Annotated in this window: 38 protein-coding genes and 1 tRNA gene; 26 read left to right on the forward strand and 13 right to left on the reverse strand. The window is 50.4% G+C overall.

Annotation, left to right across the window (positions count from 1 at the left end):
• Nucleotides 1–708 precede the first annotated feature (708 nt).
• The 6 genes from WOA58_RS18410 (at nt 709) to WOA58_RS18435 (ending at nt 8989) form a co-directional block, all read left to right on the forward strand.
• Nucleotides 709–2625, forward strand: coding sequence for an archaea-specific SMC-related protein (locus WOA58_RS18410; RefSeq protein WP_340605760.1), 1917 nt, complete (start codon nt 709–711; stop codon nt 2623–2625).
• 626 nt (nt 2626–3251) lie between these two features.
• A complete protein-coding gene (locus WOA58_RS18415; RefSeq protein ID WP_340605761.1) occupies nt 3252–4088 on the forward strand; it encodes a ParA family protein in 837 nt (278 codons plus the stop codon).
• The gene (locus tag WOA58_RS18420) at nt 4085–4483 is read left to right on the forward strand and encodes a hypothetical protein (RefSeq protein ID WP_340605762.1); all 399 of its coding nucleotides are present in this window, start codon (nt 4085–4087) and stop codon (nt 4481–4483) included. The genes WOA58_RS18415 and WOA58_RS18420 overlap by 4 nt, the downstream gene beginning before the upstream one ends.
• Nucleotides 4484–4951: 468 nt before the next feature.
• Nucleotides 4952–6400 (forward strand): ribonuclease H-like domain-containing protein, encoded by a 1449-nt coding sequence (locus tag WOA58_RS18425; protein ID WP_340605763.1) that lies wholly within the window; start codon nt 4952–4954, stop codon nt 6398–6400.
• Nucleotides 6401–6407: 7 nt separating this feature from the next.
• Nucleotides 6408–8807 carry a DEAD/DEAH box helicase gene (locus WOA58_RS18430; RefSeq protein ID WP_340605764.1) on the forward strand — a complete coding sequence of 800 codons (2400 nt, stop codon included), beginning with the start codon at nt 6408–6410 and terminating at the stop codon, nt 8805–8807.
• A gap of 108 nt (nt 8808–8915) precedes the next feature.
• Nucleotides 8916–8989 (forward strand) — tRNA-Thr (locus WOA58_RS18435).
• Between the two features lie 153 nt (nt 8990–9142).
• On the opposite strand, the gene WOA58_RS18440 is transcribed toward WOA58_RS18435, so the two are convergent.
• Together WOA58_RS18440 and WOA58_RS18445 are read right to left on the reverse strand one after the other, a co-directional pair.
• Entirely contained in the window at nt 9143–10042 is a 900-nt protein-coding gene (locus tag WOA58_RS18440) for a polysaccharide deacetylase family protein (protein ID WP_340605765.1), read from the reverse strand.
• Between the two features lie 436 nt (nt 10043–10478).
• Complete coding sequence (locus tag WOA58_RS18445) at nt 10479–11852, reverse strand: ATP-binding protein (RefSeq protein WP_340605766.1); 1374 nt, start codon at nt 11850–11852, stop codon at nt 10479–10481.
• A 197-nt stretch (nt 11853–12049) separates the two neighbouring features.
• Here WOA58_RS18445 and WOA58_RS18450 point away from each other — a divergent pair, with 197 nt between their 5' ends.
• Nucleotides 12050–13108 (forward strand): asparaginase, encoded by a 1059-nt coding sequence (locus WOA58_RS18450; RefSeq protein ID WP_340605767.1) that lies wholly within the window; start codon nt 12050–12052, stop codon nt 13106–13108.
• Between the two features lie 50 nt (nt 13109–13158).
• Nucleotides 13159–14217, forward strand: a complete 1059-nt coding sequence (locus WOA58_RS18455; RefSeq protein ID WP_340605768.1) for a M20/M25/M40 family metallo-hydrolase — start codon at nt 13159–13161, stop codon at nt 14215–14217.
• 10 nt (nt 14218–14227) lie between these two features.
• Here WOA58_RS18455 and WOA58_RS18460 read toward each other — a convergent pair whose 3' ends face one another.
• The 3 genes from WOA58_RS18460 to WOA58_RS18470 all read right to left on the reverse strand — a co-directional run bounded on the left by WOA58_RS18460 (nt 14228) and on the right by WOA58_RS18470 (nt 16889).
• Complete coding sequence (locus tag WOA58_RS18460; RefSeq protein WP_340605769.1) at nt 14228–15466, reverse strand: serine hydroxymethyltransferase; 1239 nt, start codon at nt 15464–15466, stop codon at nt 14228–14230.
• A gap of 108 nt (nt 15467–15574) precedes the next feature.
• On the reverse strand, nt 15575–16033 hold the full coding sequence (locus WOA58_RS18465; RefSeq protein ID WP_340605770.1) for a hypothetical protein: 459 nt from the start codon (nt 16031–16033) through the stop codon (nt 15575–15577).
• Between the two features lies 1 nt (nt 16034).
• The gene (locus WOA58_RS18470; RefSeq protein WP_340605771.1) at nt 16035–16889 is read right to left on the reverse strand and encodes a DUF3100 domain-containing protein; all 855 of its coding nucleotides are present in this window, start codon (nt 16887–16889) and stop codon (nt 16035–16037) included.
• 872 nt (nt 16890–17761) lie between these two features.
• Between WOA58_RS18470 and WOA58_RS18475 the strand changes: the two genes are divergently transcribed.
• The 9 genes from WOA58_RS18475 to WOA58_RS18515 all read left to right on the forward strand — a co-directional run bounded on the left by WOA58_RS18475 (nt 17762) and on the right by WOA58_RS18515 (nt 26214).
• Nucleotides 17762–18205: a universal stress protein gene (locus WOA58_RS18475; RefSeq protein WP_340605772.1), complete on the forward strand. Its 444-nt coding sequence runs from the start codon at nt 17762–17764 to the stop codon at nt 18203–18205.
• 147 nt (nt 18206–18352) lie between these two features.
• Nucleotides 18353–19363, forward strand: a complete 1011-nt coding sequence (locus WOA58_RS18480) for a TRAP transporter substrate-binding protein (RefSeq protein ID WP_340605773.1) — start codon at nt 18353–18355, stop codon at nt 19361–19363.
• 11 nt (nt 19364–19374) lie between these two features.
• Entirely contained in the window at nt 19375–19917 is a 543-nt protein-coding gene (locus WOA58_RS18485; RefSeq protein ID WP_340605774.1) for a TRAP transporter small permease, read from the forward strand.
• On the forward strand, nt 19910–21199 hold the full coding sequence (locus WOA58_RS18490; protein ID WP_340605775.1) for a TRAP transporter large permease: 1290 nt from the start codon (nt 19910–19912) through the stop codon (nt 21197–21199). Before WOA58_RS18485 ends, WOA58_RS18490 begins: the two co-directional genes overlap by 8 nt.
• A gap of 115 nt (nt 21200–21314) precedes the next feature.
• Nucleotides 21315–22505, forward strand: a complete 1191-nt coding sequence (locus WOA58_RS18495) for a UxaA family hydrolase (RefSeq protein WP_340605776.1) — start codon at nt 21315–21317, stop codon at nt 22503–22505.
• On the forward strand, nt 22502–22825 hold the full coding sequence (locus WOA58_RS18500) for a UxaA family hydrolase (protein ID WP_340605777.1): 324 nt from the start codon (nt 22502–22504) through the stop codon (nt 22823–22825). Before WOA58_RS18495 ends, WOA58_RS18500 begins: the two co-directional genes overlap by 4 nt.
• On the forward strand, nt 22825–23937 hold the full coding sequence (locus tag WOA58_RS18505; RefSeq protein ID WP_340605778.1) for a UxaA family hydrolase: 1113 nt from the start codon (nt 22825–22827) through the stop codon (nt 23935–23937). The genes WOA58_RS18500 and WOA58_RS18505 overlap by 1 nt, the downstream gene beginning before the upstream one ends.
• A gap of 1519 nt (nt 23938–25456) precedes the next feature.
• Entirely contained in the window at nt 25457–25846 is a 390-nt protein-coding gene (locus WOA58_RS18510) for a hypothetical protein (protein WP_340605779.1), read from the forward strand.
• Nucleotides 25843–26214 (forward strand): hypothetical protein, encoded by a 372-nt coding sequence (locus tag WOA58_RS18515; RefSeq protein ID WP_340605780.1) that lies wholly within the window; start codon nt 25843–25845, stop codon nt 26212–26214. Before WOA58_RS18510 ends, WOA58_RS18515 begins: the two co-directional genes overlap by 4 nt.
• A gap of 280 nt (nt 26215–26494) precedes the next feature.
• Here the strand turns inward: WOA58_RS18515 and WOA58_RS18520 are convergent, their stop codons facing one another.
• Together WOA58_RS18520 and WOA58_RS18525 are read right to left on the reverse strand one after the other, a co-directional pair.
• Entirely contained in the window at nt 26495–27694 is a 1200-nt protein-coding gene (locus tag WOA58_RS18520) for a tyrosine-type recombinase/integrase (protein WP_340605781.1), read from the reverse strand.
• A gap of 315 nt (nt 27695–28009) precedes the next feature.
• Nucleotides 28010–28453: a universal stress protein gene (locus WOA58_RS18525; RefSeq protein WP_340605782.1), complete on the reverse strand. Its 444-nt coding sequence runs from the start codon at nt 28451–28453 to the stop codon at nt 28010–28012.
• 247 nt (nt 28454–28700) lie between these two features.
• On the opposite strand from WOA58_RS18525, the gene WOA58_RS18530 reads away from it, so the two are divergent.
• The 5 genes from WOA58_RS18530 to WOA58_RS18550 all read left to right on the forward strand — a co-directional run bounded on the left by WOA58_RS18530 (nt 28701) and on the right by WOA58_RS18550 (nt 34638).
• Nucleotides 28701–29471, forward strand: coding sequence for an IclR family transcriptional regulator (locus WOA58_RS18530; protein WP_340605783.1), 771 nt, complete (start codon nt 28701–28703; stop codon nt 29469–29471).
• A 192-nt stretch (nt 29472–29663) separates the two neighbouring features.
• Complete coding sequence (locus tag WOA58_RS18535) at nt 29664–30779, forward strand: TRAP transporter substrate-binding protein (protein WP_340605784.1); 1116 nt, start codon at nt 29664–29666, stop codon at nt 30777–30779.
• A gap of 141 nt (nt 30780–30920) precedes the next feature.
• Nucleotides 30921–31490, forward strand: a complete 570-nt coding sequence (locus WOA58_RS18540; RefSeq protein ID WP_340605785.1) for a TRAP transporter small permease — start codon at nt 30921–30923, stop codon at nt 31488–31490.
• A 34-nt stretch (nt 31491–31524) separates the two neighbouring features.
• Nucleotides 31525–32775, forward strand: a complete 1251-nt coding sequence (locus WOA58_RS18545) for a TRAP transporter large permease (protein ID WP_340605798.1) — start codon at nt 31525–31527, stop codon at nt 32773–32775.
• A 126-nt stretch (nt 32776–32901) separates the two neighbouring features.
• The gene (locus WOA58_RS18550; protein ID WP_340605786.1) at nt 32902–34638 is read left to right on the forward strand and encodes a thiamine pyrophosphate-binding protein; all 1737 of its coding nucleotides are present in this window, start codon (nt 32902–32904) and stop codon (nt 34636–34638) included.
• Between the two features lie 54 nt (nt 34639–34692).
• On the opposite strand, the gene WOA58_RS18555 is transcribed toward WOA58_RS18550, so the two are convergent.
• Nucleotides 34693–35628 (reverse strand): dihydrodipicolinate synthase family protein, encoded by a 936-nt coding sequence (locus WOA58_RS18555; protein ID WP_340605787.1) that lies wholly within the window; start codon nt 35626–35628, stop codon nt 34693–34695.
• Between the two features lie 336 nt (nt 35629–35964).
• Here WOA58_RS18555 and WOA58_RS18560 point away from each other — a divergent pair, with 336 nt between their 5' ends.
• Complete coding sequence (locus WOA58_RS18560; RefSeq protein WP_340605788.1) at nt 35965–37209, forward strand: mandelate racemase/muconate lactonizing enzyme family protein; 1245 nt, start codon at nt 35965–35967, stop codon at nt 37207–37209.
• A 336-nt stretch (nt 37210–37545) separates the two neighbouring features.
• On the opposite strand, the gene WOA58_RS18565 is transcribed toward WOA58_RS18560, so the two are convergent.
• Nucleotides 37546–38484, reverse strand: a complete 939-nt coding sequence (locus tag WOA58_RS18565; protein WP_340605789.1) for a dihydrodipicolinate synthase family protein — start codon at nt 38482–38484, stop codon at nt 37546–37548.
• 283 nt (nt 38485–38767) lie between these two features.
• On the opposite strand from WOA58_RS18565, the gene WOA58_RS18570 reads away from it, so the two are divergent.
• Nucleotides 38768–39541 carry an IclR family transcriptional regulator gene (locus tag WOA58_RS18570; RefSeq protein WP_340605790.1) on the forward strand — a complete coding sequence of 258 codons (774 nt, stop codon included), beginning with the start codon at nt 38768–38770 and terminating at the stop codon, nt 39539–39541.
• Here WOA58_RS18570 and WOA58_RS18575 read toward each other — a convergent pair whose 3' ends face one another.
• The 4 genes from WOA58_RS18575 to WOA58_RS18590 all read right to left on the reverse strand — a co-directional run bounded on the left by WOA58_RS18575 (nt 39542) and on the right by WOA58_RS18590 (nt 43240).
• Nucleotides 39542–39955 carry a universal stress protein gene (locus WOA58_RS18575; RefSeq protein ID WP_340605791.1) on the reverse strand — a complete coding sequence of 138 codons (414 nt, stop codon included), beginning with the start codon at nt 39953–39955 and terminating at the stop codon, nt 39542–39544.
• A gap of 287 nt (nt 39956–40242) precedes the next feature.
• Complete coding sequence (xacF, locus tag WOA58_RS18580; protein ID WP_340605793.1) at nt 40243–41706, reverse strand: 2,5-dioxovalerate dehydrogenase; 1464 nt, start codon at nt 41704–41706, stop codon at nt 40243–40245.
• Between the two features lie 208 nt (nt 41707–41914).
• A complete protein-coding gene (locus WOA58_RS18585) occupies nt 41915–42067 on the reverse strand; it encodes a helix-turn-helix domain-containing protein (RefSeq protein WP_340605799.1) in 153 nt (50 codons plus the stop codon).
• A gap of 993 nt (nt 42068–43060) precedes the next feature.
• Nucleotides 43061–43240 (reverse strand): hypothetical protein, encoded by a 180-nt coding sequence (locus WOA58_RS18590; protein WP_340605794.1) that lies wholly within the window; start codon nt 43238–43240, stop codon nt 43061–43063.
• Nucleotides 43241–44202: 962 nt separating this feature from the next.
• On the opposite strand from WOA58_RS18590, the gene WOA58_RS18595 reads away from it, so the two are divergent.
• Together WOA58_RS18595 and WOA58_RS18600 are read left to right on the forward strand one after the other, a co-directional pair.
• Nucleotides 44203–46440: a BNR repeat-containing protein gene (locus WOA58_RS18595; protein ID WP_340605795.1), complete on the forward strand. Its 2238-nt coding sequence runs from the start codon at nt 44203–44205 to the stop codon at nt 46438–46440.
• Nucleotides 46441–46653: 213 nt separating this feature from the next.
• Nucleotides 46654–48723 (forward strand): family 78 glycoside hydrolase catalytic domain (locus tag WOA58_RS18600; RefSeq protein ID WP_461782300.1); only part of this gene is annotated, 2070 nt, incomplete at its 3' end.

Raw genomic sequence — 48723 nt, forward strand, 5'->3', positions numbered from 1 at the left:
GGTCTGTCCCATGAATTCGGATCGTGTCATTCCTGACGACTGGGCGCCCGAAGCGCACGGTCGCTGGGGGAACAATACGAAGTAGATTCCGTAGGCAATGTCAACTCACCAATTGGTGATAGCCGAGTCAGTCCGTATCACTGCCGGATGCTTTGCCGAGATCCTCTCGCCGCACGGTGTCTCCGTCGCGATAGGCCCGATATTTGTAGGGCCATGTTTCTCGCCGCTCATACACGAGCAGCTCTCATCACCGCACGTTCGATATTCGAGATACACAGCACCATCTGATTCGTTCTCAAGCACCTAGGCATCCCCGGGGAGCTCGTCTTCGGTGACTGGCTCACTTTGACGCTGTTCACGAGTGGTAAGCAACTCGTCCACGTACTCTTGGACCTTCCGCAGGGTTTCGTCGTCCTGTTTGGGAAGCCCGTCGGCAAGGTAGTTCGGAAGCGATGACGGTGCAGTCGGGGACATTCTACCTTGTGCAACAATGAGCGCCCTTTTATTAATATTGTTGCACAAGGAGTCCAGAGTAGTCGCTATCCCCTGGAGGGGAACGAAACGTACATCCGAAGTGTCACCAAGCGAGGGCGAGCAAAGCGGCGTACGTAGATGGTGTCTCCTATTCAAAACGGAGTTCAGTTGAATTCGCTGGAAAACGGGCATCTGAACCCTTATTGAAGACTAGCCCAAAAGAAGGACTATACGATGCCTTCGCTTCAAAATATGACCGCTGACGTCGAGGTCGAGAATATCGGTGGTATCGACACTGCTTCAGTCGAGTTCACTCCTGGTGTCACGATCCTCGCGGGACGAAACGCAACTAACCGAACGTCGTTTCTGCGATCGCTGATGGCGGCCCTCGGTAGCGACCGGGCATCGCTCAAAGGGGACGCCGACCACGGCACGGTTTCGCTTGCGCTCGATGAGGAGACCTATACTCGCGAGCTGACGCGTACGAGCGGTGGCGTTACGTTCGCCGGCGATCCCTACCTCGACGATCCACAACTGGCCGATCTGTTTGCCTTCCTGCTTGAGTCCAATCCGGCCCGCCGCGCCGTCGTCCACAACGACGATCTCCGCGAGCTCATTCTCCGGCCAGTCGACATTGATGCGATCGAAGCCCGAATCAGCCAATTCCAGGCCGAAAAGCGCAGCATCGATAACCAACTCTCGGAACTGTCCGAAGCCGAGCGTGAACACGGTTCGCTGGAAGAAGAGCACGTACGCGTCACAACGCAGCTCGAGGACGCCGAAACGGATCTCGAAGACGCACGTGAAACGCTACGGACTGCCCAGCAATCCGATTCGGAGAGTACGGATTCGGATCAACTCGATGAACTGCAGGAAACACAGTCCCAGCTCGAGGACGTCACCTATAACCTCGAAACTGAACGGGAAAGCGTCTCTTCGCTCGAGGACGAACACACCGATCTCGAAACGGAGCTTGAGGAGCTCCCGACGATTGATGAGGACGAGCTCGACGATCTGGCCAGTGAGATCGAACGGATTCGGGGTCGGAAACGCGAACTCGATGAGATCATCTCCCAGCTCCAAACAGTCATCCAGTTCAACGAACAGATCACAGACGACGGAGTCACTGATCTTCTCGGCAACGAAGAGGCAACCCAGCCGGAAGCGGATGGTGGGTCAGTAACTGATCAGTTGGTCGCAGACCAATCGGACGAGGTCACCTGCTGGACCTGCGGCTCAGAGGTCGACACCGATCAGATCGAGTTGACGGTTTCGCGTCTTCAGGATTTGCGCCAAGAGAAAGTCGAACGGCGCAACGAACTCAACCGAGAGCTTGAGGAGCTCAAAGCTCAGCGCAAAGACCACGCCACAACGAGAGACAAGCGTGCCGAACTCGAACGGACACTCGAGACGACCGAATCGGAACTCGCCGATCGAACCGATCGGATCGACGAGCTCGAATCACAACGAGAGGAGCTGATCGAGGAGATCGGTGATTTAGAATCAGCCGTCGAAGCCGACGAGAACGACGAGGAGCTCCTGGCAGCCCAAAAGGAAGTTACCCAACTCGAGCTCAAGCGGGATCGACTCGAACGCCAGCGCGATGCACTTGAGGATGATATCGCCGAGCTTGAATCCCAACTCGAGAAGCGCGGGCAGCTCGAGGCTCGCCGCGAGGAGATCAACGCGGAACTCGAGGAGCTTCGAACGCGCATCGAGCGTGTCGAGCGCGAGGCGATCGAGGCGTTCAACGAGCATATGGAGACCGTCGTTGAACTCCTCGATTACGGGAATCTCGCGCGAATTTGGCTCGAATACCGTCATCCAGAAGGAACTGATGATGCGAGCTTCGAGTTGCACGTGACACGCCAAACGGATGATGGGACGACCTACGAGGACTCCGTCACGCATCTAAGCGAGAGCGAGCGTGAGGTGACTGGACTGGTGCTCGCACTGGCGGGCTATCTCGTCCACGACGTCCACGAGGAGATGCCGTTCATCCTGCTGGATTCTTTGGAGGCGATCGACTCTGAGCGTATTGCACAGTTAGTCGAGTATCTCGAAGAGTACGCCTCCTATATCGTGGTTGCACTACTGCCTGAGGACGCGAATGCGCTCGATGACGACTACCAACGGGTTGCAGAGATCTGACCCATTGGCCTTCGTAGAGCTCCTCAAAGAGGTTCTGTGGAGCTCTCCCGACCTTCCGATCTTGACGGATGCTTTCAGTGAAATGCTAGCCGTACCTCTACCGAATGCGTATCTATAGCCGTTATCAGTATATGCCCGACCACTTAACAAGCTACCATGTCTATCAGCCCCTCTGAGGCTGGCTGCTTTCTTTTTCAGTGAAGGTGTGGTGACTTATTGGCGTGTTGTAATTTGGGCACCTCCATTACAGAGGAAACGAATGGAATGAGTGAAACGATAGTAACGACTTAGCTCTGGCTGACCTTGGAACTCCATCTATACTCTGTAGCCCAACTAGCAAAACGAAGGAAACGAACTCGATGAAGGTAATGAACTACACGAAGAGAGCCTATCACTACTCCCTATACCCACTCCGCTTCGTATAGATAAACGAATGGAACGAACACAACGAATAGAATGAATGGGGTGAATAAAACGATGTAGTTCACATCGATGAGGGTAACGAGCAGTAATTTTAAGTCCTCGGTCGCTCTCTGTGCCGACGAAATACTTCACTGAACGAACCGAACGAAGTGATAGAAACGAAAGAAACGAATGCATTTACCAAAACGAACTAAACAACTTCAATGAGCAAAGCGAACGATACAGCCGAGAGGGGTGTTGCACGAGTTACCGTAGCGAATCAGAAAGGTGGTGCGGGAAAAACCACTGACGTGATCCACACCGGTGGCGCGCTTTCCGCACGTGGTCACGATGTTCTCCTCGTCGATATCGATTACCATGGCGGACTCACGTGTTCGCTTGGGTACAGTGATCTATACTACGATACCGATCGAACTACTCTCTTCGATGTTTTGGACTTCGACCAGATGGATCTCGTTAACGACATTCTCGTCGAACACGAAGAGTTCGATATCCTGCCTGCCAGCGAGAAGCTCGCGAACAACAAGAACATCCAGACGTTACTCGAGGCACCGAAGAGCCGAGAACGGCTAGGAATGGTACTCGACGAACTCGATACGGATTACGACTATATTATCGTCGATACACCTCCGTCTCTCAACGTCCTCACCGACAATGCACTCGTTGCTACCGGAAACGTGGTCATTCCAGTCATCCCCGAGAAACTCAACGCTAACAGCCTCCAGATCTTTGCAAAACAGCTGGGATCGCTTGAACCAGCCTACGGCGATATCAACCGCCTCGCTATTATCTGTAATCGCGTCGAACAGAACGGAGAGCACCGAGATACGATTCAGGAGATCCAGTCAGCGTATTCACTCCCCGTCTTCGAGATACCGAAACGGACGGATCTCTCCCAATCTATCGGCGACGGGGTCTCCGTTTTCGGGTTCAGCAAAGACAATAAGCGTGTTCAGGATGCCCGGCAGCTCTTCAACGATATCGCTGATCTCTTCGATGAAACCTTCGAGAAGACTGCTCCCGTGGAGGTAGAAGCATGAGCGATGGCTGGGGTGATGCCTCCGGAATTGAAGGCAACTACGGGGACGACCAGACCGAAGAGGAGGATTTTTCTACAGAAGAAACGGGTTCACCGAGCGAAACTCAAGAGGCGAACGAAACTACCGAAACGAACGAAACGAAAACAACGAAGGAAACGAGGACGAATATCAAAGAGGAGTGGAACGGGCGAACGATCTACATTCCCGACGAGGTTCTTGACGATATGGAGGATACGTATCTCGAGTCCCAGCTGAAACTTCGAAAGATCGACCATAACGACTTCAAGAAAAATCGGCATTTCTACCCCCTCCTCGTACAGTTCGGCCTCGAGGCACTCTCCGATGCCGATGCAGAGGATATCCGTGCTCGTCTTTCAGAAATCGGTGATGCATAACGCTTGCTCTAATAGCAAAGCGATAGTTCGCTAGTGGATTTTCCGTGTTCTCGCGGGTAGTCAGCGTGTAGTTCCTCGTCGTAGCAGTGCACCGTGTCACCCAATTCGTCCTCAGCCATGTCCTGACTAACCGCTGGTGTCGTTTCGCCCGGTTCATCACGCCCCTCCGGATCACGGGTTCCAGAGCGCTCACGCGTCTGTGATTCGATCTCTAACTACCTTCTCGCTCTCCTCCGAGCTTATTGTGTCAAACGCTATCGCTGCACACGCCGGTGGATACTATGGCTACTTTTTCTATAGCACTGTTCACAGCCCTCCCCGATCGTTATCGCTTCTTATTTTATACTAATTTATGACAAACAAATATACCTGAGATTCCGAACGAGTCTCTTGTTCGGTCCATTCACATTAGTAGCCGCAGACTCAAGACCATAGCCGCTGTAGGGGTTATAGCGACCAACATCTACTATGGTATCTTCGGTTGCAGCCGCCCGGATCGCATGCACATCACCGCTCTTCGTCGAGCAGGCAACGGCAACCGAGCTCGACGACTGGCTCACATACACTGATCCACATCTCGTCTTGCTTTCAGGTACGTCCTCAGCGCCCCGTGCTGCGAGCGTTCTCCGGCGCTGCACCGAGGCGGACACCATGATCTTCCAGCCAGCAGGGCGAACGCCCACGACCGGTCCACAGCTCCTCAACGACGTTCAGCTCGTTCTCGCGCCGACAGTAGAGGCGCTCGAACGACTGCCGGAATACGAACAGGAGGTCTTTGATACGGAGGAACCGATCTACGTCCTCAGTAACTTACTCGAGTTGAACATCGATACGACGACGCTCTCGACAACACTCGTTGGCCACAACGGGTACAGCAAGCCCTTCACTCACGAGCAGCTGCATGGTGACTATCGGCATATCTCAACCCAGCTCCCGGCCAACTATCGACGCGAATGGAATGACCTAACGATCATCGGCAGTGGTGGCGACGCTGGCCACGCAGGAACGCCATTAACCACGCTTCACTGTCGCACTGATGGACGCGTTCTCACAGAGCAGCTACAGCCCACTCGACTCGGATTACAGGCACTCGATGGCGTTGGTAGCACACGCGCCCGACACCTTCGAGAGGCGGGGTTCACAGAGCGTGCTGAAGTCGCTAATGCCGAACCCAGTACGCTCACTGATGTCCAGGGTCTTGGCCGGGCTACCGCAGAACGGATCCAGAAGAGTGCACAAGCTATCGCTCGCGGTGAAATCGTTCGTGAGTCCGAAGAGACGTTACCCCATGGTGAGCCAGTCTATATCGATATCGAGACCGATGGTCTGAGTCCGACGATCACGTGGCTGATCGGTATGCTTGACGGATCAGCACAGGACGGGGAGTATCTCTCATTCATTCAGACGGATCCTGACGCACCGGGACAGGCGATTGAGGACTTCATGCTCTGGTATCTAGCAAACGCGAGCCATCGACCGCTTGTCGCGTACAACGGCTGGACGTTCGATTTCCAGGTCATTCATGACCACATCATCGAGTACTGCCCGCAGTACGAAGACGACTGGCAGCGTACCTATCGGTTCGATCCATATCAGTGGACCGTTGAGGACGGCAACGCGATTTTCCCCGGTCGAACGAACAAGCTCGAGGACGTTGCAGCCGCTCTCGGCTATGAACGTACTGAGACCGGATTGACCGGCGCTGCAGTCGCCCGCGCGTATCAACAGTGGATGAGAGACCGGTCACCAGCGGCGGAACCTGATTGGGGGCAGTTCAAAGCCTACTGCGAAGACGACGTGAGAGCACTCGCTACCATTTACGAAGCACTCGAAGCAAGTAGCCGGATCGTCTCAACTGGATCGCACTCACGCGATATCGACGAATCGACGACCCAAGGAACACTCTCGGATTGGTGATACAGAGATGAGTCCAGACTCAAACACATCGGAACACCCGATCACGGCACACGGGCTTGCCCAAACGGTCCCCCAGTATCAGGACCAGCTGGAACATGCGGAAACGATCCGTGCTGTCGACGGCGAGTACGTTGATCCGTCTACAGTCCTCCGTGACGATTTCGCGGCCCGGTTTCGTGAAGCGGTCGGTGAGCTGTTCGTACATCAGGCACAGGCGCTTGAGCATCTCACCGCAGGCGAGAACGTCTGCGTTGCAACGTCAACGTCGTCCGGGAAGACCTTCGTGTACGCGTTACAAGCCGCGAGAAACCACCTCACCAACCCAGACGCAACAGCGCTCCTGGTCTATCCGACGAAAGCACTCTCACGAGATCAAGAGCAGGAGCTCACCGCGTTCTTCAGCGATCTCGGCCTCGACATCTCGGTACGGGTGTATGACGGTGATACCCCACAGGATCACCGCAAGCAGATCCGCGAGACCGCGGATGTCATCATCACGAACTTCGCTGGCGTGAACGTCTATCTCGGTCAGCATCCCCGCTGGAAATCGTTCTTAGCGAACTGTGAGCTCATCGCGATAGACGAATCCCATACGTACACGGGCGTTCATGGGATGCACGTCGCGTGGACGATTCGCCGACTTCGGCGGATCCTTGCGTATTATGAGCAGGATCCACGGCTCGTCTGTACGTCCGCAACAATCGGCAATCCTGCCGAGCACTCCGAACGCCTCACCGGAGCACCGTTCACAGTCGTCGATGGCGACGGGTCGCCACAGGCGAAGCGGGACATCGCCTTCTGGAAGCCTCCGGTCGATGAAGAGGAGATCGATCCGGATGCTGATATCGAGGATTTCTATTCGGCACAGACGAATCCTGTCCGAGAGGCGAGTTCGCTCCTTGCTCATCTCGGGCTGCACGGCATCCAGACCCTGATGTTCACGCGCAGCCGGAAGAACGCGGAACTCGGCGCGAAGTACGCCGACTCTGCTGTACGTACCCATCCGCAATCCGGACATCTGCGTACGGAGGCGTATCATGCAGGGCTCGGAAAGAAGACCCGTCGCAGCACGGAGTACCAGTTCAAAAGCGGGCAACTGGACGGACTGACGTCCACAAACGCGTTGGAACTGGGTATCGATATCGGGTCGATGGACGCGACGATCCTGACGGGGTATCCCGGAACCCGCCAGTCGTTCTGGCAGCAGGTGGGTCGGTCGGGTCGTGAAGACGCCGATGCGTTGTCCGTGTTCGTCGCTCGGGCTGACGCTATCGACCAGTACATCCTCGATCATCCCGACTACGTCCTCGCAGATGCAATCGAGGATGCCGTTATCGGCCTCGAGAACAACCCCGTGTACGCTCAACATATTCTCTGCGCTGCCGACGAACAGCCGTTAACGGCTGCGGATCGGGACTGGTTCGATGGAGAGCGGCTCGACCGTGCTGTGAAGATGTGGTCGGACGCTGGAAGGCTAGCTGGCGACCTTTCGCGTAGCGTCCGATACACCGGCCGGCCTCGGCCTCAGTCGGATATTTCGATGTACACGACATCGAACACGCAGTTCGATGTTCGGTGCTCTGGTGGTGAGATCGATATGGAACCGCTCGATAGGGAGCGAGCGTACCGTGATCACCACGAGGGTGCATTATTCCTTCATAGCGGTGTTCAGTACGAGGTCGTCGAATTCGTCGAGGACGTTCCGAATCCGTATATCACCGTCCAGGAGGTGCAGACAAACGAGTATACGGAGACGAGCTCCGAGAAAACGATTCGAGACCTGCGGCCCGAAGCTACGCGTGATCTCGGAAACGGCTATCGGCTCTCGTGGGGGATGGGAACGGTTGAGATACACTATACGCACTATCAGCGCAAGGAGATCCAGACAGGTACTGCGAGCACTCCGCTACAGCCCACTGGTTTACCCCCAATCGAATTGAATACGCATCTCGTGTGGATCGAGCTACCCTCGGAGTTCCAAACAACGATTCTCGAGGGAGTTGCGGATGTGGACGCAGCCTCGATGACCGACGGGGAGATCATGGAGGTGTTCGGTGGTGGGTTGCATGGTGCCGAGCATGGCATGATCAAACTCACGCCGTTGGAGTTGCGGATGGATAAGTCGGATCTTGGGGGATTGAGCACGCCCGTTCATGCGACGACTGGTGTGCCGACCTGGTTTATTCATGACGCGGTGGAAGGTGGACTCGGATTCAGCAAACGTATTTACGAGCAATTTGATACAATTGCTAGCCGGACTCGGGATCGAGTTGTACAGTGTGAGTGTGAGGGTACGAATGGGTGTCCGGCCTGCATCATGGATTCACAGTGTGGAAACCGAAACCAGTATCTGCATTCTGAGGCAACCACACTGGTCTTGGACAAAGTCCTTGACCAGTTTGTGTGATCGAGGGATCGGCGTCTTCCCCGGATATTGGGATCTCACAATTGCATTCGCCTATCACCGATTGCGAAGAGAGAACTCTTTTTACTGAGGTAGCGAGAAACTGCTAGTGCCGGGGTAGCTCAGCCTGGCAGAGCAACTCCTTTGTAAGGAGTCTGTCAAGAGTTCAAATCTCTTTCCCGGCTCGTTACAGCCGTTTCAAACTCTGAAGCGGACGCATTCGCTCCACATCCTTTCAACCTAATTCCCTACTAGAGACGAGTAGTAACCACCAAACTACCTTTGAACAGCTGTCCCTCGATTCAGAAGTAGAGCATCTATAGAAACGAGTTCATCGATTAGATGTACCGGCCCTCGGATTCGTAGACCGACGGGTCGTCTTTGTACTTGTGTGCGATATCTTCGAGAGTTCTGAACTCTGCGTTCTCATGCCCTTTAACGTACTTGATGAAGTCCTCTAAGTGCGGGATCATATGCGGGAGTCCATGCAGATCCGGATGAATCGTGAACGTATAGACGCCGGCACCCCGCCGATTGTACAGGTAGTCGAACTGCTTCTTGTAGTACTGTTCATACATCATCTCCGGATCCTTATAGCCAGCATGATAGGTCGGCTGCTTGATGAACAACATCGCGGGAATATCGTCACGGTACCAGCTGATCGGGATTTCAACGATATCGGTCTCCTCCCCGTACTGATAGGGTTCCGTCCACGTCTCGGGATCCTGGTCGTATTTGATCTTCTCCCAGCTATCGCCTTTGCGCATCCAGCCCGGTTCGAACTCGCGTTCCATCAGGCTGCTATCATAGAGAAAACCATGCTCTTCGACGAGCTCCGGAGTATTCTCGCTGAACTCCCACCAACTCGCTCGATGGCCGACCGGCTCCTGTCCGGTTACGTCCTCGACCAGCTCCTTCGAGAGCTGGAGGATTTCGTCTTCCTGCTCTCGAGAAAGGTCAGTCGGATTCTCGTGAGAATAGCCGTGCACACCGATCTCATGGCCGGCGTCCGCGACAGCTTGCACTTCCTCACGGAACGTCTCGATTGTGTGTCCAGGGATATACCACGAGGTATCGATATCCTCATCCTCGAATAGTTGCACCATTCGAGGAATTCCTTCGTTCCCAGCGGACAAGCCCCGCGACAGATCCGCTGGCGAATCTTCGCCCCCGTACGAGCCTAGCCAACCAGCGACACAGTCAGCATCGACACCGATGGCTACGTCAATATCTCCCATGATCCACGGCGTACTACTCTCTCCAGGGGAATAGGTGTATGTCTACCAGAATTTTTTGATCCGAGTGTATAGTGACCAGAGGAGTTCCATAGCGCCTCTATGCCCCTTCCATAGCGACAGCTAAGTCCCTATTGGCAATTGGCATTCTGTCTGTAGTGACCGCCTCGCCGAAATAGGTGCGGAAAAGAAAGGATACACCCCATGCTGGCGCTGTACCAGTGGTAGTCACCAATTGTTTTCACTCATACACCTCCCTCTGAGCAGGCAGAGACAAATGGCTTGTAATGCCTCATCGATGCGGCTGGATACAGATCTCGGACCGAGTCGAACGTGGTTCCCTACAACGGGACAATAATCGATATTGAACCAGAGGAAGCCGCGCGGTTCATACTATCTTATTCAACGGCAATATCCTGCCAGTAGAACTCGATATTGATTATACAACAGAGAGTACATCAGACAGATCGTAGAGATAGACATCGTTTCGAGATTTAGCTGCACGTGTGAGATCATCGGTGTACCCAGAGCGGCTAAATAAGACGTACAGCGGTTGAGTGTTCGCTGGTTCATCTGCCCACCGTACTTCCGACGTCGTTTGCTCGAGGTTCGAAAGTACACCTTCACTCACCGGTTGTGACGTGAACTTACACTCACCAGCCACGAGGCCCTCCTCACTCAGCCCAAGGACATCCAGCTCGTGCTGTTTGAACCACCACTGACCGACATTGGAGAACCGTCGGTCGACAAGCCGTGGCAGCGCGCGCTGACAGAGCCGCTCGAACAACGGGCTCACATGATCCGCAAGCTCCGGTGCGACGAACTCGTCATACGCGTTCTCTCCGAGAATTCGAAGTCGATCTTGATTCCCGTATACGAACCGGAACCAGAAACGGAACAACGGTGCAGCGATACGATATCGACCCCGTTTCGATGCAGTCGGTGATGCTGTTACAGGAATATGTCGTTCAACGAGACGCAGCCGACGGAGCTTCTGGAGATACGTACTAAGCGATTGGGACTCCACACCGGCCATGCCTGCGATCTCGTTCGGTGTTCGGCGGCCGTGTGCTAGCGCCCGAAGGATACTGAAATACGTGTTCGGTTGCCGGAGTTCAGTTCGAAGCAGGAATTCCGGTTCCGTATACAGGAGCCCGCGCTCGGAGAGAATCGACTGTTGAACGTTCGTTGCTAATGGCTGATCAGGATCAATGGTCTGGAGATAATGCGGTGTTCCTCCATAGATCGCCCATGCCGTGATCGCCGTCTCGGGGTTATATTCCGGGAAAAATCGACGTGCATCACTGGCCGAGAGCGGTTTCAAATCAATCGTCGCGGTCCGACGGCCATACAGCGGTGCACTCCCGGACAGAACTTTCTCTTCCATGACGCTGATCGATGAGCCGACGAGAACGAGCGTCATGCCGGTCTCTTGTAACTGCGTGTCCCAGACGCGCTGAATTCTCGAGGGGAGGGACTCGTCTTCCTCGAGGAGGAACGGGAACTCGTCAATAACGACGATAGCATCCTCCTCACCAAGCGCTTCGAACAGTGCTTCCCAGTCTCGACGAACGTTCCGTAGTGACGGGAACTGCGCGGTTGCAGTGTCGACGAACTGCTCGAGTTGATTCTGCGCAGTGGATTCGACCGCCTGATAGTAGATCGCATTGTTCCGATCCGCGATGGATTGTCGGACTAACTCGCTCTTCCCGAGCCGACGACGTCCGTAAATTACGACGAATTCCGCCGTCTCGGACTCGTAACACTCTGTAAGTTGATCGAGTTCCTCGTCTCGATCAACAAATCCGACCATGCAACACTGTGACTCTATACTCGTATAGAACTATCGAATTTGGAAATCTAGATTTATGAAATCTAGATTTCTTCTCTCGAAGATCGGTTCTCGATGAGCATTGCCCTCTTTGCAGGTACCCTGATCGTTATTATGACTACTGTTCCCATGACTCATGGATGGCTTCATATGACTTCAAACGACGATCATTCATGCAAATGATGGGGATTACCGGTGGCGCAGGACTCACAAGCAGTACTGCTGGAGGGACCGAAGACGAGGCGGAAGAGGCCGAACTATCGGAATATGATGGGACCGTCGTGCAAGTACTGAGTATGGGCGGGACGATTGCAAGCACCCCTGGAGAGGGAGGGGCATCCCCGTCTCAAAGTGGTGACGCGCTGATCGAATCAGTGCCCGAGCTAAACGATTATGCTGACGAGATCCTCGTTGATCAAGTCACGCAACTGGGGAGCTTTAATCTCGAGCAGAGTGACGTCGCCGATCTCGGCGAGGCCGCTCGCGACGTTGAGGACATCGCTGACGGTATCGTCGTAACTCACGGTACCGATACGATGGAAGAATCGGCGTACCACCTGGATTTAGCGTTAGATCTCGACATCCCGGTTGTCTTCACTGGTGCCCAGCGTCGGCCGGATGAAGTGAGTACAGATGGGCCTGCGAATCTCATAACCTCGTTCCGGGCTGCGACACACGGGGAGATTCGTAGCGGTGTCTACATCGCTTTCAACGAGGAACTGCATGCAGCCCGCGATGTAACGAAGACGCACTCGAGCAAGCTAGAGACATTCGAATCACCGGACAAAGGCCCGGTTGCGGTATTTACACGCGACGACGCGCGACTATTCCGCGAGCCGAGGAGCTACTCTGCGTCGCTTCCCGCGCTCCGTCCAAATAAAACGGTGTCAATCGCTTCCTCCGGACAGGGAATGGATGACCGGCAGATCCGGGTTGCAATCGAACAAGGCGATGATGGACTCGTTCTCGATGGGTTCGGCCTCGGGAATACCAGCGAAACGTTGAGTGATGCTGTCCGGGATGCAGTCGATAGTGGCATACCCGTCGTTGTGACGTCGCGGACGTATGCAGGCACACTTAACGCGATCTACGGAGATGGTGGTGGGCAAACACTGCAGGATCACGGTGCGCTCAGTGGCGAGGATTTACCCGCTCACAAGGCACGAATCAAGCTCCTGTTGGCGCTGGAGGCAACGGAGAGCATGACGGAACTTCGCGAATACTTCGGCTCGTGGTGAGCGCTTCGAGAACTGATGTTATAATGGAAGCGTGAGAACTGGTGGTACGCATGGATCCGATCACGCTTCTGGAACAGCTCATCAAAATTGAAAGTGATTCGGAGATCGCCCGTATTCAGGACTTCATTCTGGATCAACTCAGTGACGCTGACCTCGATTCTACCGGCTGTATCATTGCTCGGAAGGAAGGCGATGAACCGGGACCATCACTCCTGCTCAACACGCATATGGACGTCGTCTCTCCTCATCTCGAGTTTGAACGGGATGGTGGTCGTATCAAAGGACGTGGAGCAGCCGATGCGAAAGGGAGTCTCGCAGCGATGATGAGTGCATTCTCCGCAGTGGAACCGACAGCCGGTAGCGTCGAGCTCGTGATCTCACCGGATGAAGAGACTACCCAGCAAGGCCTCTACAACTACCTCTCCGAAGGGATCGATATCGACTTTGCAATCGTTGGTGAACCGACCGGGTTAGATGTGTGTCCGGCAGCTCGCGGGCACTATGACCTTCTTGTCACCCTTACTGGTGAATCTGCCCATGGTGCAACACCTGAAAGCGGTGTCAATGCAACTCGCTGTGCTGCAGCTGCAATTGCTCGTATCGAACGTCTCCCACAGCTAACCGATGATCTACTGGGGACGAACAGTTTCACGCCAACGATCATTCGCGGTGGGAACCGTCCAAACCAGGTCCCAGATCACGCGGAATTCGTCGTCGATTACCGAACCGTCCCCGCTGAATCGCGTGAGGAAGCCATTTCGACCATCGAGCAAGCTCTCGATGGTATCCGCTGTGAGTATACCGTAGACCTCTACGAGAACGGATCTTCGCTAGCCGCGTTCAAAACAGACTCTTCGGATCCGTTCGTCGCTTCGTTCCAGTCTCATACCGAAGCTGAAACCGGATTCACGCCGGCGATCAAACCGTTTGACGCGGCGACAGAGGCAGCCTTTTTCGCTCCGTACGCCCCGGTCGTTGTCTTTGGACCGGGACGGATTAGCGACGGTGATCAGCCAATCGCGCATTCAGCACGCGAATTCGTTCCGGTCGCTGACGTTGAGAATGCGGCTCACGTGCTAACGGAATACCTCACAACCCAGCTCGATTGACGCCCATTACTCACTGGTATGTCTGACACAGGGATTCGATTTCGGTTGCGATCAGCTCCAATTCGTGTTCCTCTCGAATATTATCGAGGGCGCGGACAATCCATTCTGCGATGGCTTCCATATCGCTCTCGGTGAACCCCTGCGCTGTGAGGTTCGTCGTCCCGAATCGAAGACCGCTTGCGTCGGATGGCTGCCGTGGATCGTTCGGAACTGACGCTTTGTTCGCGATCACACCTGCTGCTTCTAGAGCCTGTTCAGCCTCAGATCCAGCGATGTTGTGGTGGGACTCCTGCAGATCGATCAGTACGATATGTGTGTCCGTTCCATCGGTCATAACACGTATTCCGTGATCCGAGAGAGACGCTGCGAGTGAACGCGCATTCGCGATGACACGGTCGATATACTCGGTGAACGTCGGTTTGAGTGCTTCTGCGAAGCCGACTGCTTTCCCAGCAATATTCGGCATCGCCGCCCCACCCTGTAATCGCGGGAACAATGCTGTATCGATTGCTTCTGCGTACTCTTCGTCGCTGAGTATGAACCCGCCCCGTCCCGTTCGGATCGTTTTGTATGTCGAACCGGTACAGAAATCCGCGACACCAACCGGGGATGGATAGCGATCTGCAGCGATCAACCCGGACAGGTGAGCGATATCCGCCAGATGGTATGCATCAGCTGTATCCGCAGTTTCTTGGATTTGCTGCCAATCGATCTCGCGTGGGTACGTTGAGTACCCTGAAATAATCATATCCGGGTCGACTGTTTCGGCTCGTTGTGCGATCTCATCGTAATTGAGACGTCCGGTATCAGTATCCAAGTGATAGTACTCTGTGTCGTAGAGATCACCGCTCACATGAAGATCGGATCCGTGCGTAATATGGCCGCCGTCACTCGGATCAAGGGAGAGGATCGTATCGCCCGGTTCCAGCACTGCGAGATAGACAGCAAGGTTCGCGAGCGAACCGCTGTGTGGCTGAACGTTGACGTGATCTGCCCCCCAAAGGTCTTTCGCGTACTCGATTGCTAGCGATTCAATCTCGTCGATGTTCTCGGCGCCAGGATAGAGACGTGAACCCGGATATCCAAGTGCATTCCTGTTCGTCAGAACGCTTCCTTGCGCTTCCTGAACAGCAGGGGTGGCGATATTCTCAGAAGCGATCATCATAAGACTCGTTTGTTGGAGCTCTTCTTCGTGCTCGATAGCTTGGTTGGTATCTGGGTCGGCTGATCGAACGTGCTCGTCTGGCATTCTATGTAGTCAGTTCCGACGTAGTGAAATTAGTATGCCGGTATAACATACCACGAACTCTGAATAGGTAATTCGGAAACGTACGATAACGGTAACTGAGAGCTAGTGTTAGATGATTCCTTGCATGTCAAGGATGAGTTCTGCAATGAGTGCGGACCCAACGAACGTCCCGAACATTGCAATCACCGTGATAATTACTAGTTTCCAGCTGATCTGCTTCAATCGATCTGCTTGCATTGCGACGGAGAGGCCTGCATACGCCAGAATTGGAGTGGCTGTCGCCAAGAAGTCGATCCGTTCAGTGTACTCCAAGAACGGGCCTTGGACCGGTGAGAACGGGAGGGCTAAGATGGTTGCAATGAGAATCGCCCACGCAATTCCAGGAAAGTTGACTGGGACTTCTCGTGCTAGCACTAACGATACTAGTCCAATTGCGATGATCATGATCATGCCTGGAATCGCTTCGATGATGCCGATCCCATAGCCAACGGTGTTCCCGATGATCGTGATAATGCCGACGATGATCAGCATCTTCAGTGACTCAATCGCGTAGGTCGCTCGATCCATGTCAGTCATCACCTCCGAGGATCGGGTAGAGTTTCGCGTAGAGCACGTTGATCAACGGCAGTCCGATGAACAGAACGACCCATAGGCCGGTGAAGCTGGTGAGGAGATTGCTTGTGGCTGCGAACGAGAGGATCTGTTCTTCGGCGACCGTTGTCGAGACTTGGGCGAGCGAGGCAGAGCAAGCAGTCATCATACTTGCACTCCCCATCCCACATGCCATCGAGAGCGATAGCGGATGTAGACCTGTGAGTGGTGCGAGTCCGCCGAGAATCCCGAAAAAGATCGTTCCAATGAACGTTCCGATCAGATAATTACCTAGAACACCGATCCCTTCCGGTGAATCCGGACCGTACCGCTCTGTGACGATACCGTATACCGGTTCTCGAGCGACGCTGACAGCTGCGCCAATCGCTTCACGCTTGAGGCCGATAAGCAACGCGACTGGAAGCCCGATGAAGATCGTTAGGAGGTTGCCGATCTCTTGGAGGAGGAACGCGGGTCCGGCTTCGATGATGTCCCAGAATGCTGGGGCGACTAACGTTCCGTAGCGCACCCCGAGTGGCATGAGGCTGATCAGAATCAGTGGTGTACTGATGGCACTGACTTCTTTCGGGGCAATTCGGCGGAGGGATGTGATGTAGGCGCCGAGGACCCTGAAACTGATCAGCATCCCGAATATAACGGCATACAACATCGGTAGCACGATCACCGCAGCTGGTCCGACTGGGTATTCGAGTGTCCCGATAGCTTCCGAGGCGATGACGATACCGAGAACTAGTAGATGAGCTTTCAGGTGAAACGTCCATCGGCCAGTTGTGCGTATCGGGTCCCACTCATCCGTTTCAGTACTGTCCATGCTCTCTGAGATCTCTGCGTCAGTTTGGCTGTTCGACATTCTCTATCACGGCTGAGTTGAACTCAGAAAGAACCATACATATAGTTGGCTGTTCGCCCTTCTATCAGCTCGCTCGCATCCGATTTCCGCCCACGTACCTACAATTGACTCGGAACTACGCGTCAGCAAAACAGTTACATTCGACGTGGGACGACCCCTCATTCCAGCCACAGATCCTCGGTCAGCTTCCAAGTACTCTCACTGATCTCGGCATTCTACGAGTACATACTTATCGAAGCGACCGGAATCGATACGATCTCGCTGCGTACAACACAACTCGGATGGACCAATTCTTGTTGATGTCTACCGACGAGACAGAGTCTATGTGGGATTAACGCCTTTCTGAACGTTGCTTCTCAAGACTAGGTTGCGCTGAGAGTATCGTGTAGCTATTATGGTTCCTACTCTTAATGAGCGTCGAGTTTCAAGAAGCGCTACTTGAGCTCCGAGAGATTCCAGAGAGAACATTGAGTTATACGTCTCACCGGCGGGAGCTATTCTGGGCTGAGTCTATTTATTATCGGTTGGTGTTCATAGCCATATCGTAGACGTAGCACTCAGAGACTTGAGACTTAGACGGTATCATGTCCAGATTGCCTTGCGAAATGATCGATATTGGAATGTTGTATAATTATCAGAATTCGCTTTGAATCAGGGGTGCGCTCTCCGATATTGTGACTAATTATCATAATCTGTATTTGTAGATCCGATCTTCTATTACATTATATCATTCATCAGAGGGAACACTATCTATAGAGATAGACTCCTCGATCGCATCGTAGATATTTCGAATTCCCAGTTAGATATATATACGAGGTATAATTAGCATTTGTATGGAACGTGCTCTTGTCGTAGCGGAGGATTCAGAAGTGGGTCGACAGCTATTAAAAGAAGCGGCTACTCTCGCTGCAGGAATTGATGCGGAGCTAGTTGTCTTGCAGGTCCTTGATGAGAAACGGTATGATGGCAGCCTGGAAAGAAAGGTTCAGAGTGGAAACAGTAATCAAATAGATAGTATTGACGACATTACAGAAGAATTGCGGCTTACAGCTGATGCTCTTGCTTCAGATATCGTTGATGGTGTCAGTTATCAATCGATAGGAAGAGTAGGAAAACTACCAGATATTATTATAGACACTGCGGTTAATATGGATTGTGATCATATATTTATCGTCGGTGAGCGCCGATCTCCAACGGGGAAAGTTGTGTTTGGTGACAACGCTCAATCGGTTATCCTTCAGTTTGATGGTCCCGTAACGACATTGATCGATAACTGATTTAGTTTATATATTTTCATCATTACTGGTGAGTTCGGGTAGAGAATAACATATTACTATAACTAGTAGAAATGAGTAACGAGTTCCGTCATCCATGGTTTTATTTAATGGTAGATCATCGCGTTCAGTGTCGAGGTAACAAGACGCATGAAAGAGAAGATCACGCGAAGAGGAGTTCTTGCAAAATCCGGTATAGCAGCAGTAACCACAACAGGGCTGGCAGGCTGTTTAGGTGATGTGACAGATGACACGACTAGCATAACACTGGCTAGTTCATTTGAGCCAGGTCATATCAACGTTGAAGCTGCCGAAATTTTCGGGGACTTAGTCGAGGAAGAGTCGGATGGAAACATTGAGGTAGACGTCTCTGCCGGCGGTTCGTATGGCGCTGAGGATGAAATTGCGGAATTGGTTAGTGAAGGTAGCGTAGAGGGGTCCGCTGGAGGGGCTCTACCTCATACAATCTATATTCCGGAGTATTCCTTCTTTATGGGGGGACCGTATGTGATCGAGGACTTCGATCACATGCTTCGTGTAATGGATTCTGATCTCATGGATGGTGAGAATGAAGAATTGATCGAAGCAGGTAACCAGCGCCGCATAGGTAATGTTATCTATAGAGGGTGGCGGCAGTTTACGTCGAACGTCCCCGTTCGTACACCTGATGACTTAGGTGGTATCAATCTCAGATATGATGGAATTGACTCGCGTGGAGACATCTTCGAGGCTGTTGGAGTTGATCCAGTACCGGTTCCTCTCGATGAGTTGTATAGCGCTCTTCAACAAGGAACCGTTGATGCATCTGAGGGAGACGTGGAACAGATATACTCGTTCAATTTATTCGAGGTTCAAGATTACCTCAGCCTCACTGAACACTTGTTAGAGGTGGGCTTATTGTACCTCAACGAAGATGTGTTCCAAGGACTGGATGAATCAGAACAGGACCTGATTCTCGAACTCGCCGAAGAAGCAACAGATGAGGCGAGTGAGATTGCAGAAGACCGGGAAGAGGATCGCATGGATGAACTAGCAGATGAAGGGATGGAGATAGTTGAGGATGTGGAAGTAGAGGCATTTAGGGAAAATGCACAACCTGCGATAGAAGACTGGTTTGAAAGTGCCTGGGTTGGCTCGTATGACGAAGTTCAGGATATATAGATCAATCTTCCATGGATATTGATCAATCATTAGGTCTGGAAAAATCTAGCGTATTTGATAGGTTAGTGCTATATTCTGGAACATTATTTTTCATTTCGACAGTTGTCTTAGCATCAATACAAGTCTTTGTGCGAGTAATTGATTTCGGGATTGCGTTAAGATGGACTGAGGCGCTAGCTCGATTTGTCTTAATCGTTGGTACTTACTTCGGTGCTGCTGTTGCATCCCGGAATCGAGAACATATCCGTATACGGTTTGTCTTGGAAAAGTTAGAGGTAAAAAATCATACAGCACACTTAGTACTTAAGATAGCCATACAGCTAATCATTATCGTGTTTGTGTTAGTTGCAGTATGGGCAACAGGAGCTGCTGCAATAAGCAATATCAACACTGGTCTACCAGGGACTACATTTGTTACATCGGGCATGATTTACGCAGGAATTTGCATCGGATTCCTCTGCATGGGCGCATATGAAATCTCAATAACTAGGTATGATCTAGAAGAATTGGTCGATAATCGTTCAAGGACAACGAAAGAGGTAAAAGATGATTGAATTAGTAGTAGTAGCGACGCTCTTCCTTGGAGTGCTACTTGCACTATATGCAGTTGGTGTCCCCGTCGCAGTCGCAATGGGTATAACCAGTATTATTGTAATGGTTTCCCCTCTCGGGGGAGGATTTAATCTAGGAACTATTAGCAACCAATTGTTGTTTGGTCTCAATAGCTTCTCTTTGTTAGCTATTCCGTTTTACCTTCTCCTTGGCCGATTGATGAATTATATCGGTGTTACTGAACGTATTTTTCGATTTGCTAACGCCCTTGTAGGGCAATTTCGCGGAGGAATTGCTCACGTGAACGTTGTTGCGAGTGTGATTTTTTCAGGCATGTCTGGTGCTGCGGTAGCTGACGCAGCTGGTCTAGGCCGAGTTGAATATACCGCCATGAGGGACCATGGATACGACAAGAAATTCTCTCTGGGAGTTACTGGAGCATCCACAATTATAGGACCGCTGGTGCCGCCGAGTATTCCATTGATTATGTATGGTGTACTAGCTGAAGAGTCAATCGGGGATCTATTCTTGGGCGGTATATTCCCCGGTCTCTTGTTAGCACTCATTCTGGTCATTATGATTGTGATCCTCTCAAAAGTCAGAGGGTATGAGCCAGACGCAACTTTTGACAAACGAGAATTCTGGGAGAGCTTTAAAGGCGCATTTCTGGCAATTATGGTTCCGATACTGATTGTTGGCGGGATCCTCTCTGGCCTGTTCACCGCAACTGAAGCAGGAGCCGTCGCGGTAATATACACTCTATGTTTGGGTATGTTGTACGGTGAGATGACCTTAGGTGGATTAGCACAGGAATTGCAGGAAAGTATGGTAGAGACATTCGCACTTACGTTTATTATCGGTGTCGCAGCTCTTTATGGACTGGTCGCAGTCCAATTGCAGCTACCGATAATGATGGCTGATGCGATAACCGCGATCTCGGATAACGAGCTAATCGTGATTTTGCTATTGGTTGCTCTTTTACTCGTTGTTGGGACGTTTATGGAAACGATTGCCGCAATCACGATCCTGGTTCCAGTTATAGTTCCAATTCTTGATCAAGTTGGGATTGATCCTCTCTATTTCGGAATTGTAATGGTGCTTACCCTAATGATTGGGCTCCTCACGCCTCCCTTCGGAATCGTCCTGTTCGTGCTTGAGAAGGTAACTGACGCTTCATTAGAGGAAGTCATAAGAGGTATACTTTTATTCTATGTTCCAATGTTCTTGGTACTTCTTATCGTTATTCTATTTCCTGAGTTTGTTCTGTATATCCCTAACCTCTGAAATCCTCTACCACTGTTTGGGAGTATTAGCTGTGTTTATACCGTCTCGTATGTGACAACGTGTCGGGATAACAATAACCAAAGACTATTAATGATAGAAGAGAAACAAGGTTACAATGAGTGCAGAATTCACAGGCTATAGGCGTCCAGATGGTAGAATCGGGGTGCGTAATCATATAGCAGTTATACCAACTTCGGTGACAGCGAGTGCGGTTGCTAATCAAATTGCAGCAGAATCCGATACACAGGTGCGAGCCACTCCCCATCAGATTGGTGCCAGTCAACCTCGTGTAGCTCGCAAACACACAGAAAGGGTTCTCTGTGGTATTGGACAGAACCCCAATGTCGCAGCAACCCTACTAGTTGAACTGGGTACAGAGGATTCAGACGCAAATGAGTTAGCTGATCAAATTAGCGAGTCCGGCAAGCCAACGAGCACTCTGACTATTCGTGAGGTAGGTAGTGTTGCTGAAAGTATAAAAAAAGGAACTGATAAAGTAAGTGACTTCCAAGAGCATGCTAAAAAAGCCCGTCAAGAAAGCGCAGATATCTCAGAAATCATATTCGGTGTTGAATGTGGAGGAAGTGATGCAACTAGCGGTATTGCCGCTAATCCTGCTGTTGGTAGTGCTTCGGAACAACTTGTCGAAGCAGGAGGAACCGCTTGTTTTAGCGAAACGCCGGAATTCATCGGTGCAGAACATATATTAGCTGAGCGGTGTGTCAATGATGAAGTTCGTGCTAAGTTGCTAGAGAAGGTGGACAAGAGAGAAAAATTGGCTGACCTGATGGGCGTGGATATGCGAGGGGCTCAGCCTTCACCAGGTAACCAGGAAGGCGGACTAACAACCATCGAAGAAAAAAGTCTAGGCGCGATCTCGAAAGGAGGAAATGCACCTGTGCGTGGTATCGTTGATTACGCTGAACGTCTCCCTACTGGAGGTGGTCTTGTCCTCATGGATACGCCGGGTTATGATGTTGAAAGTGTAGTTGGAAAGGTAGCAGGAGGTGCACAAGTTATTGCATTCACTACTGGCCGGGGCAGCACTACTGGAAACCCGATAGCACCCGTCATCAAAGTAACTGGGAATCCGAACACCTGGTCGCGAATGAGCAACAACATCGATGTGAACGCAAGTACAGTAGTTCAAGGCGAGTCGCTCAGTTCTGTTGGGACACGTCTTCTTGAGAAGATTGTAGCAGTTTCAGATGGAGAACTTACTGAAGCAGAGCGGCGGGGTATGCAAGAGTTTGCAATCAATGAGTTGCAGCCAAAGGAACTTGCCTCTTTGGAGGAAATAGCATGAAAGGAAAGATACTAGATAATAAGGCTCTTGTCATGCATGCTGAAGATACTGTGGCAACCGCTCTCGAAGACTTGAAACCCGGACAGAAAATAAATAAGGATGACACTACTATCGAGATCAGCGACAGCATACCATTCGGTCATAAATTTGCTCTTTGCCCAGTGTCCGCTGGTGATCCTATCCAGAAGTATGGAGAAGTAATTGGTACCGCTGACAAAGATATCCATTCTGGAGCATGGGTACATACCCATAATTGCCGAAGCACTCGTGGTCGTGGCGATCTTGCCGCTAACAACGCGGCTTCTGGAGGTAAAAGCTAATGACCCTCCAGCAGGCTCATATCCAGTTCGATGGGTTTGAACGCTCAGCAGGTACTGTAGGGATTCGTAACCGGGTGCTCGTTCTTCCATCCGTCATCTGTTCGCATATTGTTGCTGAGAACATTGGAGAGCAAATCCAAAACGCGGTTGTTGCTCCGCATGACCATGGCTGTGCGCAGATCGGTTCGGATAAAGAACAAACCCAGCGAACCTACATCGGTATTGGAACTAACCCAAACATTGCAGGAGTGCTGGTCGTTGGTCTGGGATGTGAAGGGCTGCAGAGTGGAGACGTAGCCGAGCTGCTGGATCAGGCTGGATGCGCGGTCAAAGAAATCTCTATCCAGGACGTTGGTGGGACAGATCCGTGTATAGAGCAGGGAACTCAGATTGCTAAGGAACTCGTTTCTGATGCACAAACTACCGGCCGTGTCCACGCAGACTTATCAGATCTTACTGTAGGGATAGTGGCGAGCGACTGTGATTCAAGCAGTCTTGACATTGCAGATCCGATAATCGGGAAAGCAGCCAAGAGTGTCACGGAGGCTGGCGGTAGAGTCCTCGTTGCAGGTAGTGAGCGGGTCCTTCCTCATCGTGGTGCGCTGCAATCACGCCTTGATGCTACTGCACAGAATCAACTTGAAGAACTGTATGGGAGGCATGAAGGAAATGTATCGAGAACAGCACGTGTTGAGGAGAAGGCTAGACAAGTAGATTTTGAAGCACTTAGCCGGCTATGGGATGATCAGCCGATTGACGAGATCATACCGTACGGAGGGACACCGAACTTTAAAACAGGTGTAGGGCTTCTTGATGCTCCCAGTCGATTTTCCGAAGCAGCAACTGGGCTGGCGGCTGCTGGTGCACAGCTGGTTCTCCATTCGACAAGCGAAGGGATCCCCGCTGGTCATCCATTAGTGCCTATACTCAAAATAACAGGCGATGAAGATACGTACGCAGCTCTTCCCAACGATATTGATATTAATGCTAATGCTGCAAGCGCTGACGATGTCTTGCAAGCAATCGGGGAGACTGCGAACGGCGAGCAAACCTGTACAGAGAAACATGGTCTTACAACCTTCGCAATCACCCGCGTAGGCCCCTCTATGTAGCTACGTACCTTGTAGACTTCTGATTCATCGGAACTTCGGATTGGTGTGTTGGGTCCACACACGCTCTTTTTTGTACTCGCTATTCTGCAGAGCCCTGTATCGATTTTCATGCTGCCTATGTCGGTGCTTTCGTAGCGATCAGTATGCAGTCTAAGAGACTGCTGATAGCGAGTAGGTGTTCTTCATGGAGTTTTCTCGGGTGTAGTAGCTTCAGTCGGCATTGCCTCAACGGCAACAGTCTGGTGAATTTATAAGGTACCCTCTCCTTAGCGGTTGATACACGGCTGCTAACGCGTTCGAAGGTGCTGGTGATCCTCGTAGAACGAGGTGTCATTCAGACAGGAGGGGGTGCACTCTAACATAGTCAGAATCGGGACAAATCCATCTTCTAATAGTACGACAGTTCCTCAACCAATTCCACTACCTGCACATTCACTTCCTCCACCCGATCCAACGCCTCACTCGCCTCCACAAACTCTTGCTCTACTTCCTAATACTCCCGCTGAATCAGCCATTGCGATCATGTCTTTGATCATCCCTGACGAAACAGAATCTACGACTAATTAGCGTCACTTAGAACGATAGATATGGTGACTAGGCTGCAAGTTCACTGAGATCGGCGCAGAGATGATTAGACGGGTGGCATCGGCTTAATTGGTGGTCGGAGGTCCCATGGATGCACGTTCACTATGTAAGTAGTAGATGAAGCAAGCTCGACGTTGTTTTTGATAGAGCAGCGAATCGGCCTGTAGCATCCTTAACCGGCGGCAGGTACTCCGCCAGCGTGTGTGATATGATGTGTCATGGTATAAGGATACTGGTAGGAGCTCTGATTATCACAGGTTGTGCAACAAGAAAGGGATATGATGGCAGATGTTGCACAAAGTATTCTGCACCTCCTCTTTTGGAATCATTAGATTATTGCCTTGTCCCACTCCGAACGAGGGGTGTCTCCGGCTGTTTAGATCTCCGCGTTTGAGATGGCTGGCTACCAGCACGTGGCTATGAATATCGCCAAGAGAGGCCGTGTAGATTAGTTTGAACATTCGAAAGAAGGGGTCTCGACGATTATGCGCAGTCGTCTTCCGTGTGCATGAGGAGTATGCTGACTCCCTTAGTCAGAGACTGACGTTTCATGGACCGGATGATGCTCTCTATGGAGCCTCTTTTAAGTATGGTTAGCTACAATCTGGATATATGAAGGGAGGAACGATACGTCGTTCCTACTGTTCTGCTGTGCACTGCTGCTTTCAGCGACGAAGCTATGAGCAGAGGGTAGTCCTTCTTCGGAGGATCGACCCTGAGCAGTAGGTATGATAGCCAGTTGTTCCTCTCGATAATAACAGAAGAAAGTATAATGAGTAGGGGTAATTCGAACAGTAGGCCGCGTCCACCCTCTGTCTCTTGGGGAATGACTCTTCCAGGACGGACGCCTCATGACGATAGTATCGACGCGTCCTCAGAAAATCTTGGCAGAGGTCGTGATGGCCATGAGTATAGTGCAGGATACGATTCACAAATGGCGACCCGGATCGGCGATGAAGAAGATGGTGATCCTCGGGCTGAGCGACTCCGAGAATTGCATGAAGGGCGTCACCCCTCCGATGGAAACCCTAGTGTTCGTGAAAGCCAGCGAGATAAAAGACGTATTGCGCAGGCGATCTGCTCAGCATTGCCATTAGCAGACTATGAACGTGAGATTGTTGTCGAAAACGTTGAATGCGTCGATATGACGCGATTTGGGCATCAAAAATCGATTACACGCGTGACGCTGGGACCCGTTGCAGTCATCGTTGATCAGCGGCTCCGTAGCGATGTCCAGTGTTATGAGTATCTCGTCTCAAGATCCGATGAGTTTCGGTCACTTCAGGAGCATCACGATATCTCGATGACGCTCTTTCAACAGTGAAAGACGGAGTCAAAGACGCTCTCGTAGATGGTAGTATATGTGTTGACCAGGGTGTACCAAACCGTGATTCCGGACTTCCTGCGCCAACACCAACGCACGAGTTACCAGACGAGTACTGGACAAGCAAATCTGCGGAGTACTGGACTGATATAGCTAAGGATTGGCAACGTATCCCCGAAGAATGGAGAGACGGGGTTCCTGATGAGTACCAGACTCTCATTGGTCAGCTCCGTGACTGGGAACCCTGTGAAATTACTGAAAAACACTCTGAAGAAGACATCGAAGCTGAGGCCGAAGAGTTGGACATTGAAACTGAAGCCGAAAGACTAGTAGCTGAAATGGAAGCTGAGAGTAACGACTCTTCCTAAAATAACAATGATTCTATCAATAACTTCCGCCCCAGTAGCGACGCTTAGCGTATTCGTGGTGTTTGCTATTTTCCTCCTGGTGAGTTTCGCCGTAGGTTACGCGAAGCGTGATATGGAGATTCATATCACTTTGTTCGAGTTCTGACGCTGATAGTCAACTGAACTAATGATCTCATCAACGCTTAGATAAATCTATAGCGATGCAGTAGGCGGTGCCGCGGCACCGGTAACTGTAGTGAGTGTTGTATCAATTACAGTCCGACACGGCGTCTCAAGACGATCACTGCTCGTCAGACTGACTGAGCATTTCACTCGCGCGTTTGGCTCCTTCAGTCGCATCGATATGCGAGTAGTGGTCTTTCGTCGTTTCGAGACTCTGGTGGCGCATCAAATCCTGCGCAGTCCCACGATCCATCCGGTAGAACGTGTCGCCAATCCCACGGCGAGCCCCGTGGAGCTGGAGATACCCGGGACCTTCGGGTGGTGTCGGAATATCGAGCTCTGCGGCCTCACAGAGCCGTTTCATCACGCTCCGGGCACCCGTCGTTGTGATCGCGGGTGGCGTGATGCAGTACTCTCGTAGCACCTCTTCGATCGGGTTTTCGTCGAGAATCGCTTCTATTGACTTTTCGTTTCCATCCTCTATTTCGCGAAGATGCGTGCGAGCACACTCGTAAAGTGATGGTGCGTGTCTCGTCGGAAAGACGGGCCAGTCGTCCGATGGTGGATCGCTAATCGTTCGATAGCGTTCGACTGCGGGGATCGCTTGCTTGAGAAGCCACGCTGACTGGCGTTGTTGGTTCTTCCCGAGGACGGAGATCGTTTGCTCCTCGAGGTCGACGTCACGCCAGCGAATACCCTGACGACCGGTGCGGTTGTCGTGTTCGGAACGGAAGACTTCGGATGCACGCATCCCTGTGAACGCGAGTACAGCGACGAGTGCGCGGTCTCGAGCTTCGACGTCGGCATCCATACCTTTCTCGTCGATGGCGTCGTGAGCACGTTTGTTGACGTAGTTGAGAATCTGGGTTCGTTGGTCTGGAGTCCAGAACTGCTGTTGGGACTGCTGTGAGGCGGATCGTTCGGGCATCGATTCTTGAGCGAGCCCGGATCGTGCGTAGTTCTCTTGGAGATAGCCCCATTTGGAGGCCCAGCCGAGAAAGGCCGAGATCGTGCTGTAGTAAGTCCAGGCAGTGGAGCGAGCGATTCCTCCATCCGTTGTTTCGGCTTCGTTCGCGGCGACACGACGGCGCAGATGTTCGGCGTAGTGAGCGAGGACGGTTTCATCGAGCTGTTCGAAGCTCTCGATGTCTCGTTGGTCGAGCCAGTCGATCCACTGACTGATGACGCGCTTGGCGTTGCGCCGGTAGTTTCCTGAGTCGTCGCCTTTGGCTTTCGCCTCGAGAAACTGCGTGAGTCCTTCTTGGAGTGTTGGAGGGCCTGCTGTGGTGGTTGAACCCTGGGGTTTCGGGTCGGGCATGGAGTTGGATGAGTAGAGGGCGTGGGGGGTAGTAAATCTACTTGTGACTTGTGACTTAATCAAAAGTGAATTGCCAGGCCGCTGAATCGGCTATATTTCGCAGATATAACGCTGCTAGCCCGAGAATGGCATTCTATAAACTGTATAGTACTACATAGAAACCTGAACTAAAGTTGCGAATCTTCTCAATACGTGCATGGGGATCTCCTGTTCTAGAGAGGATTAGTGGTGGTAGCTCCGGAAATCTTTTTAGATCACACATCGACCACAGTATCTGAAGGAAACAAAACTACAGCACAGTAAACAATGTTGATGTTAATGGGTATATACCGTCACAGGACCTTCAAAATTTAGAAGTACTGATTGAGCATCATCTCCAAATAAAATCTTTCCAGTTGGTGACTTTTCTGCCCCAGTAATGAATATATGGTCACAGTTATGTTTATCTGCTTCTGAAAGAACTACTTCTGAGGGCTCACCTGATGAAGTAATAATTTCATAAGATACAGTTAGATCCGATAACACTTCGTTAACCAACGTTTGTACGCTATCTGCTGATTTTTCTATTATATTACTAATACTATCTAGATCGTGGCTTGCTTGGTTAGCTTGACGCCGAACTTCCGCGGAGTATGCTTCTTCATCAATCACATTTAGCACAATCAAACTTGCTTCAGTACTCGCTGCAAGCATACCTGCCTCTTTGAGTAAGCGTGTACCTACGTCTGATTCATCCACGACAGCGAGTGCTCGCTTCATAATTAGTGCAATCTTACCTCTCCAATCGTAAATAAATTGTGCCCATCGAATACATGGTTCTAGTACCTTGCAGATATCCTTTGGTAGACTGTTCCCCTATAGAAAACAGTGATTCTAATCTCACATAGGATTACATACATACGGATGTTATATAACGCGCCCTAAATCATCGCCATTCACAAGAGGTCTTTATCAGTCGTTCCCAAGGAGGGAACATATTTATAATGGATTAGAGCTATTATGCCCTATGAGCAGAGAAGAGAAGTACTCAGGAAGAACAATCCGGTCAGTACAGCTATCATTTAGACTTATTGAGGCACTTCAAGTACAGGGTGGGGTAGGAGTGAGTGATTTAGCAAGCAAGCTGGGTCATTCAAAGAGTACAATATACAGCCACTTACGGACACTCGAACAAGAGAACATCGTTGTCCAAGAGGAGAGTGGATACCGGTTGAGCCTTCGAATGCTGGATATAGCAAACAGCGTGCGAAATCAGTTTGGCAATTATGAAGTAGTTCGCAAGGAGGTTAACAAACTAGCAAACGAGACAGGTGAAATAGCACAATTTGGTATAGAAGAATATGGAAAAATCTCATATCTTCATAAATCAACTGGTGATCAGGCAGTTGAGACTGCATCTGATATTGGGAAACAACAGCCCCTGTATTCTACAGCACTTGGAAAGACTATTTTGGCACACCTATCCAGACAAAAAATGTATGAGATCACAAGCAGAATAGACTACTCAAAAAAGACGCCTAATACGATTACCAACACGAGTGATTTGCATGAGGAACTTGAACAGATCTCTGAACGAGGTTATGGGGTTGATGATGAAGAAAACATCGAGGGGCTTCGATGCGTCGCTGCCCCTGTAAAGAAAGGAGATACTGTCTTTGGCGCAGTTGGGATTACTGGCCCATCAAGCCGGTTCACTAAACAACGTATTGAAAACAGTCTCTCCGACAAAGTCAAAAGCACCTCAAATATTATTGAGCTGAACACCAAGTTTTCATAGATATTGTAAATGGCTATTATTATCTAGTTGTCTCCGAAATACTCTGCATCAGTTGCTCATATATTTCTTCTATACGGCGCTGATCTTCGTCTAAAAATAACTTGACATATAATGTCATCATCATGTAAATATCAAATAGATGATATTATGCCGAACATTTATACTATTTCATCTATTATGTGCTGGTGTAACATGGCACGAATTAGCCGCCGCCAGCTATTAGGAGCAGTTGGAGCTGGAGGAGTAGGCCTGGTAGCAGGGTGTACTGATTTAATTGCCGGTGAAGATGATGAAGCCGGTGAAACAGGATTGGATGGAGGAACTTTAGATGAGTTACCAGAGATCTCCGCAACGATAGGGTATGATGCTGCTGAAAGTCGTACTGCTGAGTCTCATGTGGCAGCTGTTGCCTTTCAGGAGTATGTTGAAGATGCTACTGATGGCCAGTTTGATATTGAACTAGCATCTGGTGGTTCCCTAGGTTCAGATTCTGAGATGGCTGAGCAGATTCAAGATGGTACCTTAGAACTGCAGTCAGGAGCTTCTGAAGGCCATCTAGGGCCGTTTTATCCGAACTTCAACGTCTACGCGATTCCATTCATATTTGAGTCTGTTGAGCTGGCAACCCACGTACTAGACCACGAATATGGCGAAAGATTATTTGAAGATTTCCGCGAAAGTACCGGAATGCGTATTATTGGTCATTGGGACAATGGCGGCTTTCGCAGCTTTTCGTTCAATCAAGAAGTCACCTCAATGGAAGATTTCGAAGGACTTGATATTCGTATGCAGGAAATCGAGTCTCACAATGAATTAGTTAGGCAGTTAGGGGCGAATCCCACTCCAATCGATTGGGGTGAAACGTATACAGCCCTTGATCAAGGAGTCGTTGATGGTCACGATAATGCAATCCCCACAATGCTAATGGGGGATATTCATGAGGTACAAGAATTCATATTGATGTCTCAACATTTCTACTCAGCTGGTCATATGTTATGCGGTGACGACTGGTACCAAGATCTAGAACCATTGTACCAATCACTTGTTCGTGAAGCTAGCACATTTGCTTCACTTGAAGCCCGGCGGCAAACGGCAGCGATCAGGGAAACTGGTCGTGAGTATATGGAAGAACAAGGGGTAGAGGTATATGATCCTTCAGAAGAGTTTCTCGAAGAACTGAGAAATGCTACGCAGGATCCTGTGGAAGATATAATTAGAGAGGAGGTTGAAGATGAATCATGGGTTGATGATCTGTATGATGCTGTCGAAGAAAGTCGAGTGCAACTTGCAGAAGAGGAACTAAGCTAACAGAATAGTCCTCCAAATATATAGAATATTCCAACATCGCTGCAATCTTAAGATAAGATTGCAAAACTATCCAGAGTTCCCATACCTCTTCGCATGAAAAATTATAAGTGGGGCCTCACTTTCTATTCTGTATAGAGGTTCATGACACTCAGCGAAACCAAAACACAGTTGGCAGACAATTATATGAAATTTGCCGATCTAGTAGAGAAAGTTATACGAAACTTCACACAAGTATTGGGATTCATACTCGTAGTATGGGTTACAACTATGGTCATTACTCGACATGGTTTTGAATATGTACCGGTATGGGGGTTAGAAATTTCTGCGTTTTTGATGGTTTGGATCGTTTTTCTCCTTATAGGGCCATTAGTATACACAGACAATCATTTGCAAATAAAAGTATTTTTTAACAAAATACCCATGCCATTCCAGTATTATTTCCGTATGATTCAGTTAAGCGGAATTTTCGTTCTTGGTGCCATCCTTCTAGAATACGGAGTTGGGTACGCTGTAAATAGTGGCTTGAATTCAGTATCCCCGGGATTAGGAATCTATCTGTTTTGGGCTTATCTAGTAATACCTATCTCGGGATGCCTAATTATGTTCTTCACGGTCGCACGAGCAATAGCAATCACACGAGATAAGACAGAAATGGAACCAAAAGAATTCGCCGATGACTCTGAACTGAATAGGTTAGAAGACAATGTCTGAGTTGCTTCTACTTGCAGCTCTGCTTATCTTCTTGATGTCCATGATATTTCTGCGACTAGAGATTGCTTTCGCAATTGGGATTACCGGTGTGATTTGGGTTCTTATAGCTGGAGAACCCCTTACAGTAGTTGCATCTCGATCTTTCTCAGGTATGAATTCCTTCACTTTGTTAGCCATACCCTTTTTTATCCTAGCGGGTGAACTAATGAACAAAGTAGGAATATCTGACACACTAATAAAAATCGCTAATATGTCGTTGGGTCGTATGCGTGGAGGACTGGCACAAGCAAATATTGGATCTAGTATGCTATTCGCTGGTATCTCTGGGTCTGCTATTGCAGACGTGGCCGCCCTCGGAACAGTGTTTGTCCCACGAATGAGTGAAGAAGGATTTGATAGAGACTTTGCTGCAGCAGTGACTGCTGCTTCATCAGTCATTGGTCCAATAATTCCCCCAAGTAATAACCTGATTGTATACGGTGCCGTAACTGGTGTCTCAATTGGAGGCCTATTTGCTGGCGCCATTATCCCCGGCATCCTATTGGGGGTTACACTAATGGTTATGGTATACATATTCTCGTATTGGGAGGAGTATCCGAAATACAAACCAACTACAGAAGAGGAAAATTATCCAAAGTTAGTTGGAGAAGGAGTAGTTGCAATTACGATGCCAGTGATCATCATATATGGGATTATCGGTGGTTTCTTCACAGTGACCGAAGCAGCGGCAGTTGCCTGTGCTTACGCTATTCTTCTCGGAATATTCCTTCAGACACTCTCTATTAGTGATTTGTATTCTGCCCTATATGATTCGTTAGATATTACCGCACAGATATTCACGATGATTGGATTCTCTTTGATACTCGCTTGGATGCTAGCTAGACGAAATTTCCCCACAATATTTGGACAATTTATTCAGGATCTTGGAGTTGGACAAGTTGGATTTCTATTGCTAATTGCAACACTTCTTTTATTTATTGGAACTTGGCTAAGCATTACTGCAACAATAATAATGCTTGCCCCTACACTCGATCAGCTTGCTACAGCATTAGGTATCCATGAGCTACAATTCGGGGTAATAATGGTACTTGCGCTGGGCTATGGTCTAATAACACCACCGCTAGGAGTCAGTCTCTTCGCTGTTTCAAGCGTCGGTGATGTCAAAGTATGGCCAGTTGCCAAACGTGTCATACCATTTTATATTTGCTTTTTGATTGTCTTATTGCTGGTTATTCTTATCCCTGAGCTAACACTCTATTTACCACGGAGTTGGGGACTAGCTTGAACGGAATTGAACCCATAGAAGGGGTTGGCCGTTGATACCCGTATTATTTGATATTTCTGATAGACTGGTATTGGGGAGGTGATTAGTGAGACAGGAGAGTTAACGAACCCCATGTTATTTATAATTATGCAACAAAAGGCAGATAGAGAATCAATGACAGAAAGAGATAACGCTGGAGAGAAACGTAGAGGGAGCGATTACTTATACGAGGCACTCGTGGATTCTGGAATCAAAATTCTGGTCGGATTACCTGGTACTCAAACTTTGCCGCTCGACCGAACCGTTGCAGAACGGGATGAAATGCAGTATGTCATGGCTCGCCATGAAACAGCAATCCCACATATTGCATGGGGATACTATGAGTCTGGAGGAGATATAGCGGCGACAATAACAATTCCTGGACCTGGTGAAACCAATGCTATGCATGGCTTAAAGAATGCTTTCAATGATTGTGTTCCAATTGTACACATATCTGCTGATTCAGATCCAGATGATCGAGGGAAAAGCCCTATTCATGAGCTAGAACCAGAAACTTTTGATCATGTTGTAAAGAGTAACTACAGAATTGAGCGTTCCGTTGATTTCTTAGGAAAGATTCGTGATGGAATTGAAACAGCCCAAACGCCACCTTTTGGTCCTATTCGTCTTGGTATACCAAGCAGTCTTCTTGACAGTGAATTTACGACGATGGACGGAATCGCTTCATCGTCAGGAACGTCAACGACATATGAAAACGAGTATCAGATGGCCGTAGAACGGCTCAACGATGCTGAACGGCCAGTTGTGTATATTGGTGGTGGAGCTCGACGTTCAACAGGAAGCAAATCCGCCATCAAAAATCTTGTTAATCATCTAAACTCTCCGGTAGTCAGTACCTACAAAGGAAAAGGTGTCTTTCCAGAAGATGATCCTCGATTCATGGGTGTCACAGGCAGTCATCTCCCAGCAGGTGCTAAAGACGTACTAAGATCTGCAGATACAGTGCTCGCTTTAGGAACTGATTTTGACGGTGTTACCACGTCAAATTGGGCACTTCCGTTAGGAGATACGCTTATCCATGTCAACATAGATATGTCCGATACTAATGTCGCTTATAGTACCGATATAACCCTTGTTGATGATGTAGCCAAGGCCGCTGAAAAACTGTCTGATGCCGTAAGAGATAAGCAACAATCGCAGTTAGGATGGGATGGTGCAAATATTGCTACCGATGTTCGTAATGAGTACTTCAAGGAGCTCGACAAAAAAGGATTGTTTGCATCTGACGGGTTAATCAACACGCCGCAAGTACTTCAAACGCTTCGAGAAATTTTACCTCGGGAAACGATTGTCACGACTGATGTAGGTGGGTTCCGTTTATGGGCCGCTCAAGTGTTCGAATCCTATGACCAAAACACATATATCACTGCTGGTTCGTGGGGAGGAATGGGTGTAGGTCTTCCCGCCGCAATTGGTGCACAACTGGCAAATCCAGAACGGCCAGTTGTGGCATTGACAGGTGATGGTAGCTTAATGATGTGCATTCAAGAACTCCATACTGCTGTAGAATACGACTTAGATCTAACTACTATCGTATTCAATAATTCTGATTATGGTGTAATTAGTAAATCACCAGAAATTGATCAATATACTGAAGGTCACCAATTTCAGTGGTCTTCACCTGATTTTGCAACGATTGCTGAAGGATTCGGATGCTGTAGTGATTCCGTAGAAACAATCTCTGAAGTCCGCGATCTAGTCACTGCTGCACTAACTCATAGAAGTGGTCCAGAATTAATCGATATTCAAGTGGATCCGTCTGAACCTACCGCTGCAGCAGCTGCAGAGTATACTTCTTCATTCGATCCCCAGGAATATGAATAATACATTATAATTGATGTATGGTTTATAGTTATATTTATTGAGTGACTTTTGTCGTCATTCAATAGGAATCGTACTATCCATTATTTCTGAATAATACTTCTCAGCCCGCTGTCTATCTGAGCCAGAAAGATTTACTAGAGGCTCTCGAACTGGACCTCCTTCTAATCCGGCTAGGTCCATTCCGTATTTTACAGCGGGTATATTATTTGCGGCAGAGATCCTATTATTGTCGCCTGATTCTGCACGAAGAGTTTCGTACGGTCGGGCGAGATTCCTTATTCGTCGGGCCTGCTCGAAATTATTATTTGATAGCGCACTATGCAGTTTCAGTGGCAGTTCTGGGACGAAGTTTCCGATACCAGTTGTGAAGCCTTCCGCTCCCTCTAATGCAAATGCGGGTGCGAATCTTTCCGCAATACCATTTACACAGACGAAGTCATTAGGTACACTCTCAACAATTTTTGAGAATCCCTCGATATCGTTCACCGCGTATTTTATACCAATAATGTTTTCTACACCTGCTAGTTTTGTTACCACCTTGTTACTGATCTCAGGACCGCGCTTGTAAAGAACTACAGGAAGATCAGTCGCTTTAGCTATATTTCGATAGTATTGTTCAATACCGGTCTCATGGAGATAAGTGTGATCAGGATGCATTATCATAATACCGTCTACACCCAAACTATTATACTCCTCGGATAATTTTTTGACCGTTTTGGTACTACCTGCTACTCCTGCAATGACAACACTATCAGTAGATACAGCCTCAACCGTTGATGACGAGACATTCACGCGTTCGTCATGTGTCAATGAATAATATTCTCCAGTATTCCCACAGGGAATGTAGAGCTGGCCACCAGCATCTTCTATTGCTTGGAGATTATTTTTATAATCTTCGTACTTAATATTTTTCTCACTGTTATCGGTGAATGGGATTGCGGTGGTAAATGCAACACCTTGCAGAGCTTTTCTTGTTGTCTGATAGTTCATCTATTACTCCATACAAACTGCCACCTAATAGAATTTTGGGTGAATTTTCGATAAGTCATCAAGATGTGAGGCCAGCGTCGTTGGGAAAAACGTTCCCGATGGACGAACCGGAGGATTACAAGCATATGATTGTAACCATTGATATGGTATTGATTGTTTATACCACCCAATCTGATCTGCGAGAGAATAACCGGTAAATTTGTTCCCTAGCCGGGAATGGACACACTCCAGTTACCTAGTATAGGTTGTTGATTATTGAATAGTAACTCTACAAACAACCACAGCAATAATTGCCGGATCAATTTTACTTACTAATCTCCGGCTTAGGTATCGAACATGGAGATAGCAAAGGTAAGAGGATATGCACTGTCATCCCCAATCAACCCAGTTCAAAGCCGAGAATTTCACGGAGGAGTTCGCCGACTACTAAAACGAGACATCGTTCTTGTGGTTATTGAGACAAAAGATGGGGAACAAGGATTTGCCCCTGGCGGCGCGAGTAGTTCTGCTATGAGGGAGTACTTTGAGGATGAGTCGCAGATGCTATTTTCAGATCTTGTTAACGAAGAGATAGCACCAGCATTAGAAGGCACATCAATCCAGGAAGTTGAGGATGCACATGATATAATAGATAATACAGACCTTCCTGAACGAGTATGCCATGAAGCTGCATCTGCTGTCGATGTAGCACTATACGACCTGAAAGGTAAGCGAACTGGCACTCCAATCTATGAATTACTCTCTGATCGGTTTGATACGGAGCCGACAACATCACTGCCAATGTATGCAAGTGCAGGAATGTACATGCCACCAGAGGGCTATGAAGAACAGGCACGTATCCTTGATGAATTAGGGTTCTTTGGATACAAATATCGTCCAGGTATTGGACCTGAAAAAGATCGTCATACAATCGATATCTTGAATGAGGTCACTGAAGACATTGAAATCATGCTTGATGCACACACATGGTGGAAGATGGGCAACCATTCATACGGCTCAAGCACTATATCAGATCTCGTTGAATACGCAGGGTCCACTGGAGCCTACTGGATAGAAGAACCTGTTGAACCAGATGACCACGATGGATATCGAGAACTGAGTGAACTTGGCGCTTCATTAGCTGGTGGTGAAAGTAAGGAATCGCCACAGGATCTAATCGAACTCGCGCAGACTGGTGCAGTTGATTTTCTCCAAGGCGATGTTCGCCATCATCGCGGATTCACTGGTTGTTCAACAATTATTGAATTCTGTCAAGGAAAAAATATTGAATTTGTACCACATAATTTCGGTACTTGGCTTGGGTTAGTGGCAAATGCTCACCTGGTTTCAGCAGCACCAGAAGTAAACCTCCTCGAATATCCAGTTTTCGAGAACGATCCGGCACTAGAGTCTAGTAAAGATCCAGGAATGTATCCTTTCGAACTTGCTTTCGACATAATTGAGGAAGATCTGGAAGTGAGCAATGGTCATATCGAAGTGCCAGATGGCCCCGGACTAGGTGTAACGGTCGATCTAGATATAGTAGAAGATTATCCGGCCACTGAAGGTCCCTGGACAGAATTTCACTACAAAGATGAATAGAGGATAATATAAATAGCTATATTTCAATCCCCCGGCTTCTGCAAACCGCGGTTCATCAATTGTTTATATAATTCATGCAGTTGCGCCGTGATAAATACCTCCCCGACCAATTATTTAGTATCCTCTATCGGTCCGTCATTACTCATCACTTCAATTGGAAGTATGCAGCTCAGTTCTTGGTTAATAAGATCGAATGTATCTTCACATTGGGTTCATTTACTGTGACAAGTCACTGAATTATTCTTCGTAGGGATATACTTCCTCCCAACGTCGGCCTCGAGTGGGTAGTTAGGATTGGTTTTCTCCCACCATTTCTATTAGCTGGCTACTTTCGTATCAACCTATAATTTGGTTAATTTTCACATCTAATTCTTCGTAGAGTCGTTCTGCTCGGTGTTCGTCCTCCTCAGAGAGAGAGCGAATGGGTTCACGAACATGGCCTCCATGTAATCCCGAAAGATCGAGCCCCTTCTTGACCACTGGAACACTAATAGCTCCTTCCAGGTTATTGTCTTTTCCACGCTGCTCTCGGAGCCTTTGGTATGGCAAACATATATTTCGAAGCAACCGGGCGCGTTCCCAATTACCATCTGAAAGCGCATTGAACAATTCGAGCCCTACTTCCGGACGGAAATTGCTTACACCTGCAGAGAATCCTTCGGCTCCCTCTGCCCAAAAAGCGACCGCGAACGGTTCAGCAAGTCCATTGACCCAAACAACATCATCATCTCCTGCAGCGATACCTGCACCGAGTTTTGGGGCGTCTTTTAGTGCATATTTGACGCCAATTACGCTCTCAATTTGGGTTAGTTTTTCAAGATATTCGACTGAAGGATCGAATCCGCGCACGTATGGTATAAGTGGCCGTTCGGACGCCGTTGCAAGTTCACGATAGTACTGCAACAAGCCTTCCTCGTGAATATAGGTATGATCCGGGGGCATTATCATCATACCATCTATGTCGTTAGCGTCGTAACTTTCAATCAGCTCTTGTGCATCCGATGTACTCCCACCGACACCGGCCAGTATACACGCGTTGTCCGGAAGTGCTTCGACGGCAGTCTGCGCGACTTCGATCCGTTCTTTTTGCGAGAGAGAGTGGTATTCACTAATATTCGCCGTTGCAAGGAACGTGCGAACTCCTTTGTTATGAAGCGTTTGAGCATTTTCCTGTATTTTCTTGTGTTGTATCATTCCCTCTTCATCAAACGGCGTCAGAAGTCCAACTGCTACCCCTCGCAAGTGGTCTTGGATCTGATCTGCTGGCAGTACCATATATTGCTGATGTTCAACCAAGTATATAAAAACCACTACCCTTAGAATGATCGATTCAAATATTTTATGTGAGTATTTAGTAGGGACGCGTTCCTAAGGGAGGAACATGAGATTACAGAAATACGGATGTAAAATACTATTGAAAAGAATGAACTGGAAAGAGTGGGGAGATAATATGAGCCCTGATTCGCCAGTAACAGCGAGAAGAGAAGTATATCGATAGTAGGTATGATGGTTCCTCCACGAGGAACAGATTTACGTACTTGAAGTGAGAGAGGACATTATGGTAGATACTCAGGAACGGTATACTACTCCAACACTCCGAACAGTAGAAATTGCATTCAATATTATCGATACTCTGCGAGAGCAGGACCAACTTGGAATAACTGAATTAGCTAAAGAACTCGGCCATTCAAAAAGTACGATTCATAGCCATCTCCAAACACTCGAGAACAGAGAAATAGTCGTAAATGAGGCAGGGAAATACCGTCTGAGCCTGCGTATTCTGGATATGGCTAATGATGTTCGGAACCAAGTAGGGAATTATGATGTTATCAAAGAAGAAGCAGACACATTAGCCAATGAAACCGGTGAAATAGCACAGTTCGGCCTTAAGGAACACAGTTTAATTACATATCTCTATAAAGCGAAAGGGGAGAGGGGAGTGGAAACAGCTTCTTCAGTCGGGCGAAGGCAGCCCATGCACTCAACCTCTCTCGGAAAAGCCATTCTGGCTTATCTTCCTCACGAACGACGAGAAGAGATGATTAATTCAATGACGTTAGAACGGCAGACTCCTCAGACGATCACAGATCCCGAGCAGCTCCGTGCCGAACTTGATAAAATCACTGAGCGAGGGTATGCAATTGATGACGAAGAAAACCTCGAAGGACTCCGATGCGTAGCTGCACCAGTCAGAAATGGCAAAATAGTGCTTGGAGCCATCAGTATTACTGGACCTGCCAGTCGAATCACAGATGACGATCTCCATAACGATCTGGCTAAAGCCGTACAGCGAGCTGCAAATATTATCGAAGTGAATACAAAGTTCGCGTAATTAGAACCGATCAACCTGAACAGTTACTGGCCCTTCGAAGTTCAGAATTATTGACTGAGCTGTATCCCCAAATACAGCTTTTCCAGTTGGAGAACGTTTCTCTCCAGTGACGAATATATGGTCACAGTTTCGCTTGTTCGCCTCTGTCAATATAATATCTGGAATATCCCCAAAGACGCTATCAACCTCTACTTGCTTTTGTGCACTCTTAAGTTCAGAGACGCTAGGAATTGCATTATGGACTACTTCTACTGTTATTTCTTTAGACCGATCAATGAATTCATCTGGTTCCTCGTCGGTATCTGCGTGGTCAATGAAAACGTCTGTCGCTCCGAGTTGACGAATATAGCTGAGCCGCGCCTCCGAGAGGGAACGTGTCCGTACTCCTACGCGAATACCTGCTTCATACGCCATGGCAATTACACATAGATAGCGCACTAAATAAAAGTTGGTGCAGATAAAAGCATACGTTTCATATAAGTCAAATAGGATAAACTATCGAAATATTGATATCATTTAGTTGATCGTCACCTAGATCGAACTCAAGTGAGATCGTCTCGAACACGAGCGTGACACGCTTGAAGATGATATCCTGAAGCTCGAATCTCGACTTGAGGAAAACATTGAAACAGGGGCTGTCTATGATCTCCTTTCGGGATCATTCGCAGTCATCTGATAATGGGATGACTAGTAATCTGTAGTCAATAGCTCTCGTAGATAGTTTTGATGATCGTAAAGTAGTCCATTCCTTCTTCACCCTGCTCGCGGTACGTTTCGCTCGAAGAAGCGTTCATCCCACCAAAGGGAACGTGCAGGTCCAGTCCCGACGTCGCTTCGTTTATCTTTACGATACCGAAATCAACATCCCCGATGAACTGGTTGGCTTCGGTGTGATCTTGAGTGGCAATCCCTGCTGTAAGACCAAATTCGACGTCGTTTGCGATCTCGACGGCCTCCTCGTAGTCGCTGTAGGAGGCAATGCCTGCGAAGGGACCGAAGACCTCCTCCTGCATGATAGTCATATCAGACTCGGCATCAGTGACGATTGTTGGCTCAATGAAATATCCATTCTCGTATTCCTCGCCTTCGGGCTGGCCGCCGCCATACGCGAGGGTTGCACCCTCTTGTTGGGCTGTTTCGATGTAATCAAGGGTACTTTCGAGTTCGCGCTCGCTTACCTGCGGACCCATGCCAGGGTCGTCGAGGCCGGGGCCGATCTCGATGGAATCAACGTAGTCGATTAGTTGTTCGACGAACTCGTCGTGGATCGACTCATGAACGATGACGCGCTCGGTCGCCGTACACGCTTGACCAGTGACGCTACAGATGCCCCCGCCAACGACCTCGACAGCCTTCTTGATATCGGCATTCTCAGAGACGACTGTGGGATTTTTCGAGCCCATTTCGGTCTGGATGCGCTTTCGGTTGTCGGTGGCCTGCTGGTAGATCATGTCACCGACCTCGCGGCTACCGGTGAAGGAAACTGCATCGACCTCGTCATGCTCGACAATGGGCTGGCCGACTTCCTCGCCACCGCCCGTGAGGACGTTAACGACGCCGTCGGGAGCACCGATTTCCTCTGCGGTTTCGGCGAGACACTTCGTGACCTCTAGGAACACTGTCGGCGCGTCTTTGGAGAGCTTACAGACAACGGTGTTGCCTGTCGCTAGTGCGGGAGCCATCTTCCAGGCAGGGATGGCGATAGGGTAGTTCCACGGGACGATCAACCCAGCGACGCCCATGGGCTCACGCACCGTATAGAGGTTCTGATCGTCGGTGGTTGTAGGCTTGCGATCACCGCCGTAATCCACCGCGTGAGAGGCATAGTAATAGAAAATGTCGATCGCCCGGCCGACCTCACCGCTTGCTTCGGTGAGCGTTTTGCCTTCCTCGCGACAGAGGGTTTCAGCGAGTTCCTGGGACCGCTCGTCGATACGCTTTGCGGTGCCGCGTAATAACGCCTGATAAGTAGCACCGGGCTCCGCCGCCCATTCCTCTTGGGCGGCTGCTGCAGCCTCAACTGCGTCCTTGGCGTCTTCTGCGCTTGAGTCCTGTACGGTGGCAACGACCTCGTTAGGATCCGCCGGGTTGTGGGTGTCGAACGTCTCCCCAGTTTCGGAGGCGCACCACTCGCCGTCGATGTAGTTCTCGTACGTTTGAGCCATCACTGCTATTGTATCTATCCGAGGTACACCATTCTTTTGGTTTGCGATTGTGGGTGCGATAATCCTCCCTCTACAATTATGGATCTTAGGATCCAGTTGTCACCGTTACTGGTTCATCAAATTCAAGTGAGACCCTTGACCAATCTCACCGAAAGATCCTTCTCAAACTTTCTGGTCTGCTTACGGTTATCTCTCTATCTTCGAGTGTTCAGAGATGACTGTGAATCGTACTCTTTGGATGTCCGAGTCTGTCATCTAGTTCTGTTACTGCAAATGGGTTTTGCTCTTGAAAGGTTTCGATAATATTGAATGTGATCTCTACTGACTGGAGTGTTTGTGTAGGACATTCTTCATGTACGATTCCCTACTGGAGCTTTCTCTTTTCGGCTATGTAGATCTGTTCCTTCTAGAGGAGCTACTAGATATAAGTTTGTATTCGTCTATTCTCGGTATTACTGGTGAGCCCCGGGTGAATATTCTGTTTTCTACTTTATAGTTAATTCACCCAACTAATTTATTACAACCATACTCTTGTAATTCTCTGTTCCCCTCTGAAGAACAGCGCTAGATGAAAGACCATTAACAATACCAGTTATTATATAATTCCGTAACTATGTATTGTGAACTTGTTGCAACTTCAACTGATTTATGAAGGGAAACTGCTCTAAGTAACTTTCTAAACAGATAATTTTGATAAATCGTTATTATAAGATATTTCCGAGCTTTCCAGAATTTTGTCTCTTTTTACTATTAACAAGTTTTATGTTCGATAGTTGATTACATCTATACGAGAAAATCGGTTATCCAACAAATCGGATACGAGAAACATACAAGCGCAAAATAAAAGAATCGTAGTCCGAAATTCGTCGGGGGTCGTGACGGTTATAAAATCCCCTGATCGATTTGTAGCCGCTCTCGATCCCCAGCGGTAGTTGTACTCTTTGACCGCTCCAGCCGGAGCGTTCGTCATGAACACGACGTACTGACGGTAGTCTGTCCGCTTAGAGTCCTCGTTGCGTATATACACTGCCGTCGTCGGCAGCCACTCGTCGTTGCCGAGGTAGAGTTTCCGATCCGTCCTGTAGTAATCTTGATCCCGGTTCAGTAGGCGTTTTGCTTGGGCCTTCTTGCTGGTCTGCATCTGCTTTGGAGCGACGTATCTCAACCCATGTTCGGCAGCTGCTTTGAGAACGTGTTGGTTGAACCCCCAATCCATTAGTGCCTCGTCGACGTGAACAAACTCTTGAACCGAGGCCAGCAGATCCTCGACGATCTCCCTGCGTGTCTCGTCCTTTCACACGGGGCGAACGTCCAAGACGATCGACACAGCGTTACCTACTAATTGAATCGTCGCCTATTGATAGGCGTACTCGTCAGTGTTCTCTTTTGTTCCGATAATCTCGTCCTCGTGACGGCTTCGGTCATCTGTGAACGGCTCTGCCTCGGTGATGTCGGTCGCGACGATTTCTGCTTGGAAGAACTTCTCTGTTTCTGCTACCTTGTTTAGCAGGCGGCCTACTGCCTGTCGGTACATCGCTCGAATTTGCCCGATAGAGAGGTTGCGAAGATGCTCACGATGTGCACAACCCAGTGGGATTCGGTCACGAGTGGACTCGTGGATAAACTGCGAGCACCCTTATTGGCAGCGAGATTCTCTCGCAGGTCAAACTAGGTCTGTAAATCTCTGTGTAATCTCGTGGATTTCACAACCTTTGCCCCACTCCAACGAAAATGTGGGGAAAACAACTCGGCTGACGTACTGAGTGATCTTCGCCGCCTATTCCACCACAGTCGTGTCATTTGGTCTGCTTCTCCAGATCCGTCGTCATGGTAGCAGAGCGCCCATTCTAGTTTACGCGGAATCGTGACGCCAGTATTCTGGGCTCTAATAAGGGTCATCCGACCAGCCCTCTCAACTGTTTCGTGCAGGTCAGCTGTGAAGCGTTTGTGCCAACTGCGCTATAGCGTCAACTGGTCAGAGATCGTCTCTAAATATAGCTGATTGCATAGTGAGAAATCTGATATGAATACTCGTGAGTACGGTTTCGTGATCACACCCGTGGAGTTCTTTGACCAGAAACACACCGACTAGCGACTCAATATCATACTGTATTGATCCAGTATATCGGTCATGAGATCAAAATTGACGTGCGCAAGCGGTACGCTATTCTACAACTCTAAAGATACGGCCAACAGCCATCAGACGTTTGAACTTGAACCAAGTATAGTGAATCGTACTTCGGAATATGATGGAGTGTCATCATAGTAGCGAAAATATTATAATCATTACTGCCAATCGTTAACGGTGGTCAGAATGAAACGTCGAGATAGTTTCGACAATACCGATACAGATCGACTCGAAAAGTTAGTCTCATCGCACACTTCGAACACTCGATGGGTATGGGCCGGCAAACGTGACCGACGTCGAGTACCAGCAGTACCGATTACATGACTCGAAATACGAGGACAGACGAACACAAAATCGACCGTGAATCGATGGACGCCATTCAGCGCCGAACGTTTCTCGCGACTAGCGGCCTGATCAGCGCAGCAGGCGTGTTCGGCGTCGGGACGACGGCGGCGAGGGCCGGTTTGGACAGCGGAGCAGGCTCGCAGTCGGCGCTCTCTCGGTCCGTCCTCACGGAGGCCGGACTCGGAAACGCACAGACGGATACGCCGCCGTTTATGCCGCGGTTGACGACGTACAACGGCCGCCAGTATTTCGCATATTGGACCCATCCAGGTGAGCTAGTCGTTGCGGCGCGCGACCTTCCCGACGGCGAGTGGGAACAACACGGGCTAGGGATAGAGATCGATGTCCGCGACGGCCACTGGACGCCGGCGATCGGCGTCGGACCCGACGGTCACCTCTTCTTGAACTACAATACCCGCGATTCCGAGATCCTGTGGCTTCGTAGTCAAGAACCCGAAGAGATCACGGATTGGAGCGACGAGCAGATCGGGATGACCGGCAAGTACGAGGAGAGCGTCACCTACGTCGAATTCACTCGCCTACAGGACGGAACGCTACTTGAGGCTCACCGCGAGGGAGCCTCTGGCGTCGGCGAGTGGATAATGAACCGCTGGGACCCCGACGCCAAGGCGTGGGAACCGCTCCAGCACCCGCTGGTCGACGGTGAGGGCGAGTTCAACTCGTATATGTGGAACTTGATCGAGTCGAGCGACGGGACGCTTCACTACTTTTTCAATTTTCGCGAAACTTGGGACGTGGAGACGAACGTCGACCTCTCCTACGCACGCAGTACTGATGGCGGCGAGACTTGGGAACACAGCGATGGCACATCATACAACCTACCGATCACATTCGGCGATACCGAGGTCGTCGATCCGATCGAGCCAGACAGTAACTTCATCAATCAGGGCTGGGCAAGTTACGATCCACGAAACGACGCACCACACGTCACGTACTACCGTGATGACGAGGACGGCTACACGCAGATCTACCATGCGTACCGGGATCTTGATGCGGAAGCGTGGGTGACCGAGTCGGCAACGAGTCGCGAGGACGATGTCAATCTCGGCGGCGGCGGAGTCGTTTCCTCGCCGATCGGCCGAATGGGTATAGTCGTCGGTAATGACGGTGACGTCCATATCCTTACCCGGGACTTCGAGCAAGGTGGCTGGCCGCTGCTGGTCGAGAAGCTTGATGGCGAGTGGCAGACATCTGTCCTCTACCGACGGAATATGACGTGGAGCGACATCCACATCGATCGCGAACGGTGGCGCACGGACCGCGTTCTCAGCTTCGTTGATCATCAGCAGAACGTCGGCGACGTGCCCTGGAGCGCCGAGTCGCTCCTCAGTGTCACCGATGTCGATCCGGCACAGCTCGATCGTACCGATCGGACGGTCGAACAGACGGATTTCGAACCCGACGCGGGGGACCTGACAACGTACGCCTCAACGGCGCTGGCCGACGCGCCGGCGACCACGACGAGCACGGAGTTCGTTGATGTCAGTGCCGCTTTGGCACTCACCGAGACGACCGTTCCCGCCTCACCGGTCTACGCTCGGGCAACTGTTGACCTTGAGACGACTGAGGACGCCACCGAAGCGGCGGCGAGGGTTGTGGTCCACGGCAAGCACGGCACCACTACTGGCGACCCCGTCGTTCACTCGGGCGGTGACGATCCCGAGACGCTGACCACCAAGTGGGTGCGCATCCCGCAGGCGATGCGCGCCGGATACGCGACCCTCGAATTTCGTTCGGAGTCGGATGAGTCGATCGCACGGATAGGCGACACCACGCTCGAGGTGGCCTATCGCGATCCGCTCCCACATGGAGAGACTGTCTCGCCCTCACCAAGCGGCGGGACAGAGAAACCGCTCCCGCATATGGTCACCGTCGACACTACGGGATTAGAGGAGACGTCACCAGTAGCGACCGCGATAGGCAAGTTCGAAGACACACCAACGTCACTCGAGATACGACGCGCGACGGCGGCGGCGCCGCTATACGCGCGGGTGACTGCTCGGATAGAACCTCACGAAGACGCCGACGCGGACGCCGCGGTCCGACTTGCTACGACGAGCGCCAACGGGAAAACGACTGAGTACGGTGAGCCGGTGACCGTCGACGACGGTCCTGGTCTCCGCACGACCGGCTGGCAGGCGGTTCCGTCGACGTTCAACGGTGGGACCGTCACGCTCCAGGCCAGCAACGCCCGCATCACCGCAGCGACGCTCGAGCTGGCAATCCGAAACAAGATCTGAGCGCAAATCAGCCCATCGGCGCCGGTTTGCCGGAATGGGTTCAGATTTCGACAGCTACAGAACCGATAGCGGGTGCGGTCAAGAGCAAGACGCGGTCACCACAATCTCATGCGAGCTGGTGCCGTCACCGTCACCTGTTCGGATAGACGGTCGAACCCATAATTTTATACAGAGAGTCAGCATACCGTATACCATACCATAGAGTGATAGTTAATGACTGGCACAAACGAGACTGAGCGATACGAGCGAGCGTCACGGTCGAACAGTAGTCGACGAGTGCGGAATCAGACGTCGACGGTCAGCCGGCGAGAGTACCTGAAGTACACGGGTGTAACCGCTGGCGTCCCGTTCGCGGCGGGGGTTGTACAGGGTGATCGAGGACGGAGTGTATCGAGCGACTCAGCGGCTGACGTGGTGTCCGCGCCAGTCGATTTACGTACGGAGTACGAGCGCGAACCGACGAACCTCTTTCCATCTGTTGACCATCCGCCGCGGCTGTCTTGGTGTGTACCCGCCGACCGAGACGTCGAGCAGACGGCCTACCGGATTCGCGTGGCAACCGACGCGGACGTGTTGCCCGACGACGCGACAGTCTGGGACAGCGGTCGGGTCGACGCGAGTCGGTCGACAGCGATCGAGTACGGCGGCGAGCCGCTCGAACCTGATACGACCTACCACTGGACCGTCCGAATCTGGGACGACGACACGGCCAGTGACTGGAGCGACCCAACCCACTTTACGACGGCGATCACCGAAAGCCAGTGGGCGGGCGAGTGGATCGGTGTTGAGGTCGATGAGGACGACCCGATCAACAATACCGAACAGAATACGCCGATCGAACTCGAGGAGGGCAAGACGCTCGGTCAGACATTTACCAGTGAGGAGGGATTCGACGTTGTCGCCGCGAGCGTCCCGACGTGGGAGACTGACGATTCGGATGTAACGTTTTCGCTGTATGAGGACGGCCCTGATAGCGCCCTTGTCACCGAGGATCGGTTCACAGCCATTGGCGACGGGTCGTGGGTCGAACTGACGACCGAAGAGCGACTTCCGCCAGGTGACTACTACCTCGAACAATCGAACCCGGACGGAACCATTGGCTGGTGGAGCCACACCGACGACGTTCTCGAGGGTGGGCAGGCGTTCGAAGACGGCGAACCGGTCAACGGCGACCGTACGCTGCGCGTTACACGTGAGGATTCGACCGACCCGTCGCCACTACTCCGGACGGACGCGATGCTTGACGGGACGATCGAGTCGGCCCGGGCACACGTCGTCACGCTGGGCTACGGCGAACTGTACACCAACGGCGAACGGATCGGCGACGAGCAGTTGAATCCCGCTTGGACCAAGTACGAAGACCGTGTGCTCTACAGCAGCCACGACGTGACGGACACCCTCAAGTCAGGCGAGAACGCGCTCGGCCTCTGGCTCGGTCGCGGCTGGTACTCGAAGGGGAACCACGAACTCCCTCTCCGAATTCCGGATTGGGAGGCCTACGGCGCGCCACGCGGACTGTTACAGCTTGAGGTCACCTACGCGGACGGAACGACTGAATCGGTGACTACCGACGGGTCGTGGACGATGTCGCCGAGTCCGATCACAGAGAATGACATCTACGACGGCGAGACGTACGACGCACGTGAGGAACAATCCGGCTGGGCGGAACCCGGTTTCGACGACAGTAATTGGAATCTCGTCGACGAAAAGGAGCCCCCGAGCGGCGACTACAAGCTGCGTCCTCAGCGACTCCAGCCTATCGAGGCAACCGAGACGTTCGAGCCCGAGTCGATCGTCGAACGCGAGGACGACTATCTCGTCGACTTCGGACAGAACCTGGCTGGCTGGGTCGAACTGACGATCCGAGAACCGGGTGCGGGTGACGAGGTCGTCCTCCGACACGCGGAGACTGTCGATGACGAAAACGAACTGGTCACGGTTGACCTCCGCGACGCGGAAGCCACCGATCGGTACGTCGCGCGTGGCGACGGCGTCGAGACCTACGAGCCTCGGTTCACCTATCACGGCTACCGGTACGTGACAGTCGAGGGCTACCCCGGCGAACTGACGACGGCCGACATCGTCTCGAAGGCGGTCCACACGGGCTTTGAGGAGATCGGCTCGTTCGCATGTTCGAACGAGGATCTCAATCAGGTCCAGCACAACGCCGTCTGGGGACTTCGAAGCAACGCTCACGGGCTCCCGACGGACTGTCCCCAGCGCGACGAGCGCTTCGGCTGGACCGGCGACGTCCACCAGAACGCTCGTGCCGACTTCTACAAC

The sequence above is a fragment of the Halalkalicoccus tibetensis genome (assembly GCF_037996645.1).
Taxonomy (GTDB): domain Archaea; phylum Halobacteriota; class Halobacteria; order Halobacteriales; family Halalkalicoccaceae; genus Halalkalicoccus; species Halalkalicoccus tibetensis.

Coding starts and splice junctions, on each gene's coding strand:
- WOA58_RS18535 (WP_340605784.1), top strand. CDS start 29,664: ATGGCACGAATTAGCCGCCGCCAGCTATTAGGAGCAGTTGGAGCTGGA.
- WOA58_RS18575 (WP_340605791.1), bottom strand. CDS start 39,955: ATGGCGTATGAAGCAGGTATTCGCGTAGGAGTACGGACACGTTCCCTC.
- WOA58_RS18525 (WP_340605782.1), bottom strand. CDS start 28,453: ATGAAGCGAGCACTCGCTGTCGTGGATGAATCAGACGTAGGTACACGC.
- WOA58_RS18415 (WP_340605761.1), top strand. CDS start 3,252: ATGAGCAAAGCGAACGATACAGCCGAGAGGGGTGTTGCACGAGTTACC.
- WOA58_RS18590 (WP_340605794.1), bottom strand. CDS start 43,240: ATGTACCGACAGGCAGTAGGCCGCCTGCTAAACAAGGTAGCAGAAACA.
- WOA58_RS18595 (WP_340605795.1), top strand. CDS start 44,203: ATGGACGCCATTCAGCGCCGAACGTTTCTCGCGACTAGCGGCCTGATC.
- WOA58_RS18500 (WP_340605777.1), top strand. CDS start 22,502: ATGAAAGGAAAGATACTAGATAATAAGGCTCTTGTCATGCATGCTGAA.
- WOA58_RS18540 (WP_340605785.1), top strand. CDS start 30,921: ATGACACTCAGCGAAACCAAAACACAGTTGGCAGACAATTATATGAAA.
- WOA58_RS18545 (WP_340605798.1), top strand. CDS start 31,525: ATGTCCATGATATTTCTGCGACTAGAGATTGCTTTCGCAATTGGGATT.
- WOA58_RS18465 (WP_340605770.1), bottom strand. CDS start 16,033: ATGGATCGAGCGACCTACGCGATTGAGTCACTGAAGATGCTGATCATC.
- WOA58_RS18520 (WP_340605781.1), bottom strand. CDS start 27,694: ATGCCCGACCCGAAACCCCAGGGTTCAACCACCACAGCAGGCCCTCCA.
- WOA58_RS18475 (WP_340605772.1), top strand. CDS start 17,762: ATGGAACGTGCTCTTGTCGTAGCGGAGGATTCAGAAGTGGGTCGACAG.
- WOA58_RS18470 (WP_340605771.1), bottom strand. CDS start 16,889: ATGGACAGTACTGAAACGGATGAGTGGGACCCGATACGCACAACTGGC.
- WOA58_RS18410 (WP_340605760.1), top strand. CDS start 709: ATGCCTTCGCTTCAAAATATGACCGCTGACGTCGAGGTCGAGAATATC.
- WOA58_RS18510 (WP_340605779.1), top strand. CDS start 25,457: ATGGCGACCCGGATCGGCGATGAAGAAGATGGTGATCCTCGGGCTGAG.
- WOA58_RS18455 (WP_340605768.1), top strand. CDS start 13,159: ATGGATCCGATCACGCTTCTGGAACAGCTCATCAAAATTGAAAGTGAT.
- WOA58_RS18555 (WP_340605787.1), bottom strand. CDS start 35,628: ATGAACTATCAGACAACAAGAAAAGCTCTGCAAGGTGTTGCATTTACC.
- WOA58_RS18550 (WP_340605786.1), top strand. CDS start 32,902: ATGCAACAAAAGGCAGATAGAGAATCAATGACAGAAAGAGATAACGCT.
- WOA58_RS18505 (WP_340605778.1), top strand. CDS start 22,825: ATGACCCTCCAGCAGGCTCATATCCAGTTCGATGGGTTTGAACGCTCA.
- WOA58_RS18425 (WP_340605763.1), top strand. CDS start 4,952: ATGGTATCTTCGGTTGCAGCCGCCCGGATCGCATGCACATCACCGCTC.
- WOA58_RS18560 (WP_340605788.1), top strand. CDS start 35,965: ATGGAGATAGCAAAGGTAAGAGGATATGCACTGTCATCCCCAATCAAC.
- WOA58_RS18440 (WP_340605765.1), bottom strand. CDS start 10,042: ATGGGAGATATTGACGTAGCCATCGGTGTCGATGCTGACTGTGTCGCT.
- WOA58_RS18420 (WP_340605762.1), top strand. CDS start 4,085: ATGAGCGATGGCTGGGGTGATGCCTCCGGAATTGAAGGCAACTACGGG.
- WOA58_RS18490 (WP_340605775.1), top strand. CDS start 19,910: ATGATTGAATTAGTAGTAGTAGCGACGCTCTTCCTTGGAGTGCTACTT.
- WOA58_RS18530 (WP_340605783.1), top strand. CDS start 28,701: ATGAGCAGAGAAGAGAAGTACTCAGGAAGAACAATCCGGTCAGTACAG.
- WOA58_RS18430 (WP_340605764.1), top strand. CDS start 6,408: ATGAGTCCAGACTCAAACACATCGGAACACCCGATCACGGCACACGGG.
- WOA58_RS18565 (WP_340605789.1), bottom strand. CDS start 38,484: ATGGTACTGCCAGCAGATCAGATCCAAGACCACTTGCGAGGGGTAGCA.
- WOA58_RS18450 (WP_340605767.1), top strand. CDS start 12,050: ATGATGGGGATTACCGGTGGCGCAGGACTCACAAGCAGTACTGCTGGA.
- WOA58_RS18480 (WP_340605773.1), top strand. CDS start 18,353: ATGAAAGAGAAGATCACGCGAAGAGGAGTTCTTGCAAAATCCGGTATA.
- WOA58_RS18570 (WP_340605790.1), top strand. CDS start 38,768: ATGGTAGATACTCAGGAACGGTATACTACTCCAACACTCCGAACAGTA.
- WOA58_RS18495 (WP_340605776.1), top strand. CDS start 21,315: ATGAGTGCAGAATTCACAGGCTATAGGCGTCCAGATGGTAGAATCGGG.
- xacF (WP_340605793.1), bottom strand. CDS start 41,706: ATGGCTCAAACGTACGAGAACTACATCGACGGCGAGTGGTGCGCCTCC.
- WOA58_RS18460 (WP_340605769.1), bottom strand. CDS start 15,466: ATGCCAGACGAGCACGTTCGATCAGCCGACCCAGATACCAACCAAGCT.
- WOA58_RS18485 (WP_340605774.1), top strand. CDS start 19,375: ATGGATATTGATCAATCATTAGGTCTGGAAAAATCTAGCGTATTTGAT.
- WOA58_RS18445 (WP_340605766.1), bottom strand. CDS start 11,852: ATGGTCGGATTTGTTGATCGAGACGAGGAACTCGATCAACTTACAGAG.